The sequence below is a fragment of the Pseudomonas sp. Pseusp11 genome (assembly GCF_047304405.1).
Lineage (GTDB): Bacteria > Pseudomonadota > Gammaproteobacteria > Pseudomonadales > Pseudomonadaceae > Aquipseudomonas.
In genome coordinates this window covers 226,562-284,232 of the sequence record NZ_JBGLZF010000001.1, presented here as the reverse complement: position 1 = coordinate 284,232, position 57,671 = coordinate 226,562, and the positions used below count along the sequence as shown (strand labels likewise).

The window sequence follows — 57,671 nt, the reverse complement described above, 5'->3', positions numbered from 1 at the left end:
TGCCGACCGAGCCATGGAAACCCGACAGCCACTGCCGCCCCTGCCAATAGCCCGGCAGGTATTCCGACAGGTGCGGGTCGGCCGACGGCACCAGCAGAGCATGAATGCCCTCCCGGCTCATCAGCTCGCGGGTTTGCGCCAGGCGCCGGGGTACCAATCCATTGATCGAAGGCTGCGTACTCATCGTGTCTCCTGCTAACCACTTCATCATTATTGTTGGGTGCCGATCAGAGTCGGCGCTTAAGGACCTGTCGCCCAGAATGCCGGAGCACTGGCGGCGGCCGTTTTGATCAGATGCGCAGCCTGGTCGATATCCTGCTCGGTGGTGAAACGCCCCAGGCTCAAACGAATGGTGCGACTGGCCGAGCGTGCGTCATGCCCCAACGCCAGCAGCACATGGGATGGTGCATTACTGGCGGAGTTGCAGGCCGACGTCGCGGAAAATGCAATCGAGGTGCTCAACGCCGCGGAATTGAACTCGCCTTCGTTGAAAGTCAGGCTCAAGGTATGGGGAATGCGCTGGGTCGGACTGCCATTGACGCGAATACCGGGAATGCTCAGCAGCTGATCGAGCAAGCGTTCACGCAGGCGCACGATGGTGGCTTTTTCTTCATCGAACAAAGCGGCCGCCAGGGCGAAAGCGGCGCCCATGGCTGCGATCTGGTGCGTCGCCAGAGTACCGGAACGCAACCCGCCCTCATGACCGCCGCCGTGGATCTGCGCTTGCAGGCGCTGTTGCGCGCGAGGCCCGACGTACAGCGCGCCGATGCCTTTGGGGCCATAGACCTTGTGCGCCGAAAATGACATCAAATCCACCGGCCACCGGGCCAGGTCGATCGCTACTTTGCCCGCGCCCTGAGCCGCGTCAACGTGGAACAACGCATCGCGATCACGCACCACCTGGCCGATGGCCGGGATGTCGTTGACGGTGCCCAGTTCGTTATTGACCAGCATCAGCGACACCAGAAAGGTGTCTTCACGCATCGCCTCGCTGACTGCTTGCGGAGTTATCAGGCCTTCGGCATCGGGCACCAGATACGTCACGGCAATGCCGGCATCCTGCAATTGTTTGGCGGTGTCGAGAATTGCCTTGTGTTCAATCTGGCTGGTGATGATATGGCCGCCGGACACACCGCGGGCCTGGGTAACGCCCTTGAGTGCCAGGTTGTTGGATTCGGTGGCTCCGGAGGTCCAGACGATCTGCTCGGCCTGGGCGCCCACCAGTTCGGCGACCTGGCGCCGTGCGTGCTCGACCGATTGCCGGGCCTGTTGACCGAAGGCATGGGAGCTGGACGCTGGATTGCCGAAGTTACCCGTGAAGCCCAGACACTCAACCATCACCTTGATGACCCGCTCATCCACCGGCGTGGTGGCGGCGTAGTCGAAATACAACGGACGTTTATTCATAGAAGACTCGCAGAGCGTGTTCCGGGATCAGGAAGCTCGTCACTGGAAATATCAAAGCGCCGCCTTATGAGCGGTGCCGAATTTGCAGAACGATAGCAATACCTGATCGGAGGCCGTTAAAGAAGAACAACTTCATTTAAAAGTGCGTAGGAACGCTCCTGAAGTCGAGCTTAACAGGCATCGGGTAACCGGTTGAAGCAATGCGTCAGCTAAAACTTTCAAGCAACAACGGATACATGGAAGCCACCAGCAACAAGGCCATGCCCCAGTTGAACAGGCGTAGCCAGCGGCGATCGCGCAGCACATTGCGCAACAGCGTGCCACAACCAGCCCACACACCGACGCTCGGCAGGTTGATCAGAGCGAAGACCGCGGCAATCACAATCACATTGGTGAAATAGCCCTGCATTGGCGTGTAGGTGCTGATGGCACCGATGGCCATGATCCAGGCCTTGGGGTTGACCCATTGAAACGCCGCCGCGCCCAAATAGCTGATCGGCTTGCCCTCGCCCTGCTCACCCTCGGCGACCGGCCCGGAATGCGCAATCTTCCAGGCCAGGTACAGCAAATACGCCGCGCCGAGATAACGCAACACGGTGTAAAGCAATGGATAGGTTTGAAACACAGTGCCCAGGCCGAAACCGACGGCCACCACCAACACGAAGAAGCCGCAGGTAATGCCCAGCATGTGAGGGATGGTGCGGCTAAAGCCGAAATTCACGCCCGAGGCCAGCAACATGGTGTTGTTCGGGCCGGGGGTGATCGAGGTGACAAGGGCGAACAGGGCAAAGCCCAGCAGCAGGTCGAGCGAGAGCATGGGGGGCAGTCCATCAGAGTCAGTCAGGTGTTGACCCTATCGCACGCCTAGAGGGAAACCCATGGACAGTTGCGTGAAAGTTCGAGCAGTACAGTTGTCGCTCAGCTTTGGCGACCGCGCAGCTGTACTGTGCGCTCGGCGTTCATCTCGCCCTGCTTGTCAAAACTGATCGATTTGGTCGGCTGGCCGAGCAATTCGGCTTTCTTCGCGTGGTACTCCTCGAAGGACAAGCCCCGACGATTCAAGGCTTCCAGCGCCAGTTCCCGGGTTTCTTCAGCGGTGTAGGGGCGTAGTTCCGGTGAAACATGACTGGCGCATCCGGCGAGGACGGAAACGGCGAGCAACAGGAAAGTGGCGAGTAGAGTTTTCATTTCGAGCGTCCGGATAGCTGGGTTCGGGGCAATGAACACAGGCTACCGACGCGCCCCAACGGGCAGAAATCAATGCTCTCGATAGTGGGTATCGGGAATTGGTGAACTGGCAGTGAACAAGCGTAGCGCCACAGAGAACCTGTCGATCCAGGTTCTTACCGCTGATGCACCAAAATTACAGTGCAGCGTGTTGTCGTGACTGCGGCTACTCGTCGGGCACTCGGTTGTAGCGAAGGGGCTGACCTATAGTTATCCGACCGGAAAACGGCGAAGGAACACCTTAACTCCACAACAATAAAGGGAGAACCGTCATGAGCGTCAAACCTATTCCAGAGGGTTATCACAGCATCACCCCTTATCTGGGCATTCAGAAAGCTGCCGAAGCCATCGACTTCTACAAGAAAGCCTTTGGCGCCACCGAAGTCATGCGCCTGGCCATGCCCGACGGCGGCATCGGGCACGCCGAACTGCGTATCGGCGATAGCCCGATCATGCTGGGCACACCCTGTGACCAGGGGCCCTTGAGCAACCCGGACAAATCGCCGTCCGTGGGCCTGCATTTGTATGTGAACGATGTGGACAAGTCCTATAAACAGGCCATCGATGCCGGTGCCACGGTGGTGTCCGAGGTCAAGGATCAGTTTTATGGCGACCGCACGGGGACCTTGAAGGATCCCTATGGGCATGTGTGGTTTCTGGCCACGCGCAAGGAGGATCTGACGCAGGAACAGATCGAACAGCGGGCGAAGGAGATGTTCAAGCAGGGTTGATAGCTTCGGTATGTGATCAGGCCCCATCGCGAGCAGGCTCGCGATGGGGTCATCTCATTTAACATCAATATTGGCTGTTCCCACACAGCGCAGAAACACGAAACATTTACTTTCATATCCCCTTTCGGGATTTCCGATGCTCATACGTCTTATTTAGATGCAGCCGGTCGCGTAGGCAAAAGCCACGACCGGGCCTTTCATGGACCTCAACGCTGGGAAGCCCGCAGCAGAGGTCCTCTCATCGAAACAAGACCTTTAATCATGTCGAAGAAATCCCGCTCAAAACTCTGGTTTCTGGTCCATAGCTGGCTGGCCCTGCCCATCTGGTTCTTTGTATTGATCGTCTGTGTGACCGGCACATTGGCGGTGGTCAGTCAGGAAATCGTCTGGCTGGCCAACCCGCAAATGCGCGCCAGCCCGCCTTCGGACGACGCGCCGCTGCTCAGCTATGACCAGATCATCGCCGCCATCAAAAAGGCTGAGCCCCAAACGCTGGTCGAAAGTATCAACCGTCCCGACGAGTCGCATTTTGCCCTGGATGTGAAGGTCAGCTACCCGGACGGACGCTCGGTGACGGTCTATGTGAACCCCTACAGCGGGGCGATTCAGGGCACCGCTCCACCCTTCAACTTCCAGGCCTTCACTCGCGCGCTGCATGGCTGGTGGCTGGTGCCATTCACCAACGGCTACAGCTGGGGCTGGTATCTGGTGTCGTTCCTCGGCTTGCCGATGCTGGCTTCACTGGTGACGGGGCTTGTGGTCTACAAACGGTTCTGGAAAGGCTTCTTGCGACCGACCCTGCGCATTCGTCATGGTGCGCGGATTTTCTGGGGCGACTTTCACCGGCTCAGCGGCATCTGGTCGATCTGGTTCATTGCGGTGATTTCCGTCACCAGCACCTGGTTCATGATTGAAGCGATCCTGTTCGATAACCATATTTCGATTTCCACCGCGCCGGTCGCCCCCGTCGTCCCGCGTGAGAGCGTGCCGCTCACCGCCGATGGCGCACCGGCTCCGATGATCAGCCTGGAAAGCGCGATCCGCGAGGCCAAGGAACGCATTCCCGGTCTGGAAGACAGCTCTGTCAGCCTGCCCGCGAATGCCTATAGCCATCTTTTGGTGAGCGGGCGCAGTTGGTACCCGTTGATCTACCAGAGCGCCGAGGTCAACCCTTACACCGGTGACATTTCCGCCACGCGCCTGCTGTCGGATCGTTCGGGTCTGGAGCTGGTGACCGAATCCATGCGTCCGCTGCACACCGGCGATTTCGGCGGTATCTGGATCAAACTGATCTGGTTCTTCTTCGGCCTGATCCTGAGCATGATGGTCCTCAGCGGCCTGTTGATCTGGACCAAACGCACCGCCCTGGCCACGGCCAACGCGCTCAAGCGCAGCAACAAGCGTCCACGGGTTGCGATGACCGCCCAGCCCGCCCCAGCCATGAGCCGCGAAGCCACGGAGGGCAGCCGATGAGCCAGGTCGCAACAGAAAAACCGCGCTCGCCGCTAAGCCGCTTCTGGCACACATGGCGCTTCCACATCAACGTGCTGCTGTTGCTGGTGCCGCTGGGGTTCATGCCCAAGTACTTCGCCGACGCAGCGCTATTTCGCGGTGACACTGGCCTGGGTGAGCGTGAAGTCGGTGAAGTTCAGGTCGGCCCCTGGAGCCTGCGCCTGGCCGAATTGCGCGACGCAGCCCCGGTATCCGATGGGCCGGCCGGCTACTTGAAGCTCTTCAATGCTGCGCTCTGCGACAGCTGTCGCGATCAGGTCAAGGCGACTTACCTGCGCATTGGCAAACCACGCAGCCTGCGCGCAGCCGGGGTGATTTTCTTCGGCACGCCCTACAACATGGGCGCCGCGCTGCCGGTACCTGAAAAGACCAAAAACGACGCCGAGCTGTGGATCACCATGGAAGGCTGGGACGGTGCCATGCATCAAGCCTCCATCCCCCTGAGCCAGGCATCCCCGGCCACCGTCGCATGGCTGAACAGACAAGGAGGCAAACCATGATCAGCGTTTTTCGCCCCGTTTTACTGGTGCTCTGCGCCGCCTTCAGCGCCAGCGCCCTGGCCCACAACCCGATGTGCGAATGCAAGGCCATCGACGCCGAACAGATCCGTTGCACGGGCGGTTTTTCCGACGGCAGCGGCGCGCCGGGCGTGACCCTGGATGTGATCGGCTACGACGAAACCATTCTGGTGCCAGGCAAGCTCGGCGCCGATTCGACCCTGACGTTCAAGAAGCCCGGCGCCGAGTTCTACGTGCTGTTCGACGCCGGTCCCGGCCACGTGGTCGAGATCGACCAAGCCGACATCGAGGCGCCCTGAACATGAGCATGACCACGCCAACCACCCAAGTGGTGCGCCCGGCCGGTGCCGGCCATGAAACCCTCTATGTGTTGCTGTTGTGCCTGATGATCCTGGCGGTGGCCGGCTCGGTGGTCGCCTGGCGCGGCGAGTCCCGTGAGGTGAGCAGCGTCGGCAGCCATCAACTGGATGCCCGCCGCGACCTGAGCGCATCCGAGCAAGGTATTTACGCAGACCTACGGGTCACGCTGGATGAAATCCATCTGTTGCGCGAGGAACAACAAGTACTACCCACACCCGCCACCCTCGCCGATGAAGGTTTCGCGCCGTTTGCCCGGGACGCCAGTTCCGTCAGCCGTGGCGGTCATGCCTGGCAATTGCTGGACGCCAAGGCGTACTTCGGCCAGAGCCAGGCACCCACCGTGGCCGGCTCGTTTCTGATGCGTTTGACCGCTGACGACGATGCGCCAGACGTCTGGCTCAACCGCTCCAAAGCCCTCGCGCCCCCGGCTGATCTGACTGACGCCGCGCTCGAAAGCGCCGGCTGGCGGCAGATCGTTGCGCAATTCGATGCTGGGGTCACCCGCCAGCATCGGCACTGAACCCTCGCCCTCACCCGAGAGAAGACCGCTTTCCCATGCCTAGTTCATCTCAACGTCGTTTTTTGCGCCTGCTGCTGGTCGGCCTACTTGCCTGTTTGCTGACGCCGCTGGCCAGTGCCGACCAGGCCAAGCACCTGCGCATCGGCATCACCCTGCACCCTTATTACAGCTACGTGGCCAATATCGTCGGCGACAAGGCCGAAGTGGTGCCGTTGATCCCGGCCGGTTTCAACCCGCACGCCTATGAGCCCCGCGCCGAGGACATCAAACGCATCAGCGGGCTCGACGTGATCGTGCTCAACGGTGTGGGCCATGACGACTTCGCCGACCGCATGATCGCCGCCAGCGAAACCCCGAATATCAAAGTAATCGAAGCCAACGAAAACGTGCCGCTGCTAGCCGCCACCGGTGTCGCCGCTCGCGGTGCCGGTAAAGTGGTCAACCCGCACACGTTCTTGTCGATCAGCGCTTCGATTGCCCAGGTCAACAACATTGCCCGCGAGTTGGGCAAGCTCGACCCGGCCAACGCTAAAACCTACACCCAGAATGCCCGCGCCTACGGTAAGCGCCTGCGACAGATGCGCGCCGATGCCCTGGCCAAACTGACCCAGGCGCCGAACGCCGAGCTGCGCGTGGCCACGGTCCATGCCGCCTACGACTATTTGCTGCGTGAGTTCGGCCTGGAAGTCACCGCTGTGGTCGAGCCGGCCCACGGCATCGAACCCAGCCCCAGCCAGCTGAAAAAAACCATCGATCAACTGCGGGAACTGGACGTGAAAGTGATCTTCTCGGAGATGGATTTCCCCTCCACTTACGTCGAAACCATCCAGCGCGAGTCCGGGGTGAAGCTGTATCCGCTGTCGCACATTTCCTATGGCGAATACACCGCCGACAAGTACGAAAAGGAAATGACCGGCAACCTCAACACCGTGGTTCGGGCGATTCAGGAGTCAGGCGCATGACCGCTCAAGAAACCCTGACCGTACAAAGCGCCGGCCCGACGCTGGATTTCGCCGAAGTCAGCCTGACACTGGGTCGCACGACAATCCTCGACAACGTGACTTTTCAGGTCCGACCCGGCAGCGTGCATGCCCTGGTCGGCCCCAACGGTGGCGGCAAGAGTTCGCTGATCAAGACCCTGCTCGGGCAGATGCCGCATCAGGGCCGTTTGAGCCTGCAATGGCCCGGCGAACCAGGGACGATCGGCTACGTGCCGCAAGCGCTGGAGTTTGATCGCGGTTTGCCAATGACCGTCGACGACTTCATGGCGGCCATGTGTCAGCGGCGCCCGGCGTTTCTCGGTTTGAGCAAGCATTACGCAACAGCCATTGGCGAGGCGCTGGAACGGGTCGGCATGCAGGACAAACGTAATCGGCGCATGGGCGCGCTGTCCGGTGGCGAGCGCCAGCGGGTTTTGCTGGCGCAAGGGCTGATTCCGGCGCCACAGTTGCTGGTGCTCGATGAACCGATGTCGGCGCTTGATGAGGCCGGTATCCAAGTATTCGAACGGCTGCTGGGCGATTGGCGCCAGAGCGGCATCACCGTGCTGTGGGTCGAGCATGATCTTGAAGCCGTCGCACGTCTGGCAGACCGAGTCACCGGACTCAATCGCCGGGTGTTGTTCGATGCCACGCCGAAACAGGCGCTGACCCCGGAGCGACTGCTGACCCTGTTCTCGACCCATCCCCGGAGCGCTGCCTGATGAGTTACGAAGCCTTTCGTTTGATGGTCCAGGGTTGGGCCTCGTCGGGTTACCTGCCGGAAGCGCTGGCCTATGGATTTGTGGTCAACGCCCTGCTCGCCGGATTGCTGATCGGCCCGGTGCTGGGCGGCTTGGGCACGCTGGTGGTGGTCAAGCGTTTCGCGTTTTTTTCCGAAGCGGTGGGTCACGCGGCGTTGACTGGCGTGGCCATCGGCATTCTGCTCGGCGAACCTTACACCGGGCCTTATGGCAGCCTGTTCGGTTACTGCCTGCTGTTCGGGATCTTGCTGAACTACCTGCGCAACCGCACGGGTCTGGCACCGGATACGTTGATCGGCGTGTTTCTGTCGGTATCGTTGGCGCTGGGCGCGAGCCTGCTGTTGATTCTGGCGGGCAAGATCAACGTACACATTCTGGAAAACGTGCTGTTCGGCTCGGTACTGACGGTCAACGGCAACGACCTGCTGGTACTGGCCATCGTCGGCTCGCTGGTCATGGCACTGGCCCTGCCGCTGTACAACCGCATCATGCTCGCCAGTTTCAACCCGCAACTGGCGGCGGTACGCGGTGTGGCGGTGAAAACCCTGGACTACCTGTTCGTGATCCTGGTGACGCTGATCACGGTGGCAGCGGTGAAAGTCATCGGCGCGATTCTGGTCGGCGCCCTGCTGGTGATTCCAGCGGCGGCCGCGCGGTTGCTCAGCCAGTCGTTGAAGGGTTTTTTCTGGTGTTCGGTGCTGATTGCCACGGTGAGCACCTTGTGCGGAATTCTCGCGCCGATTGTCTTTGACCTGCCCATCCCGTCCGGTGCCGCGATCATTCTGGTGGCCGGTATCGCCTTCGCTCTGGCCGCGATCGCTCGCGGCATCGTCCCAAGTCTGAAAGGGAACCTCGGATAAATGTGTTTTTCTCTGCGTCAACTGACCCTGGCATTGACCTTCACATTGCCCCTGTGCGGTCTGGCCAATACTTGCGCTGCGGCGGACAGCGCCAAACCGCTGCACGTGCTGGCGTCCTTGCCGATCACCTATGGTCTGGGCGAAGTGTTGCTCAAAGGCACCGAAATCAAACTGGAACGGGCCGCTCCAGACAATCTGCCCGGCAGCCGACAGACCGCCTATTTCACCGGTCGTGGCGCTCCGGCGCTGGCCAAGCTGGCGACCGACGCCGATGCCGTGATTGGTCTGCGTTCCCTGTGGGCGGATGATCCGCTGTACCCGATATCCCGGCGCAGCAATATTCGTATCGTCGAAGTCGACGCCGCCCGCCCGGTGGACGGCGCCCTTCCCGGCATCGCCGTGCAGCCCGGCAGCAAGGTCGACGGTTTGAACAGCCAGCCGTGGCTTTCCAGCAACAACATGGGGCGCATGGCAGACGTGATGGCGGCGGACCTGGTGCGCCTCGCGCCGGCGGCCAAACCGACCATCGAGGCCAATCTGGCAGCGCTCAAGCAGCGCCTGCTCAAGCTCAGTGCCGACAGCGAAGCGCGGCTGGCCAGTGCCGATAACCTGAGCGTGATGAGCCTGAGCGATCATTTCGGCTACCTGATCGGCGGCCTCAACCTGGAGCTGATCGGCCTCGATGCACGGCCGGATGCCGAGTGGACGCCTGAAGCGCTCAAGCAGTTGAGTGCGACGCTCAAGGACCATGACGTGGCGGTGGTGTTGCATCATCGACAGCCGTCGGAGGCGGTGAAAGCGGCGATCTCGCAGGCAGGCAGTCGGTTGGTGGTGTTGAGTGTCGATGCGGCGGATCCAGTGGCCGAGTTGGAGGATAATGTGGATTTGGTGATCACCGAGTTGAGCGGTAAACCTGCCACCTAAGATCAAAAGATCGCAGCCTTCGGCAGCTCCTACAGAATTTGTGTCCAGCCGATGTTTCACGGTTGTACGCGATTCCCATGCAGGAGCTGCCGAAAGCTGCGATCTTTTGATGTTAAAAAACCCGCTGACTGTCACCAGTTCAGCGGGTTTCTTTTTGCGCGGCGACTCAGTGAGCCACGGCCGCCTGCTCTTCCATTTTCTGGCGCAGGCTCAGTGGACGCATGTCAGTCCAGACCTCTTCGATGTAGGCCAGGCATTCCTTTTTCAGGCCGCTCTTGCCCACGGTGCGCCAGCCTTGTGGCACGGCTTTGTAGTCGGGCCAGATCGAGTATTGCTCTTCGTGGTTGACCACGACCTGAAAGAGGATGTCCTCGCGGTCGAATACTGACGTCATGCTGTCTCTCCATCGCTATAGGGTGGGCTGCACACCGTGCGCAGCCGTTATCTAGAAGGAACGTTAAAGGCGCTGAAAAATTTAGAGGCTGGCGACGGCTGCGGCCATGGCCCTGCCGAAAATGTCGGCCACCCGATCGATTTCGGCGGCGGTGATCACCAACGGCGGCAGGAAACGCACGACACCGCCATGACGCCCGCCCAGCTCGAGGATTAACCCACGCTTGAGGCATTCGCGCTGCACCAACGACGCCAGACGACCGAATACCGGTGGATGGCCTTGAGCGTCCGGCGCACCAGCTGGGTCGACCAATTCGACACCCAGCATCAAGCCACGTCCGCGAATGTCGCCCAGCTGCGGGAAGTCCCGCTGCAGGATGTGCAGGTGTTCGCTCAAGCGCTCGCCCATGGTGGCGGCGTGCTCGCAAACCTTGTGTTCGGTCAGGTAGCGCATCACCGCAGAGCCTGCGGCCATGGCCATCTGATTGCCGCGGAAGGTTCCGGCATGGGCGCCCGGCAGCCAGGTGTCGAGCCAGTCGCGATAGACCACCACCGCCAGCGGCAGGCTGCCGCCGATGGCCTTGGACATCACCACCACGTCCGGAATGATTCCGGCGTGCTCGAAGGCGAACATCCTGCCGGTGCGGGCAAAGCCGCTCTGAATCTCATCGACGATCAGCGCCACGCCGGCCTGCTCGGTGATGCGCCGCAAACCGCGCAGCCAGTCGAGATCGGCCGGAATCACCCCGCCCTCGCCCTGCACCACTTCGACGATCACCGCAGCCGGCAATAGCACGCCAGCCTCTGGATCGTTTAGCAGGTTCTCCAGGTAATTCAGGTTGACCTGCACTCCCTGCACGCCACCGAGCCCGAACGGGCAACGGTAATCGTAGGGATACGGCATGAACTGCACGCCATTGCCGAGCAAGGCACCCAACGGCTTTTTCGGTCCCAGACTGCCCATCAGGCTCAGTGCGCCCTGACTCATGCCGTGGTAACCGCCCTGGAACGACAAGACGGTACTGCGCCCGGTGGCGGTGCGCACCAGTTTCAGCGCGGCTTCCACGGCATCGGTGCCGGTGGGGCCACAGAACTGAATCTTCGCTTCAGCGGCCAATGCCGGCGGCAGCAGACCGAACAGGTCCTGGACAAACCGGTCCTTGACCGGCGTGGTCAGGTCGAGGGTGTGCAGCGGCAGTTCATCGCTCAGCACTTGCTGGATCGCTTCGATCACCACCGGATGGTTGTGCCCCAGGGCCAGGGTTCCGGCACCGGCCAGGCAATCGATGAAACAGCGGCCTTCGACGTCTTCGACATAAATGCCCTTGGCACGCTTGAGTGCCAGGGGTATGCGTCGCGGGTAGCTGCGGGCGTTCGATTCCTGTTGGCTCTGACGGGCCAACAGCGGCGATTCGTTGAACTGATAAAGCGTCTCGGCAGGCGTCGGGACAATCCGGGCCGGCTGATCTTCGATAAGGCTGGTAGCGACTGACATCTCTCGACCCCTGTTGATAGTGACCAAAACTGCACACCGGGCAGGTGCGCATTCCGTTCACCGGGCGCACTTGCAGGTTTTCCTGTTCTGGAAACGCACCAAGGGCTCGAGGATTTAGACCCTCGATCAGCTTTCTATGACGGTGGCGGCAGCGCCTTGTGCATGGGAATGGCGTGGAGCCCCGCCACCGTGAAAGCTTCGGCGCAAACCCGGTAACCCAAGTGGAGATAAAACGCTTCGCCGGTGCGCGTGCTGTTGAGACGTGCCTGGGGCAAACCCTGAGTGATCAACCACGTCTCCAGATCATGCACCAGCGCTTGTCCGGCGCCGCGTCGAAACCATTCCGGCTGCACGTAACAAAACGCAACCTTGCCGCTGATCGCCGCCATGGCGACGCCGACCGGTTTGTCTTGCAACAGAGCGATGTTCAGGTACAACCGCGGGTCGTTCAGCCAGGGCTGCACGTGTTCGATGGTTTTGTTGTGGGTCCAGGTGGCGACCGTTCGTGGATCATTGCGGTGGTCGAGCGCGCAGCCGACGCGAATGGAGCGCTCGACGATCCGGCTGATGATGCCGGCGTCGGCAGACGTTGCCTTGCAGATGTGTATCGATGCAGTCATGGCGCTGTTACCTCAATCCATTGAGTCAAAGCTGCCGAGGACGATAACGCCGTGAGGACCGGGAGGCCAACGGAGAGACGTTACATTTGGTGTGCGACGACATAGACACCCTGTGGGAGCGGTGTCTGTTAGACAGGTTGCAACGGCATCGTCAATTCAACCCGCAACCCATCCGCCCGGCTGTCGAAATGCAGGGTGCAACCGCAGCGCTGGACGATGGCCTGGACAATCGCCAGGCCGAGGCCGCAACCGGTGCTCTGGCCGTTACGCCAGAAGCGTTGGGTCAGGTATTGCAAGTCGTCTTCGGCAATTCCCGGGCCGTGGTCGCGAACCAAAAAGTGCACACGATTGCCATTGGTTTCCAGGCTCAGCTCCACCGCCCTATCGCCCGGCGTATGGCGCAGGGCGTTGTCGAGCAAGTTGCGCAATGCAGCAATCGACAGCACTGCGGGCATTTGCAGCGGCGCATCGGAGAATCTGGCCGGCACCTGAAACTTGATCCGCTGACGATCGCCGCTGGCGGCATCCTGAATCGCCAGTTTCGCCACCTGCTCAGCGCTGCACTGCACGCCATCATCGAACGACAAGCTGCCCTCGACACGCGCCAGCAGCAGCAATTGTTCAAGGGTACGGTGCAGGCGGTCGGCGCCCTCTTCAGCCCGGGCCAGGGACTGATCCCGCGCGGCACCGTCGGTCATGCGCGCCACTTGCAAGTGGGTTTTGATCGCAGTCAGCGGGCTACGCAATTCGTGCGCAGCATCACCGGTCAGGCGCCGCTCGCGCTCGATGGTCTTGCCGATGCGCTGGAACAACTGATTCTGGGTTTCCAGCAGCGGTTGCAATTCGCTGGGCAACGGCTGGATCTGCAATGGCTCCAGAGAATCGGCGCTACGCCGCATCAACGCATCGCGCATACGATTGAGCGGTGCCAGCCCCTGACCGATGCCGAGCCACAACAGGCACAGGCAGCCAAGCAGCGCCACGCCGACCGGCACCGAGGCCGCCAGCAGAATGGACATGTTCAGCGCTTCACGCTCGATCTGCCGGTCGGCGGTGGTGATGCGCACATCGCCCCGTGCCAGGGTGAAACTGCGCCATGGCGCGCCGTCGATAATCTGATCGTGGAAACCCATTTTCTCGGCTTCCAGCGCTTGCTCGGGGTTGCTGTGGCTGCGGGCCAGAATCTCGCCGCGCAACGAGCTGACCTGACAGGCCATGCCGCCGGGGATATTCAGTTGTTCAGCACTGAAATGGGTACCCTCGCCCTTGCTCGGCAATGCCGGAAGTTGCTCCAGTAACCCGGCGACCATCCGCGCCGAGGCAACCAGCCGCTGGTCGAGGGAAAACATCATCTGGTTGCGCAGATCGCTGAGCATCCAGGCGGCGGCCAGGGCCCAGATCAGCGCAAATGCGGCGCCGAGGGTCAGGCTCAGACGCAAACGCAGGCTCATCACTTCGATTCTTCTCCGCCATCGGCCGGCCCCAGGCGATAGCCCAGGCCACGCACCGTCTCGACAATGCCATTGCCGAGTTTACGCCGCAGGTGATGGATATGGACGTTAAGGGCGTTGCTTTCCAGCTCATCGTTGAAACCGTAGACGCTGTCTTTCAGTTGCTCGGTTGAGAGTACGCGACCACGGTTGTGCAGCAAGGCTTGCAACAGCGATTGCTCGCGACGGGAAAGGTCCACGGGCTGGCCGCCCAGCATGGTTTCGCGGCTGCTCGGATCGTAGGTCAAACGACCGTGCTCGATCAGGTTGACGCTGCGCCCCGCCACTCGTCGCAGCAAGGTGTGCAGGCGCGCTGCCAGTTCGCGCAGGTCAAAAGGCTTGAGCAAGTAATCGTCGGCCCCGGCCTGCAAGCCATCAACGCGATCGGTGACCGAATCCCGCGCCGTGAGAATCAACACCGGAATCTCCAGGCCACTGTGACGCAACTGCTGTAACAACTTCAGGCCATCCTCATCGGGAAGGCCAAGGTCGAGCACCATGACATCGAACTCAGCCACCTTGAGCATCGCCCGGGCAGCCGACGCGGTGGCGACGTGCTCGACGGTCAGGCCTTGCGCGGTCAGGCCGGCAACAATACCGCTGGCGATCAGCTCATCGTCTTCGCAAACCAGTACATGCATGGGAGCCCCCAGGACAAAAAAGCGAGTGAAGCAGCTGAGGATTAAGCCGCAATTATGGCAAGGCTCGCCGCTGACGAGAAGCAGCGCTTCCCACACAGGCGTCGCGACCGCTAATCGACGAAGTTGAAAGTGAAGTTCGCTGTTAATGCATGGCCGGACGCCTGCGAGCATGTCGTTTCAAACCGAAACACATTCCATCCTGAAAACATGACAACAGCGTAAAACATCACGCTACCCTAGCACGGCTCCACTCCAGGCCAATAATTACCTGGAAGAAAGTCATTTAAGACCCGAACCATACTTAATTATCTGAAAGGAATCAGATCATGCCGACACTTAAAAATATCGTGACCGTCGATTGGCGTTCAGGAAAAGACAAGATCTACTTCATCTTCAAAGACACCGATACTTATTCCCGCTTTGATATTCCCGATAACAAGGTCTCTGATGGATACCCCTGGCCGATTAAAGAAAATTGGGGGACGCTGGAAAACCACATGCAAAACCTGCGGTTTGGATTTACGACCACGGGCATAACGCTTGATCGTCCCATGGACTTTTCTGACCTCGATATCCTTTGGCTTTTCTATTACGAGCGCACTACGCCGATGGTCTGCGCCTACAATCAGGATACCGATGCGGTGATGCAGACCCGCAAGGTTGAAGACACTAAATGGAAGCTGCTGTTGCCTTATTTCGACCGAATCATTACCGGCACATGGTGGCAGGTAAATCGCAGTTCATTATTTCGATTTATCTTGAACGACGGAAACTCTCTTTATCTGGACTGGGATGAGGTCCCCCAAAATCCGCAAATCGATTATGCCGACGACAAATATGACGACAACCTCTTTAACACGGTGGTGGCGCCCATCCAAACGATTAGACTCGAAGCCATCACAGAGACCACTTGGCCAGGCCTGACCGCCTACAAAGACAGAATTATCACCGGGGTGCAGAAAGATCGCACGTTTGCCGACAACTATTACTATATTTTTCTGACTGACAATCAATACCTGACATACAACATCCCGAAAAACCGTCTGGAGTCTGGTCCGCATTCGGTGAACAACGAGTCCTGGCCAGGGCTGTTGCGCAACTGAGGATTGAAGCTGATGACTGTCCATGAGCGACTTCGTAGACAGCCCGGCGGCGGTTAATCATCGGTTAATCGCCGCCACCCATTGTGCACCTCACTTGCACAGGGATAAGGCTTACCCATGCGTCGACTGTTTCTATTTTTCGTTCTCTTGATCTCGGGTGTAGCCCAGGCAGGGACTAATCCGTTCGAAACCAAACCTGATTTTCTGCCGGTGGAAAAGGCATTCGTCTTCACCTCCGAACGTCTTGATTCAGGTGAAACACAGCTCTATTGGCAGATTACCGACGGTTATTACCTCTATCAGAAGCGTCTGAAATTCGATGGCTTGCTCGGGGAGCAGCATCCTGTATTACCCGAAGGCGAAGTACACAGTGACGAGTTCTTCGGAGAACAACCGGTTTATCGTCAAGGTCTGGAGCTGAAGATTCCGGCCGGTGCCACCGGTCAGATCAAGGTAGGTTTCCAGGGTTGTGCCGATGCCGGCTTGTGTTATCCACCGCAGACTCAGGTCGTGGACCTGGGCGGCAACGTTGCCACTGCAGTGGTCAACGAAGCACCGGATCAAGCCCTGGCCAGTGACCTGCAACAACGGGCGCTGGGCTGGAGCTTGCTGGTGTTCTTTGGCCTGGGCCTGTTGCTGGCCTTCACCCCTTGCTCGTTGCCGATGCTGCCGATTCTGGCAGGGTTGATCGTTGGCAGTGGCGCCACGCCCAAACGCGGTTTTGCCCTGGCCGGCAGTTATGTGATCAGCATGGCACTGGTGTATGCGGCGATGGGCGTTCTGGCTGCATCGCTCGGGGCGAACCTTCAAGCGCTGCTGCAGAATCCATGGCTGTTGGGCAGCTTTGCGGCGGTGTTCGTGCTGCTGGCCTTGCCGATGTTCGGTTTTTTTGAACTGCAATTGCCGGTGGCCATACGGGATCGGCTGGAACATGTTTCACGCAGCCAGCGCGGTGGCAACCTGATGGGCGCCGGTGTGCTGGGGGCCTTGTCCGGTCTGTTGGTGGGACCGTGCATGACTGCCCCATTGGCCGGCGCCCTGCTCTATATCGCCCAGAGCGGCAATGCGCTGCACGGCGGGTTGATTCTGTTCGCCCTGGGCATCGGCATCGGTGTGCCGCTGTTGCTGCTGGTGACCGTCGGCAATCGCTTCCTGCCTAAACCTGGCGCCTGGATGAACCTGCTCAAGGGTGTGTTCGGTTTCCTGTTTCTCGCCACGGCTTTGCTGATGCTGCGTCCGGTGCTGGATGAATCGCTGTGGCTCGGTTTGTGCGGTGGTTTGCTGCTGATCGCCGCCTACAGCGCCTGGAAGCAGTCCCAGGGGTTTGGCCGCGTTGCCCACCTGTTCGGCGCCAGTTCGCTGCTGTTGGGTCTGTGGGGCAGCCTGTTGGTGATCGGCGCGGCGGGGGGCAGTGACGATCCGTATCAGCCATTGCAGGTGTACAGCGCCGGCCGTACCGGCGTTGTCGCGCCGAGCGCTCATGATGCATTCACTACGATCAAGGAGCCCGCGTCCCTGCAACGTGAGCTCGACGCCGCCAAGGCCCAGGGCCAATGGGTGCTGCTGGACTACTACGCCGACTGGTGTGTGTCGTGCAAAGTCATGGAAAAACAGGTCTTCGGCAAACCCCAGGTGCTGGATGCGCTGAGCGATGTGCGCTTGCTACGGCTGGACGTCACCGCCGACAATGCCGCCAGCCGCGAACTGCTCGGCCGTTATAAAGTGCCGGGGCCGCCGAGCCTGTTGTGGATCGGCACCGACGGCGAAGAGCGTCGCAGCCAGCGCATCACCGGCGAGGTCGATGCCGGCACTTTCCTGCAACGCTGGACCACCACCCGAGACGCTCGTTAATGCTGACCTTTACCCTCGGCACCTTTGCCATCGCGCTTAATCACCTGCTGCTGATCAGTGCCCTGGCGCTGGCGACCTTTGTCGGCTGGCGGGTGGCCAAGCGTGGCGGCGAGAACCCGGAATCGGTGCTGTTCAGCCTGTTCCTGTTGGGCATGTTGGCGGCCCGGGTCGGCTTCGTGATTGCCTACTGGGCACATTATCGCAACGACCCGTGGCAGATCATCGACCTGCGCGACGGTGGTTTTCTCGCCTGGCCAGGGGTGGTCGTGCTCTTGCTGGCGGCGTTGTACCGCGGCTGGCGTCAACCGGGCCTGCGTCGGCCGTTGGGCTTTGGCGTGGCCAGCGGCCTGGTGTTCTGGCTGCTGGCGAGTTTCTCCCTGAGTATTTACGAACAAGGCACGCGCCTGCCGCAGATCACCCTGCGCAATGCCGCTGGCCAGACCCTGCAACTCAGCGACTACCAGGGCGGCCCGTTGGTCATCAACCTCTGGGCCACCTGGTGCCCGCCGTGCCGCCGGGAAATGCCGGTGCTGGAGAACGCCCAGCAACAGCGCCCGGACCTGACCTTCCTGTTCGTCAACCAGAGCGAAAGCATGCAGAGCGTCGCCACCTTCCTCGAAACCCAGGGCCTGAGCCTGACCAACGTGCTGTTCGATGGCAGCGGTCGATTGAGCCAGGCCGTGGGTTCCATGGCATTGCCGACTACGCTGTTCTATAGCCCCGACGGGTATCTGTTGGGCAGTCACCTGGGTGAGATGTCGGAAGCCAGCCTGGCCCGCGCCCTGGAACACTTTGACACCCCGAACCCGGCCACCCCGGCCACGCCTTCAAGGAAATTGCCATGCTCCGCCTCCGCTACCTGCTGACACTGACCCTGGGTGCCGCCCTGCTGCACCTGCCGTCGGTACAGGCCGAAGAACTGCCTGAAGCGATCAAGAAGATCGAAGCCAAGGGCGCCAAAATCGTCGGCACCTTCGACGCGCCCGACGGCCTGCGCGGTTATGCGGCGCAGTACCAGAACCGCGGCATGACGCTATACCTGACCCCGGACGGCAAACATGTGCTGCTCGGCAATCTGTACGACGCCGACGGCAATGACCTGAGCAGCGCACCGTTGCAGAAACTGGTCTACGCGCCGATGGCCAAGGAAGTCTGGGGCAAGATGGAAGCAAGCAGCTGGATCGGTGACGGCAATAAGGACGCACCACGGGTCGTCTACCTGTTCAGCGACCCGAACTGCCCGTACTGCAACATGTTCTGGGAACAGGCACGGCCGTGGGTCCAGGCCGGCAAGGTGCAGCTGCGGCACATCATGGTCGGCATCATTCGCGAAGACAGCCCCGGCAAATCCGCCGCGCTGCTGGCCGCCAAGGACCCGCAGAAAGCCCTGGAAGAACACGAGAAATCCGGCAAGGGCAGCTCGCTCAAGGCCTTGAAGGACGTACCACCGGCGGTTCAGGCGAAACTGGCGGCGAACATGAAGTTGATGGAAGACCTGGAACTGGCCGCCACCCCGGCGATTTTCTACATGGATGAAAAGGGCCAGTTGCAACAACAGCAAGGCGCGCCGTCGCCGGACAAGTTGCTGAAGATTCTCGGGCCCAAATAAAGATCAAAAGATCGTCCGAAGGCTCGGGCCGCGTTCGGACGATCTTTTTAATCAAGCGCTACACGGATTTCTGTCGGCCAGAAACTTCAGCAGGGCCTCAGTGACGAACTCGGGGTTCTCCAGACTGGAAATATGCCCCGCCTCCGGCACCAGCACATACGGGCAACCGATCAACTCGGCCATCTCTTGGGTTTCCGATGGCGGCCGAGGTTTGTCCTGGTCGCCGCACATCAACAGCGTGGTTTCAGGGTTCAGCTGAGCCAGGCGCGGCAACAAATCATCACGACTAAACGTAATTCGCCCCATCGGCACGACGCTTTCACGCAGCCGGTTGACTGGCAACGCAGCCAGCCTGGCGCGGAAATCCTGATACAGCGCCGACTGCGGATCGATGCCCGGGCGGAAGAAGATCGGCACAATAATGTCGAGCAGTTGCGGCGCGATCTCACCGCTGTCTTCGATCTGTTTGAACAGCGAGAAGTAATACTGACGAGTCGGCTCCGGTTCGACACCAACGTAAGTATCCATCAGCACCAGCCCGTTGAGCCGCTGCGGCGCCGACAGTGCCAGGCGAACGCCCCACATGCCACCGACCGAAAGACCGACCAGCGTGACGCGATCGATGTCCAGATGATCGAGCAATGCCAGTGCCTGACGCGCCACGTCATCCAGCGACGTCATGCCCTCGGGCATCCGCCCGGACTCGCCATGGCCCCAGAGGTCCAGGGCAATGACCCGATAGTACTGCGACAGCGCCGCAATCTGCGGTGCCCACATGGCCTGGTCCCACAGGTAGCTCCCGGCCAGCAATACCGCCGGGCCCGTGCCTTGATCTATGTAGTGAAGCGCTTGTCCATCAACCGTTACGAAGGGCATCGACTGTCTCCCTGGTGAAAGAGGATCCATTAAAAAACCACGGGAAGCCTGAGCCGCGTGGGCTCGGCAGTCAACCCGGGTTAAAGCCCCTCCAGCTCCGCCATCAGGTCATTCAACCGATCCACCTTCTCCTCGGTGATGTCGCTCACCGCCAACCCGTCGATGTACTCGGCCAACTCCGCCACCGTGCTGCACTCGAACATCGCCCGCAGCGGCACGTTGCGTTGCAGGGCTTTTTGTACCCGCGAGGCAATTTGCGTGGCCAGCAGCGAATGCCCACCCAGCTCGAAGAAGTTGTCACGCACGCCAACCTTCTCGACCTTCAACACTTCGGCCCAGATATCCGCCAAGGTCTGCTCCAGCTCATTTCCCGGCGCCTGATAGTCCTGGCTCTGCAACTGGCCGATCTCCAGTGCCGGCAAGGCCTTGCGATCGAGTTTGCCGTTGGCGTTGAGCGGCAGCTTGTCGAGCCACAACCAGTGCAGCGGCACCATGTATTCCGGCAACTCGGCACGCAGGCGCTGCTTGATCCGCTCCAGTCGTTCGTTCGGATTGAGCGCCGAATCCGCTGCCACCAAATAGCCGACCAGATGCTTGCCGTTGACGCCCTCCTGCACCCCGACCGCCGCATCGCGGACTTCCGGCTGTTCATGCAGACGCGCTTCGATTTCACCCAGTTCTATGCGGTAACCGCGAATCTTCACCTGATGGTCGATACGTCCGACGTATTCCAGCACACCGTCACTGCGACGTCGGGCCAGGTCACCCGTGCGATACAAACGATCGCCCGGTGCGCCGAACGGGTTCGGCACAAACACCTGCGCCGTGCGCAACGGATCGCTCACATAACCGCGCCCCACCCCGGTGCCGGCCACGCACAACTCACCCACCGCTCCCAACGGCACCAACTCCAGCGCGCCATCGAGCAGGTACAAACGGTTGTTGTCGGTCGGCGTACCAATCGGCAGATAACTGCCACGCGTCGAGGCCATGTCGACCCGGAAGAACGCCACATCGTCCGAGCATTCCGCCGGGCCATAAGCGTTCACCAGCCCCATCTGCGGGTAACGCAGCAACCATTGATGCGCCAGTTCCGGCGGCATCGCTTCACCGGTCGGCAACATCCAGCGCAGGCCATCGAGGCTCATGCAGTCCTGGGCGAGCATGCCCTGAATCAGCGACGGCACGCTTTCCAGCACGCTAATGCCCTGGCTCTGGACGTGAGCCAGCAAGCCTTGCGGATCATGGGCGATGCTGTTCGGCACGATGTCCACCCGAGCGCCGAACAACGGCGCCGCGAGGAACTGCCAGACCGAAATGTCGAAGCTTTGCGAGGCAGTCTGGGCGATCACATCGGCGTCACTCAGTTTCAGGTACGGCACCTTGCTCAACTGGTTATTGAGCATGCCGCGCTGCTCGACCATCACGCCCTTCGGCAGGCCGGTGGAGCCTGAGGTGTAAATCACGTAGGCGAGGTTGTCCGGACCGCTGTAAATACCCGGATTGGCCACCGAAACATCACTCGCCTGCACGTCTTCCCAGACCAGCAATCGAGGCCGGTTGGCACATCCGAATTCCTCCAGCAACACGACGGCTTGGTCACGGCACGCCTGAGTGCAGACCAGCAACGGCGTGCGGCTCAGGTCGATGATCCGGCTCAGACGCTGACTTGGCAGACCAGGGTCCAGCGGCAGGTAACCGGCACCGGCCTTGAAGCTGCCGACGATCATGCCCAGCAGATCGAGATTACGCTCGGCGAGCAGCGCCACCGGTTGATCGAGGCCGACGCCTGCAGCGATCAAGGCATGGCCGAGACGGTTGCTGCGCTGGTTCAGCTCAACATAGCTGTGTTGCTGATCGAGACAACTGGCGGCGATCCGCTGCGGATGCCGGGCAACCTGCGCTTCGAACAATGAGACATAGCTCTGCTCCAGCGGATAGTCGTGTTCGCTCTGATTGCAGCCGTGGATCAGGAAGTCCTGTTCCTCTGCGCCCAACAGCGGCAGATCAGCCATGTCACCATGGAATCCTTCGACCAGCGCCAGCAACAGGCGCTTGAACTCACCGAGCATGCGCTCGACCGTGGATTCGTCGAAATAACGCTGGTCGTAGGAGAGGTGCAAACCCAGGTCATCCCCCGGATAGCAGACCGCCGTCAACGGAAAGTTGGTGTGGGTGCGGCCCGAATCCGAAGTGGCATTGAGGCTTTGCGCACGGTCCAGCACCGAGACTTCCACCGGGGCGTTTTCGAACACGAACAGGCTGTCGAACAGCGGCTGGCCTTTAGGCAACTCGCTGTTTTCCTGGATGCTCACCAGCGGCAGGTATTCGTACTCACGCAGTTGCATGTTGCTGTCGAGCAGACCGCTGAGCCACTGACGAACGCTGCAACGCTGATCGTCCTCGGGCATTTTCACCCGCAGGGCGATGCTGTTGATGAACAGGCCGACCGTGCGTTGCATCTCTGGCATCTCCACCGGACGCCCGGCCACCGTGACACCGAACAGCACATCGCGATCGCCACTCAGGCGGCGCAATACCAACGCCCACGCCGCTTGGGCAAAGGTGTTGATGGTCAGCTGATGGGCCTGGGCCAGTTCGCGCAGTTGCGCGCCATCCCGGGCATCGAGCCTTGTGTAGCGGTCGCCGACGATCATGCCGCCGCTGTCGCCGGCATGTTCACGCAGGAACGGCCGGTCGCTCGGAATCGGCGTGGTGCGCTCGAAACCTTGCAGGTTCCGCCGCCACCACTGCCGCGCTTCAGCCAGGCTCTGGCGTTGCAACCAGCCGATGTAATCGCGATAACGCGGCGGCACAGCCAGTTGCGCCTGCCGACCTTCGCCGAAGGCGCTGTAGATTTCGAAGAAATCGTTCATCAGCAGCGAACGGCACCAGGCATCGATGAGGATGTGGTGGTTGCTCATCATGAACCAGTAGCGCGCCGCGCCCACGCGGATCAAGCGCAGGTGGAACGGCGCCTGATTGAGCAGATCGAACCCGGCCTCGCGCTCGCTTTTCAGCAGCGCCTGCAGCTTCGGCTCTTGCTCGGCTTCGGCCACCGCGCTCCAGTCCAGATACTCGATCTGCGTGCTGCCCGGTTTATGGATCACTTGCAGCATGTCTTCGCCGACGTTCCAGCAGAACGACGCGCGCAGGGCTTCGTGACGGGCGATCACCGCTTGCCAGGCGTGGGCGAAGCGCTTGGGGTCGAGCTCGCTGTTGATGCGGTAGCGGTCCTGCATGTAATAGAGGCCGGTGCCCGGTTCGAGCAAGGTGTGCAGCAGCATGCCTTCCTGCATCGGGGTCAGCGGGTAGACGTCTTCGATCATCGCCGCCGGGACTGGCAGTGCGTCGAGTTGCGGCTGAGTCAGTTTGGCCAGCGGGAAGTCCGACGGCGTCAGGCCGCCCGCGTTGTCGCTCAGGCAGTGCTGGATCAGGCTGTGCAATTCGCCCAGATACGCCTGCGCCAGGTCGGCGATGGTTTGCCGGTCGTGGCGTTCGGCACTGAAGGTCCAGCGCAGCACCAGTTCACCACCGTACACCTGACTGTCGATGCTCAGTTCGTTGGGCAGTGGCGCATGCGGATCATGGGCCGCACCCACCGGCTCATCAAGCGGACGGAACAGCGCATCGCTGCCGAAGCTCTGGTCGAACTGGCCAAGGTAGTTGAAGGTGATCGGCGCCACCGGCAGCGCGGCCATGGTCTGCCGGCACAGGCCATCGGCCAGGTAACGCAGCACGCCATACCCCAGGCCTTTATGCGGCACCGCGCGCAGTTGCTCCTTGATCGCCTTGATCGACGCACCCTGCTCACTCAGCGGAGTGAGGCGCAGCGGATACGCGCTGGTGAACCAGCCGACGGTGCGGGTCAGGTCGATCTCGTCGAACAGGGTTTCGCGGCCGTGACCTTCGAGTTGAATCAACGCTGACTCATGACCGCTCCAGCGGCACAACACACGGGCCAACGCGGTCAGCAGCAAGTCGTTGACCTGGGTGCGATAGGCCGTAGGCGCCTGTTGCAACAGTTGCCGGGTGCGCTCGCTGTCGAGGCGCACGCTGACGGTTTGCGCGTGACGATTCTGCTGACCACCCTGAGGCCGATCACACGGCAACTCAGCGCTTGGGCCGGCCAGTTGCGACTGCCACCAGCTCAATTCTTCACGCAAGGATTCGCTGCCGGCGTAAGCCTGCAATCGTGCGGCCCAGTCCCTGAAGGCACTGGTTTTCGCCGGCAGTTTTACTGACTGCTCTGCGTCCAGTTGACGATAAACCGTTTGCAGATCGTCCAGCAGCACCCGCCACGAAACCCCGTCGACCACCAAGTGGTGAATGGCAATGAACAACCGTTGTTGCCCCTCGGGATCGTCGACCAACAGCGCCCGCATCAGCGGCCCTTGCACAAGGTCGAGGCTGCGCTGGGCTTCGGCGAACAGCGCCGCGCATGTGTCCAGGGTCGGCACTTGCACTTGCCACAGCACGGCGGTGTCGGAAACTGCCTGATGCTCGGCCTGCCAATGACCGGCGACCTCGGTGAAACGCAAACGCAAGGCGTCGTGCTGTTCGATCACCGCCAGCAGCGCTTGCTCCAGGCGATGCGGCTCCAGCGCCACGGTCGGTTCCAGCAGCAACGCCTGGTTCCAGTGCTGACGCTGTGGAATATCGGTGTCGAAGAACCAGTGCTGAATCGGCGTCAAACGCGACTCCCCCGTGAGCAAACCTTGCTCGGCGGTGACCTGCTCGGTGCGGGTCGCCACCGCAGCCAGCGTCTGCACGGTCTGGTGCTGGAACAGGTCGCGCGGGCTGAAGTGAATGCCCTGCTGCCGCGCCCGGCTGACCACCTGAATCGACAGAATCGAATCGCCGCCCAGTTCGAAGAAGTTGTCGTTGAGGCCAACCTGCTGCACGTTGAGCACTTCGCACCAGATGCCGGCCAGGGTCAGCTCAAGTTCGTTGCTCGGCGCCACATATTGCTGACGATTCAACTCCGGGTCCGGTGCCGGCAGTGCGCGACGGTCGAGTTTGCCGTTGGCGGTCAATGGCATGCTCGCCAGCAGGATCAGGTGCGTGGGCACCATGTAGTCCGGCAGTTGAGCCTTCAAGTGAGCCTTGAGGGCTTCGCGCAATTCGGTATTTTGCGCGTCTTCCTGCTCGGCCACGTCAGTGACCAGATAACCCACCAGTTGTTTGCCGCTCGGTGCATCGAGCGCCAGCACGACCGCTTCACGGATCGACTCATGTTCCAGCAGACGGGTTTCGATTTCGCCCAGTTCGATGCGGAAACCACGGATCTTCACTTGATGGTCGATCCGGCCGAGATACTCCACCAGACCATCGGCGCGCTGACGGACAAGGTCGCCGGTGCGGTACAAACGTCCGCCGTTCGCGGCAAAAGGATCGGCGACAAACCGTTCGGCGGTCATCCCTGGACGCTGGTGATAACCCTGCGCCAGACCGGCACCGCCGACATACAACTCCCCGGTCGCACCTTGTGGCACCAACGCCAGATCGGCGTCGAGAATGTAGGCCACCCGAGCGCCAATTACGCTGCCGATCGGCACGCTGCCCAACCCTTCTTCCAATTGCTCGGGCGCCAGGCTGGCGAGCGGCATGACCACGGTTTCGGTCGGGCCGTACGCGTTGAAAAACAGGCTCGGTTTGAACGCCGCGCGAATCCGCTGCAAGTGTTCGCCAGTCAGGGCTTCGCCACCGGTGATGCACATGCGCACCGGCAGGGTTTCGCCCTGGGTCGCCAGCCATTGCGCCAACTGGCTGCCATAGCTTGGGGTGAAGCCAAGGATGTTGATGTTATGGCGACGAATCAGCCCGCAGATTTCTTGCGCATCCCACTGGCCTTGAGCGCGAAGGACCACTTGCGCACCGCTCAATAACGGCACCAGCAGACGCTCGGTCGCGGCATCGAAGTTGATCGAATAGAAGTGCAACTCGCAATCATCGGGGCGCATACCGAAACGCTCGATCACTGCGCGGCAATGCATGGCGATTTCACCGTGGGACACCACCACGCCTTTCGGTTTTCCGGTGGAGCCCGAGGTGTAAATCAGGTACGCCTGATGCTGCGGCAGACTGATAAACGGCAGCTCGCTGGCCGGGTAATTGGCCAGGTCCGCGGCATCGTCTTCCAGGCACCAGCGGCCAACGCTGGCCGGCAATTCACCGAGCGCCGCGAACATCGCCGCATCGCTAAGGAGCAAACCGATGCCGCTGTCTTCGATCATGTAGTGCAGACGATCCAGCGGGTATTCCGGGTCCAGCGGCACATAGGCGCCGCCCGCCTTGAGGATCGCCAGCAAGCCGACGACCATCTCCCGCGAACGTTCCAACGCCAAGCCGACCCGCACCTGCGGCCCAACACCGCGCTCACGGAGCATCCAGGCCAGACGATTGGCGCGGCTGTCGAGCTCGGCGTAGCTCAGGGTTTGCCCGGCGAACGTCAGCGCCGGTGCGCCCATGCGCACCAGCGCCTGCTCAGCGAACAGCTGGTGGATGCATTGATCGAGGCGATGCTCACCCGGCTCGATGCCGAGGCTGTCGAGCAGGTTTTGCTGTTCGCTGGCGTCGAGCAACGGCAGTTCACTCAAGCGCTGTTGCGGATCGGCCAGCAACGCTTCCAGCAGATTGCGCCAGTGCCCGGCCATGCGCGCAATGCGCGGCTCATCGAACAGATCGGTGCTGTAAGTCAGGCAGCAACCGAGGCGATGGTCGAGGTCGGTGACTTCCAGGTTGAGGTCGAACTTGGTCGCTCGCGCATCGTTGGCCAGGTACTCGACGGTCATACCAGACAGGGTGCGGCTCTGCTGGAATTCCCAGCGCTGCACGTTGCACATCACCTGGAACAGCGGGTTGTACGCGGCGCTGCGCGGTGGCTGCAGGGCTTCGACCAAGTGATCGAACGGTAGGTCCTGATGGGACTGGCCTTCGATCACCGTGTGGCGAACCTGCTCGAACAACTCGCCCACAGACATCTGCCCGTCGAGCTGGCAACGCAGCACTTGGGTGTTGAGGAACGCGCCGATCAGCCCTTCGCTTTCCGGGCGAATGCGGTTGGCCACCGGCGCACCGATGCGCAGGTCGGTCTGGCCGCTGTAGCGGTAAAGCAGCACGGCCAGGGCGGCGGTCATGGTCATGAACAGGGTCAGACCGTTGTCTGCGTTGAAGGCACGAACCCGTGCGGCGAGGTCATCGCTGAGGTCGAAGCGGAACAGTTCGCCCTGATGACTTTGCACCGGCGGACGCGGACGATCGGCCGGCAATTCCAGCAGCGGATGTTCGCGGCCCAGTTGCGCGGTCCAGTAATCGAGCTGGCGCTGACGTTCGCCGGATTCCAGCCATTGACGCTGCCACACGCTGTAATCCAGGTACTGCACCGGCAGAGGTTGCAGCGGTGATTCGCGGTCATCGACGAACGCTTCATAGAGCGCGCTGAGTTCCCGGGCGAAGATATCCATCGCCCAGCCTTCGGTGACGATGTGGTGCAGGGTCAGCACCAGGTAATGTTCCTGCTCGGCGGTCTTGACCAGGCAGGCGCGCAGCAACGGTCCGGTTTCCAGATCGAAAGGTTTATGCGCCTCGCTGTCGGCCAGTTGCTGGACACGCTGCTCACGGGTATCGACCGCCAGCGCGGAGAAATCCTTCCAGTCCATGCGCAGGCCGGTGTCCGGATGCACCTGCTGCCGGGCCACGCCGTCGATGCTCGGGAATGTCGTGCGCAGGGTTTCATGACGCATGATCAACGCGTGCAATGCCGCCTCGAAACGCCCGACATCCAGCACACCGCGCAACCGCGCCATGCCGCCGACGTTGTAGGCCGGGCTGTCCGGTTCCATCTGCCAGAGGAACCACATGCGTTGCTGGGAATAGGACAACGGCACCGGTTGGCGGCGGTCGACCTTCTCGATCGGTGGCTGCTGGTTGGTTTTGCCGCTGACCTGGATCAAGCGAACCTGTTCGGCAAACGCGCCCAGTTCACTGGCCTCGAACAGCGCCCGCAACGGTAACTCGACGTCGCAGGCCTGACGGGTGCGGGAGATGATTTGCGTGGCCAGCAAAGAATGACCGCCGAGGGCGAAGAAGTCGTCGCGCAGACCGATCCGGGTCTGGCCCAGCACTTCACGCCAGATACCCGCGATTTGCTGCTCAAGGGCCGTGACCGGTTCGACGTGTTCGCGGACTTGCCACTGCGGTTCCGGCAAGGCACGACGGTCGAGTTTGCCGCTCGGGCTCAGGGGCATTTCGTCCAGACGCATCAGTTGCGCCGGGACCATGTATTCGGGCAACTCGGCGGCCAGCGCGGCTTTCAGGCGTAGGCTTTGAGCGTCGACATCTTCAGTGGAATCAGTGGCGGTGTAGTAACCGATCAACTGCCCGCCGGCCGATGTTTCACGCACCAGCACCACCGCTTGGGCGACGCCGGATTGTGCCAACAGCCGCGCTTCGATCTCTTGCGGCTCGACACGAAAACCACGCAGTTTGACCTGTTGATCGAGACGACCGAGGTATTCGATCACGCCATCGGCGGTCCAGCGCGCACGGTCGCCGGTGCGGTACAGACGCGCGCCCTGCTCGCCCAGTGGATCGACCACGAAACGTTCGGCGGTCAGCCCCGGACGGCCCAGATAGCCTCGAGCCAAACCGATACCGCTGATACACAGCTCACCCGGCACGCCGGTCGGAACCGGGTTGAGGTCACTGTCGAGCACCCGGCACAGCACGTTGCCCAATGGCCGACCAATCGGCGAGCGCTCGCCATCAGCCGTTGTGCAATGCCAGTGGGTGACGTTGATCGCGGTTTCGGTCGGGCCATAACGGTTGTGCAGTTGCACCGCCGGCAATTGCGCCAGCACGCGATTGCGCAGTTCGGCGGGCAAGGTTTCGCCGCCGGAGAATACTCGGCGCAGGCTGGTGCATTTGGCGGTCAGCGGTTCATCGATGAACAGCGAAAGCAGCGGCGGCACAAAGTGCAGCGTGGTCACGCCATACTGCTGAACCAGTTGTGCGATGCGGTGCGGATCACGATGTTCACCGGGGCCGGCGATCAGCAAGCGGCACCCGGTGATCAACGGCCAGAAACACTCCCACACCGACACGTCGAAGCTGATCGGGGCTTTTTGCATCAGCACGTCGGTTTCATTCAGGCGATAGGTGTTCTGCATCCATTGCAGCCGTTCAGCGAGCGCCGCGTGAGTGTTGCCAACGCCCTTGGGCTGGCCGGTGGAACCGGAGGTATAAATCACGTAGGCCAGGTTGTCGCCGTGCAGGTGCAGACCCGGTGCATGGCTCGGCCAATTTTCCAGGTGCAGGGCGTCCATGGCGATCACGCAGACGCCATCAGTGGCCGGCAAGCGGTCGAGCAATTCGGTTTGGGTCAGCAACAACTCGACGCCACTGTCGCGGAGCATGTAGGCCAGGCGCTCGGCCGGGTAATCCGGGTCCAGCGGCACATAAGCGCCGCCGGCCTTGATGATCGCCAGCAAACCGATCAGCAACTGCGGCGAACGTTCGGCGGCGATCGCCACGCACACGTCCGGGCCGACGCCTTTGTCGCGCAGGTAATGCGCCAGGCGGTTGGCCTGGGTGTGCAGTTCGGCGAAGTCCAGGCTGCCGCCGTCCCACAGCAACGCGGTGCGCTCCGGGGTCTGGCGCACTTGTTCGTTGAGCAGTTCCGGCAACCACTGCCGTGCCGGGTTGCAGGGGGCAACGCTCCAGTCATTTTGCTGAGTGTGTTCGGCGGTAGTCAGTAGTTGCAGGTCACCGATCGCTTGTTGCGGACGTTCGCAGATGGCTCGCAGCAAATTGCTGAAATGCTCGGCCAGACGCTCGATGGTCGGCGCGTCAAACAGTTCGCTGGCGTAGTCGAACGACAGGCTCAAACGTCCGTTGCGGTCTTCCTCACTGTGCAGTTGCAAGTCGAACTTGGCTTCGCGGCTGTGCCACGGCAGCTCTTCGGCGAGCAGCCCCGGCAGACGACGCAGGGCGCTGAGATCCCGTTGCTGATGGTTGAACATGACCTGGAACAGACCTTGTTCACGGGCCTGCGGGAAAGCTTCGAGCAGTTGTTCGAACGGCAGGTCCTGATGCGCTTGCGCACCCAAGGCGGCTTGACGGGTTTGCGCCAGCAACTCCACGAATGGCTGTCGCGAATCCACTTCGGCACGCAGCACCTGGGTGTTGATGAAGAAGCCGATCAACCCTTGGGTTTCCAGCCGTGGACGGTTGGCATTCGGCACGCCGATGCGGATGTCGCGCTGGCCGCTGTAGCGATGCAGCAGGCTCTGGAACGCCGCGAGCAACAGCATGAACGGCGTCGACTCATGGGCCTGGGCGGTCTGGCGAATGGCGTTGCTCAGGCTCGCGTCCAACCGCAGCGTGTGACGTTCGGCGCAGTGCGTGTGTTGCGCCGAACGTGGGTGGTCGGTGGCCAGACTCAGGGTCGGATGTTCATCACCCAACTGCTCTTTCCAGTAAGCGAGTTGCCGTTCGCCCTCCCCTTGCGCCAGCCACTGGCGCTGCCAACTGCCGTAGTCGGCGTATTGCGTCGGCAAGGCTGGAAGGCTGGCGGTCTGGCCTTGAGAGGCTGCCGCATACAGGCGCGAGAACTCCTCGATCAGCACGTTCAGCGACCAGCCGTCAGCGATGATGTGATGCATCGTCACCAGCAGTTGATGGTCTTCATCATCGAGGCGCACCAGGGTCACCCACAGCAGCGGGCCGCTCTCCAGATCGAACCGGGTGTGGGCTTCGTCCTCGCGGATTTGTTGCGCGCGGGCTTCACGCTCGGCGGCCGGCACGTCGCTGATGTCGATCACTTGAAGAATGAATTCAGCGGCAGCATCGACCCGTTGCAGGGCCACACCGTCGCGCTCGAAAAACCGTGTGCGCAGGGATTCGTGACGTTCGATCAGTTGCTGGAAACTGGCGCGCAAGGCGTCTTCGTCCAGTTCGCCGCGCAGGCGCAAGGCACCGGGAATGTTGTAGGCGCTGCTCTGCGGGTCGAGTTGCCAAGTGATCCACAAACGGTTTTGCGCCAGGGATTGCGGCATGGCTTCGCTGCGCGACAGCTGAGTGATCGCGCCTTGCGCGAGGCCGCCATCCTGTTGTTGCCGGGCGACTGCGGCGGCGAATGCGCCGAGGGTTGGCGCTTCGAACAACAGACGCAGATTCAGCTCCAGCCCCAACGTTTCACGCAGGCGTGCAACCACTTGAGTGGCGGCGATGGAGTTACCGCCGAGCAGGAAGAAATGGTCATCGGCGTTGACTTGCTTGACCTGCAACTGCTCGCACCAGATCTGGCCGATCAGGGTTTGCAGTTCGGAACCCGACTCGCTGCTGCCTTCACTTTCGTTCGCTGCCGACGGGAAAACCGCATAGCTGTCGAGGCTGCCATCGGCCAGGCGATTGCGGCAGGCCGAGCGTTGCAACTTGCCACTGGAGGTCTTGGGCAGCGCCCCCGGATTGAGCAACAGCACCACGCTTGGCGCTTCCTGATACGCCTCGGCCACCGCTTGGCGGATCGCTTTGATCAGCGCCTCCGGTGGCAGGATTTTCTGCACGCTGCGGCTGATTTCCGCGGCAATGCCGATGCCTTCCTGACCCTCGAGGTTGACCGCAAACGCGGCCACACGCCCCTTGCGCACCACCTCCACTTCACGCTCGACGGTCTGCTCGATGTCCTGCGGATAGAGGTTATGGCCACGAACGATCAGCATGTCTTTCAGGCGCCCGGTGATGAACAGTTCACCGTCACGCAAAAAGCCCAGATCGCCGGTGCGCAGCCAGGTGCGACCCGCGTGCTGGACGAAGGTCTTGGCCGTGGCTTCAGGGTTGCGCCAGTAGCCATGGGCGATGCTCGGCCCGGCGGCCCAGACTTCACCGACTGCGTTGTCGGCGAGTTCTTCAAGCGATACCGAATCGACAATCAGCACCGCATGATCCGGCTGGCTAATACCGCAACTCATGATCGGACTACCATCGCCCGGTTCGGCGCGGTTTTGCGCCAAGGCCTGATCGTCCACGCGCAACGCCGGAATACCCTGACCGCGCGGGCTGCCGGCAACGAACAGCGTGGCTTCCGCGAGGCCGTAAGAGGCCATGAAGCTGTCTGGCGTAAAGCCACAGGCCGCGAACTTCTCGGCGAAGCGTTCCAGGGTGTCGAGGCGAATCGGTTCGGAACCGGAATACGCCACGCGCCAGCCGCTCAGGTCGAGGCGTTCCAGAGCCGATTCGCTGACGCGTTCGCTGCACAGTCGATAGGCGAAGTCTGGCCCGCCGCTGATGGTGCCGCCGTATTCGCTGATCGCTTCCAGCCAGCGCAACGGGCGGCCGAGGAAGTACGCCGGCGACATCAACACGCACGGCACGCCGCTGAAAATCGGCTGCAGCAGGCCGCCGATCAGGCCCATGTCGTGGTAAAGCGGCAACCAGCTGACGATCACGTCGTCAGGGTTGAGGTCGATGCCAAAGCCGTGACGAATCAATAGTTCGTTGGCCACCAGGTTGCCGTGGCTGACTTGCACACCTTTAGGCAACGCGGTGGAGCCGGAGGTGTATTGCAGGAAAGCGATGTGCGCGCCTTGCAGGTCCGGCGCAACCCAGCGTTCGGCCAGGGCGTTGTCGAGGGTGTCGACACACAGCAGCGGCGGCGCCCCGTTGATTTGCAGCAAGGCGTCACGCTGGTCGGCGCTGGTCAATAGCAGGCGCGGCTCGGCATCGCTGATGATCGACAGCAGGCGTTCCTGATGATGACGACGGGTCGACTCCGGCGGATAGGCCGGCACCGCGATCACCCCGGCGTACAGGCAGCCAAAGAACGCCGCAACGTAATCCGGGCCGCTGGGAAACAGCAGCACCGCGCGATCGCCGAACGACGACTCGGCCTGCAACGCACCGGCAATGGTTCGCGCCCGTTGGTCCAGCTCACGATAACTGAGCACCACAGCCTGATCCTGGGTTTCGGCAAGAAAACGCAAGGCCACCCGGTCCGGCGTCAGGGCCGCGCGGCGCTGGAGGGCTTGGACCAGTGTGCTGGGGAGTTCGAACGCGTCGGTCATGAGGTTTCCTGCCTGAATTCGGCTTGCAAGTGGAATCGGTTTTCGTACGTCACGCCCGTTCACGGGCATGCAGGACGCGGTCTTCGCCGACCGCGCAAGGCATTGGGAATGCTGTTCTGGCCGGGGGCTTGCGCCCGTAACCAGTCACCAATGAGAACGGATGAGGTCTTGAAATAATTAGTCGCCGGGCTTGAGCGCCGGCAGGCTTGCAGCCAGTGGGTGAGTCAGCGTGTCGCCGTTCTCACTGCGCACCTTCACGGAGCATTAATTCTCTTTCTCAATTGACAATCATTATCATTCAACATAATTTGTCGCTCGATATGTAGGACGGCTCCGATCCCCTTGTCGTCCCACAACCCTATTTGCAGCAAGGTGATTTCCAATGACGGAACAAGTATCCACAAGCAGGTGCGATTCACCGCTACTTCAGGCCTTCGTCGACAACCGACTGATTCTGGTCAAGATTGCCGCCCGCATTACCGGCTGCCGATCCCGTGCCGAAGACGTGGTGCAGGATGCATTCTTCCGGTTGCAATCGGCGCCGCAGATCACCTCGTCCATCAAGGCACAGCTCAGTTACCTGTTTCAGATCGTGCGCAACCTGGCGATCGATCACTACCGCAAGCAGGCGTTGGAGCAGAAGTATTCCGGCCCGGAAGAGGAAGGTCTGAACGTGGTGATCCAGGGCGCTTCGCCGGAAACCTCGCATATGAATTTCTCGACCCTGGAAAACATTGCCGATGCACTGACAGAGCTGCCCAGCCGCACCCGTTACGCCTTCGAGATGTACCGCCTGCACGGCGTGCCGCAAAAAGACATCGCCAAGGAACTTGGCGTCTCGCCCACCTTGGTGAACTTCATGATTCGTGATGCGCTGGTGCATTGCCGCAAAGTGTCGGGCAATCGTGCGGATAGCTTCGCTCGTCGTTAAGACGGCGTCGTGTCGATAAAAAAGATCGCAGCCTTCGGCAGCTCCTACATTGACCGTGTTTGCCGCGATATTTGCGGATGAACACGCACCCGTAGGAGCTGCCGAAGGCTGCGATCTTTTTTTCAGGCCAACGAACACCGATCAAAAAACCGCTCACGCCCCAACATCATCAGCGCCGCGCGTTTGTGCGGGAAGTCGAACTCTTTTTCGCAGTGAAAACACTGATTGTGCATATGCCCGATCATCTTCGCGTTGTCGGCGCGAGGTTCGGCGACCACCCGTTGAGTGCGCGGATCATCGAGGAACAGGTAATGCACCAGCGCCGATAACCAACTCGCCACCTTGTGCGGGCCACGGTGATCTTCCTCACCCACCAGCATGTGAATGCCACGGTCGTAATCGGCGGCGTCATAGAACGGCGCAATGCGATCTTCCTTGGCCCAGTAGGCTTCAAAGTAGGCAAACGGCTGATCATCGAAGCAACCGATCAGGGTCAAGGTGTGCGGGTCGGCTTCGAGCTTGCTCAGGTATTCCCGATGCTTCTCGAGACTGCCCTCCTCCTGCCAGAAACTCGCGACCCGTGGGCTGTTCTGCCAACGATTGAAACGCGCCAGGTCATGCTCGATTTCTAGCGTACGCAGGGAAACCCATGCACCTAGCCGCGCATCGAAGCGCCGATAGACCTCACCACGGGGTTTCACCGCTCGCAGGGGATGGCGCTTGCCGCCACTGACGACCATCTGCTGTGGATAACTGCCGGTCAACGACTCGCCCAGCCAAGGCTGAGGCAATTGCCAGAACAGCGTGCGTTCACAGCGATACTGACCGTTGACGTCGGTGGCGGTCAGCAACCCACTGAGCAAGGCTTCGGTAGGCGCTTCATCGAGGTGCCAGGTCAGACGCTGACACTCTGCATCACGGGCAAACAGCCAATAACAGGCCGCCCAAAATGCTTGACCGTCAGGACGGCCGAAACGCTCCTCCAACCGCAGATTCAGCTCGGGCTCGCGGGTCAGCCGCAGTTCGATCAGCGGCTGACCTTCCAGGCTGAGGCTCAGGCGACTTGCGGTTTCATCGGCTACAAGACGGTTGCCTGACGGCAAGGCCAGGGCGGTCAGGTCATTCAGATTGGACATGGATCGGGCTCACGGTAATCGTCGACAGTTAACTGAGGTGACGTGAGCCGGGCATGGAAATTTAACGAAAAACACCGCGAACCTTAATCAGCATTCGCGGTGGCATGCACAGCCTGGATCAGTTCCAGGCCATTGACGTTACGCAGGTGCTAGATCGACCTGACCCAGATTTCGCGGAAGGCATAGTCATTGCCGTTTCCGGTGGCGACATGGTTAACGATCTGCAACTCCATCTGTGATGCACTCGCGGTAAACGTGCCTTTGAGCGGCACCCAGGCCATTGATGGAATTTCCGTCGCGGGGGCAATGACTTGCGCTCCGCTGTTGAGTGACAGCACTGGAACTGAATATTTGTCATTCCACCTGCGCACGGTCAGCCCGAACTCATAGGATCGACCCACTTCCAGCCCCTGAAAGGTCTTTTTCAGCACTATCCCAGCAGAGTTGTTGGTGTAGGTGTTGTCGAATAATACGTAGATATTTCCGTCTCTCGTGATGGTGAGATCCCGTGGATCAGCCGCAGCCTCCCCCCTCATCCAGCCATTCCAGTTATTGGTACCGTCTTTTTCCGAGAAGGTCGTTGTATTGTCAAAAGGCGCCTGAACCTCAAGACACAATGTCGGGAACAGCACCGGACTAGCACAACTGCCTCCATCCAGTGCCGCCTGAAAAACAAACGCGAGATGGCTCCCGTCTTTCAGATTTTGCAAAGACGTCCAGGCAATATTGCGACGCCAGCCCTCTTGGAACTCTTGTTGCGTGACGGGCTCGGCGTCGGCCACTCGCAGCATCACTGGCGAGCCGTCGGCTTGTTGACCGCAGACATGCAGCGTTGTCTTTTGATTAACCACCATGAATGGCCAACGCGCCACCTCGACCGTGACACCGGCCGAATCATCAGGTTTTTTCAGAATGAGTACATCGTTGACGGCTTGTGGCACCACAGGAGCGGGCACACAGGAGAGAGAAACCAACGAGGGGGTTGTCATGACAGAAATCCTTTCTGAATGAGCGCCAACCCCTCCATGGGGTCGGACACAGGAAAGGAGCTAAGACCACGTTAAGCAAAGCGTCTACTGTCAATTCGAACATTCGAACAGCAGAACACAAATACTGGATGAATGGTCGTCCGCCCCCCCTGCCCCCCGGAAACTCTATCTGTCAGTGCTTGCCCACCGGCACCAGGGCAATTTTGTAGGGATCGAAAATCTTCAGCATCTGGCCGTTGCTTCGCAGGCCTTGCAGCAACTTGCCGAATGCTTCGCCCGTAATCGGCGCCTCTGGACGAATCAGCGCGTAATGGTGATAGACCTGATCGATGCGTTGCGACACCAGCAACTGCTCGCCGACTTTTTCGTTGCGCAGCAGGTAATCGCTCAGATAAGAGCGTGTCACCAGGGCAATGTCCGCTCGCCCGCGCAGCACCATCAGCAGGTTGCTGTCGTGGGAATAGGTCAGCGTGGCGTTGTAAGTGTCGGCCAGGTACTTGGGATCGGCGTTGAAATTGGCAAACTCGTAGTGATAGCCGCTGTACAGCGCCAGGCGCTTGCTCGCCAGATCCTTGAAGTAGTTCTCATCGCGACCGGGTTGCTTCTGCGCGACAAAGATTTCTGCATCTTCCAGGCCCATGTCGACGTCGGTATGCGGAATGTCCTTCCAGCCCCATTCCGGATTCTCGAAAATGGCCATATCGACCCGGCCTTCCTTGAAGTCATTGAAACGCCGGGGAATCGAGGTGGGCACCAGCACAAACTGATAATCGGTTTGCAGCTGATTCAACGCTTCCACCAGTTGCGGCAGCAGACCGGTGTCGGCACCGGACTCCGGGCGCACGGTATAGGGGGGAAAATGGGCGGCCCCGACCCGCACCTGTTGCGCGGCCTGAGATGGCAACACCCAGCACACTACAAGCGCCGCCAGCAAAAGCCGCGACGCAATTCGAATTGGCGAAGACATCAAAACAGCACACTCCCCAAAAAAATATTCATCAATGCATACAAACTAGGCGGTTTCGTCAACTTAGCCAGTTTCTTGCCGAGATAGACGTCTCTTACCGTTCTTCAAGCACCAAAATCAGCGCTTCATCGGCCAATTGATCGAGGTTCATACTGCCATCGGAGCGAAACCAGGTGGTGGTCCAGGAGAGCGCGCCCGTCAGGAAGCGGCGGGTGATGAACACGTCGCCACGGATAAAACCGGCGTCCTTGGCTTCTCCCAGCACCTGCAACCAGATGGCTTCATAAATATCGCGCAGCGCCAGAACCTGCGCCTGGCCTTCCTCAGACAGCGAACGCCACTCATACACCAGCACCGCCATGGCCTCGCCACTGCCGCCCATGATCGACTGCAATTCGCAGCGAATCAGCGCCAGCACCCGCTCGCGCACGCTGCCGGCCTCGGCCAGCGCTGCGCGCATCAACGCGGTGTTGTAGCGAATGGTCTCCTCCATCACTGCTCGCAGGATCTCGTCCTTGCTTTTGAAGTGATGAAAAATGCTGCCTGACTGAATGCCCACCGCACCGGCCAGATCGCGCACGGTGGTGCGTTCATAACCTTTGTTGCGAAACAGGTGAGCGGCCACCTGCAGCAGTTTGCCGCGGGCGCTGTCGGGATCGGTCAATTGGCCGCTGTCGACCAATTCGCGCATCACCCTCAGGGCTTTTTGCTCGTCCACCCGTTCTCTCCTACAGTCGATCAATCAAATGCGCCGCTGCCCGTTAAAACAGCAGGGTTGCGCGGGCAATTTAAGCTGGCGGGGGCGACCAAGCAAGCGCTCGGGAAGAAGATAATCAAGGCGTTTACAAACCAAGCGCTTGCTTGGTAGTCTCGAAGCACTTCTGTCGCAGGTGGCTATGGAGTTGACTGTGCCTAAAACAATTCGCATCGGTTGTGCCAGTGCATTCTGGGGCGACACCTCGACCGCCGCCGCGCAACTGGTGGAGGGCGGGCGACTGGACTATTTGGTGTTCGATTATCTGGCCGAAATAACAATGTCGATCATGGCCGGGGCGCGGATGAAAGATCCCGCCACCGGCTACGCCAGCGACTTCATCGAAGTCCTCAGCCCCCTCCTCGAGCAGCTCGCGAAACAACAGATCCGGGTGATCAGCAACGCCGGCGGGGTTAATCCACAGGCCTGCGCCGCTGCCCTGCAAGCCGCCTGCGACAAGGCCGGGGTGGCGCTGAAAATCGCCGTGCTGTCGGGTGACGACCTGCAACCGCAGTTCAAACACCTGAGCAACCTGGGTATCCATGAGATGTTCAGTGGCGCGCCCCTGCCGCCGATGTGCGTGTCGACCAATGCCTACCTCGGCGCACCGGGTATCGTCGAAGCCCTGCGCCTGGGCGCCGACATTGTGATTACCGGGCGCGTGGTCGACAGCGCCGTGGTCAGCGCCGCGCTGGTGCATGAGTTCGGCTGGTCGTGGCACGACTACGACAAACTCGCCCAAGCCGCATTGGCCGGGCATCTGATCGAATGCGGCGCCCAGTGCACCGGAGGCAATTTCACCGATTGGCATGACGTGCCCGATTACGAACACATCGGCTTTCCGATCGTCGAAGTCGGTGCCGACAGCCAGTTCATCGTCAGCAAATCCGACGGCTCCGGCGGCCTGGTCACACCGCTGACGGTTGGCGAGCAGATGCTCTATGAGATCGGCGACCCACAGGCCTATTTGCTGCCCGATGTAGTGTGCGATTTCAGCCAGGTCAAACTCGTGCAACAAGGCAAAAACGCGGTTCAGGTGCATGGCGCGAAAGGCTTGCCGCCGACCGCTCAGTACAAGGTCAGCGCAACGTACCCGGACGGTTTCCGCTGCACCGCCAGTTGCCTGATCGCCGGGATCGATGCCGTGGCCAAGGCCCGACGGGTCAGCCAGGCGATCATCAACAAGACCTCGGAAATGTTTAGCCAGCGCAGCTGGGCGCCCTACAGCGAAGTGAACATCGAACTGCTGGGCAGCGAAGCCACTTACGGCCCCCACGGCCAGCGCCAGGACAGCCGCGAAGTGGTGATCAAACTCGCCGTGCGCCATCCGGGCAAACAGGCCTTGATTCTGTTCTCCCGGGAAATCGCTCAGGCTGCCACCGCCATGGCGCCTGGGCTGACGGGAATCGTCGGCGGGCGGCCGACGGTGTATCCGTTGATCCGGCTGTTTTCGTTCCTGATCGACAAAACCGCCTGCACCTTGGAGATCGACCTTGCCGGTGAGCGCCATCCGTGTGCCCTGCCCGCCCTCGATGCGCTCGACCCAGCTGACTTGCCGCTGCCGTTCGACCCACCCAAAACCACAGAGCGTGCCGACGCCAGCGTGGCCTTGATCAAACTCGCCGTGGCGCGCTCCGGCGATAAGGGTAACCACAGCAACATCGGCGTCATGGCCCGCCACCCCGACTACCTGCCGTGGATCGCCGAAGCACTGACACCCGAGGTGATGGTCGACTGGATGAGCCATGTCCTCGACCCGATCCACGGACGCGTCGAACGCTGGTATTTACCCGGCACTCAGAGCTTTAATTTTCTTCTGGAAAACGCACTCGGCGGCGGTGGCGTGGCCAGCCTGCGGATCGATCCGCAGGGCAAGGCGTTCGCCCAACAACTGTTGGAAATCCAGATTCCGGTGCCCCAGCGCATCGCCGATCAGTTCAACTAGAGGACTGTCGCCATGGCTTACGACTCGATTTTCAAACCCGACCTGTTCGCCGGCCAAACCATCATTGTCACCGGTGGCGGCAGCGGCATCGGTCGTTGCACCGCCCATGAGCTCGCGGCCCTCGGCGCGCAGGTGCTGCTGGTGGGGCGCAATGCCGACAAATTGAAAAAGGTCAGCGCCGAAATCACCGAAGACGGCGGTAAAGCCAGTTGGCAGGTCTGCGATATCCGCAACGAAGACGCCGTCACGCAACTGGTCAGCGAGCTGATCCGCGAACACGGGCCGATTCATGGGTTGGTCAACAATGCCGGCGGGCAGTACCCGTCGCCGCTGGCGTCGATCAATCAGAAAGGTTTCGAAACCATCCTGCGCACCAACCTGGTGGGTGGTTTTCTGATGGCCCGGGAGGTGTTCAATCAGTCCATGAGCAAGCACGGCGGCGCCATCGTCAACATGCTCGCCGACATGTGGGGCGGCATGCCCGGCATGGGCCATTCGGGCGCGGCGCGCTCGGGCATGGACAACTTTACCAAGACCGCCGCGTTCGAATGGGGCTACGCCGGCGTGCGGGTCAACGCCGTCGCGCCGGGCTGGGTCGCGTCCAGCGGCATGGACACCTACGAAGGCGCGTTCCGCGCGGTGATTCCGACGCTGTGCGAACACGTGCCGCTCAAGCGCATCGGCACCGAATCGGAAATCAGCGCGGCGATTGTGTTCCTGCTCAGCCCGGCAGCGGCGTTTGTCAGCGGCAGCACGTTGCGCATCGACGGTGCCGCCAGCCTCGGCGGGCGAGCCTGGCCAATGCACAAGGCGCAGAACAGTCACTCGTACAACGGTTTTCACCGCGCCTATTTACCTGAAGTACTCAGGCCGGACGCCTCCAAACCAGACGAACCGAAGGACAAGGAATAACCATGCCGGTCATCCAGTCCCAGATAGACCCGTTCAGCGAACCGTTCGCCCGCAACCGTGCGGCCATGCTGGCCGGCATTGAGCAGGTCCGCCAGCTCGAACAGAACCTGTTGAGTAAAGCCGCTGAAGCCAAACCGCGGTTCGACAAGCGCGGGCAATTGCTGCCCCGGGAGCGGCTGAACCTGCTGCTTGATCCCGGCGCGCCGTTCCTCGAACTGGCGAGCCTGGCCGGCTACAAGCTGCACGACGACAAGGACGGCAGCGCGGCCGGCGGCGGTTTGATCGCCGGGATCGGTTACGTATCCGGCGTGCGGGTGCTGGTGGTGGCGAACAACAGCGCGATCAAGGGCGGCACCATTTCCCCCAGCGGCCTGAAAAAGTCCCTGCGCCTGCAACAGATCGCCATGGAAAACAAACTGCCGGTGATCACCCTCGCCGAGAGCGGTGGCGCCAACCTCAATTATGCGGCGGAGATTTTCGTCGAAGGCGCGCGCAGCTTTGCCAATCAGGCGCGGATGTCAGCGATGGGCTTGCCGCAGATCACCGTGGTCCACGGCTCGGCCACGGCGGGCGGTGCTTACCAGCCAGGGTTGTCGGATTACGTGGTGGTGGTGCGCGGCAAGGCCAAGCTGTTTCTCGCCGGGCCGCCGTTGCTCAAAGCCGCCACCGGTGAAGTCGCCACCGACGAAGAACTGGGCGGCGCCGAGATGCACGCGCAAACCGCCGGCACCGCCGAATACCTGGCCGAGAACGATGCCGATGGCGTGCGCCAGGTGCGCGAGATTGTCAGTCTGTTGCCGTGGAACGATCAGTTGCCGTGGTTACCGGAACGTCGGTGGGAAGAGCCGCTCTACCCCATCGACGAACTGCTGGGGCTGATTCCGGATGACCCGAAAAAACCTTACGACGTGCGTGAAATCATCGCGCGGATTGCCGACGCGTCGAACTTCCTTGAATTCAAAAGCGAGTTCGATCAGCAGACGGTGTGCGGGCATTTGCAGATCCAGGGTCGAGCCTGCGGTTTCATCGGCAACAACGGCCCGATCACGCCCAAAGGCGCGAGCAAGGCCGCTCAATTCATTCAACTCTGCGACCAGAGCCAGACGCCGCTGCTGTTTTTCCACAACACCACCGGCTTCATGGTCGGCACCGAATCGGAACAGCAAGGCGTGATCAAGCACGGCGCGAAAATGATTCAAGCGGTGGCCAATGCCCGGGTGCCTAAACTGACAATCGTCGTCGGCGGTTCCTACGGTGCCGGCAATTACGCGATGTGCGGCCGCGGTCTCGACCCACGCTTCATCTTCGCCTGGCCCAACAGCCGCACCGCGGTGATGGGCGGCGCCCAGGCCGGCAAAGTGCTGCGGATCGTCACCGAAGCCAAACAGCTCAAGGACGGGTTGGTACCCGACCCGAAAATGCTCGACATGCTGGAACAGGTCACCGCACAGAAACTCGACAGCCAGTCCACCGCGCTGTATGGCAGCGCCAACCTGTGGGACGACGGGCTGATCGATCCACGGGATACCCGCACGCTGCTTGGATACTTGCTGGACATCTGCCATGAGGCCGAGGTTCGGGCGCTGCAACCCAACAGCTTTGGTGTAGCCCGCTTCTAAGGGCGATCAGGAGAACAATAAAAATGATCTTCACCCAGGAACACGAAGCACTGCGCCGCACCGTCCGCCAATTCGTCGATCATGAAATCAATCCCCACGTCGAGGAATGGGAAAAGGCCGGGCGCTTTCCGATCCATGAGATCTTCCGCAAGGCTGGCGACCTCGGTCTGTTGGGAATCTCCAAACCGGAAAAATTCGGCGGCATGGGCCTCGACTACAGCTATTCGATTGTGGCGGCCGAAGAGTTCGGCACCATTCATTGCGGCGGCATTCCGATGTCCATCGGCGTGCAGACCGACATGTGCACCCCGGCCCTGGCGCGTTTCGGCTCCGATGAACTGCGCGAAGAATTCCTGCGGCCGGCGATCACCGGCGAGCAGGTCGGCTGCATCGGTGTTTCCGAAGTCGGCGCGGGCTCCGACGTCGCCGGGCTGAAAACCACCGCCCGCAAGGACGGCGACGACTACGTGATCAACGGCAGCAAGATGTGGATCACCAACTCGCCGAGCGCCGATTTCATTTGCCTGCTGGCCAACACCTCGGACGACAAACCGCACATCAACAAGTCGCTGATCATGGTGCCGATGAACAGCCCCGGGATCAGCCTCAGCTCGCACCTGGACAAGCTCGGCATGCGCAGCTCGGAAACTGCCCAGGTGTTTTTCGATAACGTGCGCGTGCCGCAACGCAACCGCATCGGCCACGAAGGCGCGGGGTTCATGATGCAGATGCTGCAATTCCAGGAAGAACGGCTGTTCGGCGCGGCGAACATGATCAAAGGCCTGGAGTACTGCGTCGACAGCACCATCGAGTACTGCAAGGAGCGCAAAACCTTCGGCAACGCGCTGATCGACAACCAGGTCATCCACTTTCGCCTGGCCGAATTGCAAACCGAAATCGAATGCCTGCGGGCGCTGGTCTACCAGGCCACCGAGCAATACATCAAAGGCCAGGACGTCACCCGTCTGGCCTCCATGGCCAAACTCAAGGCCGGGCGACTCGGTCGGGAGGTCAGCGACAGTTGCCTGCAATATTGGGGCGGCATGGGCTTCATGTGGGACAACCCGGTGGCCCGGGCTTACCGCGATGTGCGGCTGGTATCGATCGGCGGCGGTGCCGACGAAATCATGCTGGGGATCATCTGCAAACTCATGGGCATCCTGCCGGGGAAAAACAAATGAGCACCCTCCCCACCTGTCAAACCCTGCTGCTCGGCCTGCATGACAGCGTGCTGCACATCACCCTCAATCGTCCCGAAAGCCGTAATGCCATGAGCTTGCAGATGGTTGCCGAACTGCGTGCGGTGCTGGCGGCGGTACGCGATGACCGGCAGATTCGCGCGTTGGTGATCGGCGGTGCCGGCGGGCATTTTTGTGCCGGTGCCGACATCAAGGACATGGCCAACGCCCGCGCTCAAGGCCAGCCCGCCTACCGCGATCTGAACCGTGCGTTCGGTGCGCTACTGCAAGAGGTGCAACACGCGCCGCAAGTGGTGATTACGGTGCTGCAAGGTGCGGTGCTTGGCGGCGGCTTCGGCCTGGCTTGTGTCAGTGACATCGCGATGGCCGATCACCAGGCGCAGTTCGGCCTGCCGGAAACCAGCCTCGGCCTGTTGCCGGCGCAGATCGCGCCGTACGTGGTGCAGCGCATCGGCCTGACCCAGGCCCGCCGACTGGCCCTGACCGCCGCACGCTTCGATGGCACCCAGGCGCGGCGCATGGGGCTGGTGCATTTTGTCGAGCATGACCCACAAGCCTTGGCCGAACGCCTCGATGAGGTGCTGGCCCATGTGTTGTGTTGTGCGCCGGGGGCGAATGCGGCGACCAAAAAACTGTTGCTGGCGAGTGCCGGACACCCCTCGGATGATCTGCTGGATCAGGCAGCCGAGTGGTTCAGCGAAGCAGTGACCGGGGCTGAAGGGGTCGAGGGGACGATGGCTTTTGTGCAGAAGCGTAAACCAGGGTGGGCCGTTTAAAGAGCTTCGCGGGCAAGCGCGCGATGAGCCTTTACATTCACCGCAAAAACCAAGGAAATACCTCATGCCGGCCCTCAAGAAAATCCTGATCGCCAACCGCGGTGAAATCGCCTGCCGCGTCCAACGCACCGCGCAAAACCTGGGCTACCGCACCGTCGCCGTATTCAGCGACGCCGACGCCAATGCGCTGCATGTGCAGACGGCCGACGAAGCCGTGAACATCGGCCCGGCCCCGGTGCAGCAGTCTTATCTGAACATCCCGGCCATCATCGATGCCGCCCGGCGCACCGGTGCCGATGCAATCCATCCCGGTTACGGCTTCCTCTCGGAAAACTCAGGCTTCGCCCTCGCTTGCCAACAGGCCGGCATCATCTTCATCGGTCCCAGCCCCGAAGCCATAGAGCTGATGGGCAGTAAACGGCTGTCGAAACTCGCCATGATCAACGCCGGCGTGCCTTGCATCAAAGGCTATCAGGGCAGCGAACAGGACGACGCCAGCCTGCGTCGCGAAGCCGAACGCATTGGCTACCCGCTGATGATCAAGGCCAGTGCCGGCGGTGGCGGTCGCGGCATGCGCCTGGTGCACAGCGCCGCCGAATTGCTGGAACAGCTCCGCACCGCACGCTCCGAAGCCCTGCACGGGTTTGGCAGTGACGAATTGATCCTCGAACAAGCCTTGATCGATCCGCGTCATGTCGAAGTTCAGGTGTTCGGCGACCAGCACGGCAACCTGATCTACCTCGGCGAGCGCGACTGTTCGATCCAGCGTCGCCACCAGAAAATCATCGAAGAAGCGCCCTGCCCGGTGATGACCGCCGAGTTGCGCCAGGCCATGGGCGAGGCGGCGCTCAAGGCGGGTCGCGCGGTGAATTACGTGGGGGCTGGCACCGTGGAATTCCTGCTGGATGCTCACGGCCGGTTTTACTTCCTGGAGATGAACACCCGGTTGCAAGTGGAACACCCGGTGACTGAACTGATCACCGGCCTCGATCTGGTGGCCTGGCAATTACACATCGCCGAAGGGCAACCGCTGCCGCTACGACAGGAACAAGTGCAGCTCAACGGGCATGCCATGGAGGTGCGCCTGTATGCCGAAGATCCGGCCCAGGGATTTCTGCCGCAAACCGGGCGAATTGTGGCTTGGGAGCCAGCGATCCAGGGCAGTGTACGGATCGACCATGGCCTGATCGAAGGCCAGTCTGTCAGCCCGTTCTATGACCCGCTGCTGGGCAAGCTCATCGCCCACGGTGCCACCCGTGAAGAAGCCCGGCGCAGGTTGCTGCGGGCGGTACAGGACAGTGTGCTGCTGGGCGTGCAGAGCAATCAGCGCTTGCTCGCCAATCTGCTGGAACACCCCCAGTTCATCAGTGGCGAGTTCAGCACCGGGTTCATCCCCACGAACTTCGCCGACCATCCCTGCCTGCACCCTCATGCGCCGAGCGCCGACGAGCTGGCCATCGCCGCGGTGCTTTTTTATCAAGCATCAGCGCAGGCTCACCCCGCCCCGCTGGCCGGTTGGCGCAACAACGCCAGCGTGCCTCTGCACTATCGGATCGGCCTGGAGGATCAGGCCTGGCCGGTCGAACTGCACGCTGAACCTGGCGAAACCTACCGCGTGCAGGTCGGCGCCCGAACCCTCGAACTGAAGGTCATCCAGTGCGACGGACGCTGGGCCACCCTGCAAATCGACGGCATCCGCCAACGCCATGCCTACCGCCTCGAAGCCGGGCAACTCTGGTTGTTCACGCGCCCCGGCAGCCTGCGGCTGGTCGATCGGACCCGGGCGCTGGTCAGCGGCCAGGCCAGTGTCAGCTCCGGCACGCTCAAGGCGCCGATGGACGGGGCGATCGTCGACGTATTGGTCAGTGAGGGCAGCCCGGTCAGCAAAGGGCAGCTGCTGGTGGTGCTTGAAGCGATGAAAATGGAGCATCCACTCAAATCGGGTATCAACGGTGTGCTCAAGCGCTTGCAGGTCAAGGTTGGCGACCAGGTAAAAAATCGTCAGATTTTGTTGGAGGTCGAATAAGCCGCTAGGCGGATCCGCCGGGTTTGGCTACGCTCAAGCCCTATCAGGATGCGGATACCAGGAAACCTGCAATGCCTCACTGGCTGGTCATTGATCTGGAAGCCACCACCGATGAGGGCGGCTGGCCAGTAACAGAAATGGAAATCATCGAAATCGGCGCAACCCTCGTGGACCGAAAAGGCCGGGAACTGGATCACTTCCAGTGCTTCGTGCGCCCGTTGCGTCGGCCCCTGTTGACCCCGTTTTGCCGAGAACTGACCCACATCACCCAGGCCAATGTCGATGCTGCCCAGCCTCTGAGCGACGTCTGGGTTTCGTTCGAACGCTGGCTCGGCCAGCATCTCTCGAACCTGGAAGGCTGGGCCAGTTGGGGTGATTACGATCGCAAACAGCTACTTCAGGAGTGGCAGCGCCTGCAACTCGGCAGCGCCCTGAGCCGGGTGCCGCACATGAATCTCAAGCAACGTTTCGCCAAGGCCTGTCGACTGGAGCGCCCGCTGGGGCTTAATGGCGCCCTGCAACTGGCGGGCCTGCAGTTCAACGGTCAGCAGCATCGGGCGCTGGAGGATGCGCGCAATACCGCGCGCCTGTTACCGCTGATTTTCCCGGCTAATCCTTGAGTGCAGGTGGTGACGCCTATCGACACCTTGTGCATACTGGCCGGCCCTTTTTAGCCCTTTTCGAGGAATCGCCCATGTTTAAAGTCAACGAGTACTTCGACGGCACCGTCAAGTCGATCGCCTTTGGCACCGCTGAAGGTCCGGCGACCATCGGCGTCATGGCACCGGGCGAATACGAATTCGGCACCAGCCAGCGTGAAATCATGCACGTGGTGTCCGGCGCCCTGACCGTCAAACTGCCTGACAGCAGCGACTGGCAAACCTTCGCCGCCGGCAGTCAGTTCAACGTGCCCGCCAACAGCAAGTTCCAGCTGAAAGTGGCCGTCGACACCGCTTACCTGTGCGAATACCGCGGCTAACCCCCTAGGGTTTCACAGCGAAAAAAAATGCCCGTGTCCAAGGACACGGGCATTTTTTTATTGAGGGCTGCTATTCGAGGATCGTCACTGGCATACCGACTTCGAGCCGGCCATTACCGTCATTGACCAGGTTCTGCCCGAACATCGCGCCGTCCTCTTGAGCCCGATATTGCTGCAAGGTCGCCAGAGGTTCGCGGTCGTCGCTACGTTCGCCGGTCTTCGGGTCGATGGTGGTCAGAATACAACGTGAGCAGGACTTGACCACGCGGAACTCGACATCGCCAATGCGGATGCGCTTCCAGCCATCTTCGGCGAACGCCTCGCTGCCCTCGATCACCAGATTGGGCCGAAAGCGCAACATCTCCAGAGGTCGCCCGACCCGTTGCGACAAGTCTTCCAGCGACGCCTGGCCAATCAGCAACAACGGGAAACCGTCGGCAAAAGCCACCTGATCGTCGTCCTTGCCGTAGCCGGCCTGGGTGGTCCGCGCACGATCGAGCGGCACATGCACCAGACGCGTCGGCTTGCCGATGAACTCACTGACCCAGGCAGCCGCAGCAATACCGGCATCGGGCACGCGCAAGGTGTCGCGCCAGATGGTCACGCCACGCAGCTCTGCATCGCTGGCGGGCAAGGCGATATCGATCGGTGAATAGCCTTGGGCACTGAGGGTCAAGCCACCGCTTGCGTTCCACAACGCCGACAGCTGACTCATTTTCGCCACCGCGCGCTGGGTCAGAAAACGCCCGCTGGCCTCGTCCACCAGCATCCAGCGTCGATCGCCGTCCAGCCCCAGTTTGTCCAGGCTGACCTGATTCAAGGTCTCGCCCTTGCCGGATTTCAACGGAAAACGATAAAGCGCGCTCAGATGCATGGCCACAGCTCCCTGGTGGGCAAAAACGCCACCCTATACGAGCTTGATCGCCGAATCAAAGACCCTGTGGCGAGGGGGCTTGCCCCCGTTGGGCTGCGCAGCAGCCCCAAACCCTGCCACCGCGCTTTTCCAGATCGTTATCAGGCCGGCACTTCGTCGAGCATCAGGCGCTGACGCACCACGTCGACGAGTTTGTCGGGCTGGAATTTGGAGAGGAAGTTGTCGCAGCCGACCTTCTTGACCATCGAGTCATTGAAGCTACCCGACAGCGAGGTGTGCAGGACCACATAAAGGCCGCGCAAACGGGGGTCGTTGCGGATCTCGGTGGTCAGGCGATAGCCGTCCATCTCCGGCATTTCCGCATCGGTGAAGATCATCAACAGTTTGTCAGTCATGTTCACACCGGTATCAGCCCAGGCCTTGAGCATGTTCAGCGCCTTCAAGCCATCACTGGCGATATGCATTTTCACGCCCAACTGACCCAAGGTGTCGCGCAATTGCGACAGAGCCACGTTCGAGTCATCCACCAGCAGCACTTCACGGCCACGGGCGCGCTCCAGAACCGGATCGTCGAGTTTGTCGCGAGAGACCTTGGCGTTGTACGGCACGATTTCGGCCAGGACTTTTTCGACGTCGATGATTTCCACCAGTTGATCGTCGACTTTGCTGATGGCGGTCAGGTAATGCTGGCGACCGGCGCTGGTCGGCGGCGGCAGGATGGCTTCCCAGTTCATGTTGACGATGCGGTCCACGCCACCGACCAGGAACGCCTGCACCGAGCGGTTGTACTCAGTGACGATGATCGTACTGGTGGGGCTTGGCACCAGCGGACGCATGCCGATGGCCTGGGACAGGTCGATCACCGGCAGCGTCTGGCCACGCAGGTTGACCACGCCACAAACAAAGGGGTGGCGCTGCGGCATCAGGGTCAGTTTCGGCAGCTGCAGCACTTCCTGGACCTTGAAGACGTTGATCGCGAACAATTGCCGTCCGGCCAGCCGGAACATGAGAATTTCCAGGCGATTCTCACCCACCAGTTGCGTGCGTTGGTCTACCGTGTCGAGAATGCCGGCCATTAATGACTCCTGGGCTTGTTCTGATGAATTCACTAAAGAGAGTTATCGGCAGTTTTTGCCGAATCTTGACCCCCGGACAAAATGCCATGCCCAAGCATTGATGTCACATTAACATCATGCTTTACTGACCCCGTGATTCCATCTGCTTCATCCCTTGCGGCGCGACCTCGGTTTGCACGTTAGGTTCCCCTGTGTAAGGGATTCCCCTAGGCACAATCAGGCCCAACCTGATGTTCGCAATATCCAATAGCCATTAATGTGACGCCATTCTCATTGCATGAACGGAGTCAGGCTTTTGTGTGCGATCGCAGGTCAGTGGCCATCCACCCTCTCGAGTTCCCCAGTCGGTGCCCAAGCCTGCCAGAGCGCGATCTCACCAAGGCATGGCAGCGCCGGGACACGTAAGGTTCTCGTCGACACACACGACATTCCCTCATCTGACATGACGTTGTGGAGATAAGCATGGCGAACAACCCTAAAGAGTGGGCCCAGCGAATTCCGGAGTTTCTCGTCGAGGCTGAAACACTCCTGGCCAAGTCCGAGGAGTGCCTGAGTCATTTGCAGTTGATCAGCAATGACAAGGACGCCATCGATTGCATGCTCAGTACCCTTCTCAAGCTGGCAAGCAAGGCCGATGCCTTGGCACTGGCAACGGTTTCGGAATTCTCGCTGCACATTCATGGATTGCTGAGCCACGCCCAGAATCACATGGACCTGCACGATCAGGCCCTGGATGCGCTCAAGGATTGCTTCACGTTAATGGCCTGGCAACTCGAACTCATCGACCAGACCACCGGCCAACTCGGCCTCGATGACAGTGAACAGACGTCCCTGATCGAAGCGTTTGCATTTCAAGTGGGACAAAGTCAGTTTCAGCCGCCCAGCCACTCCAAGCAGTTCAGGCTCGTTTCGTTCTCTGAACGACAGGCTTGAATTCATCAACCCCGTGTTGCACATTTTTTATTGTAATGATGTCGCCCTGTAACTTGAGTGTGCGCATACCGCAATTGAATATTTCATACCCGTCGATGGCAGCTCGAAACAAATAGATACCCCGGCCCCGACTTCAGATAGTGCCTGCCAATAAAAACTAAACGCCTGGCACACTCGATATCTTTCGAAGATAAAAATCAAAAAGTTTTTCCATTGTGGAACTGTCGTCCAAAAACGTTATTTCCTGAAGGTGCCTACCTATATGCCGAACGCGACCAACGGTATCTTAAGTGGTATTATGCCGCCCATTCGTTGACGTCAATTAATGACAGAGTGACCCTTGGCGCGAACAAGCTCATAACATTGAAGGCTTTATTTCGAGCATTGCACTGCCGTCATTAAAGGCGACTCATACAACCTATTTTCAAACAGAGACCCGTCAGCCCTTATGACCGGTCTGCCCGCAGCGAACATCCATTGGCTCCATCCGCTATGTACGCCAGCCTCAAGTCAATCGCCCTGTGGCCACCCTCCCGAAAAAGCGCGCGCCGGTTCACGCTTTTCGTGTGCACCTGCTCGGCGCTTGGCAGCCTGTTGGTCTACAGCTTGTCGATGCCTCTGCCGGTGAGTCTGCTGGTGCTCAATATTGCGGCGCTGACCTGCGTCTGGGTGGGGCATCGCCTCTCGCTCAAATCGATAAAGTTTCAGCCTCAAGAATTGGCCGACCGTCTGCTGGAAGTTCAGGAAAATGAACGTCACCGGCTCAGTCGGGAACTGCATGATGATATTGGCCAATTGCTGACCGCCGCAAAACTTCAGAGTGAATGGCTCAAACGTCGATTGCCTGAAGAACTGCAGGGTCAATGTTCGGTACTCTGCGATACGCTGGATGAAACCCTGACCAAGGTTCGTGATGTATCAGCCATCCTGAACCCACGACAGTTGACCAGTCTCGGGCTGGAAGCCAGTCTGCGTGCGCATTTACTCAGAACCCTGGCCAATACGTCCGTGAACTGGAGCCTGGAATGCCATCAACGTTTGACTGGCATACCGGAAGAAATGGCGGTGGCGGCCTTTCGCATCACTCAAGAAGCGGTTACCAATATGCTGCGCCATGCCGAAGCCAGGAATCTGTTGGTCCGCCTGCAACGTCTGCCCCAAGGCCTGACGTTGTTAATCAGTGACGACGGCCTGGGGTTCGAGCCAGCGGCAGACCCTGCTCGCGAGGGGCAACGCGGAATGGCTGGAATGTCGGAACGGATCGATCAGTTGGGCGGTACGCTGACCGTGACCAGCGAGCCGGGCAAAGGCACTCAAATCGAAGCACTCTTCCCCTGGGCGCCCCGTGCGCTGGAACGGGCCAGTACGAATAAGGTTATGCGTTGACTTGTAACTTACTTCTGGTGGATGACCACTCGCTTATCAGGGCTGGCGTGCGCGCTCTGGTGCTGGATATTCCCGGCTATGCGGTCATTGGGGAGGCCAGTGACGGCTCGCAGTTACTCGAGATGGTCGAGCAACTGTCCCCGGACATCATCCTGCTGGATATCTCCATGAGGAAAACCGGTGGCCTTGAAGCCTTGCAGCGACTCAAACGAGTACGTCCGCAGTGCAAAGTGCTCATCCTGTCGATGCACACCGACCCGGCGCTCATCATGCAAGCACTCGAATCCGGGGCTCATGGCTACCTGCTCAAAGACACCACGGCCACCGAGCTCGAACATGCCCTGGATGCCTTGCGCAATAACGAACGCTACCTGAGCCCGGCCATTGCCCACACCGTCATCAACCAGGCGCTGACCCGAACTCAGAAAAATCAGGCGCCAACCCAGGACTCGCACAACCTGACGGCACGCCAGCTGGAAATCCTGCGATTGATTGTTCGCGGAAAATCCACCCGGGAAATTGCCAACGGCTTGGGCCTGAGCATCAAGACTGTCGAAACCCACCGCTCGCAGATCATGAAACGCTTGCAGATCTACGATGTGGCCGGCCTGGTGTTGTTCGCCGTACGCGAGCAAATCATCAGTCTGGACGATTAGCCGGATTCGAGCCGCTCAGCAGCGGCGAGCCCTCGGGCAAATGCACCGGCAATGCCGCCGGCCGTGCCGAAAAACGCAGGCTATCGCCCTCCAGAGGCTCACCATCAAGGTTGATATAAAGGCCCTCCGATACTTTGATCTCGACCCACGGCAAGCGGGCTCGCACAAACATGCTGTCGATTCCGAAACCATCGGTCAGCAGGTCTTTCAAGGTACCGACCACTTCCTGGGGCGCGGGCAAAATGCTGATATCCAGCAGACCATCGTCAGCCAGCGCCTGCGGGCACAACATATGACCACCACCAGCCTGTCGGCCATTGCCGATGCCTAATGCCAACAACTCACCGGCCCAGTAAAAATCCGGCCCCTGCAACTCGCCATAGGCGGCATGCAACTCACTGAAGCGCGATAAACCGGTGAAGAGATAAGCCGCGCCGCCAAGAATTTTTTTCAGATCCTCGGAAGTATTGGCCGTGACCTGACTGCCAAAACCGCCCGTGGCCATGTTCAGAAAAACCTGCCCGCCGACCTCCCCCAGATCAATGGCATGCGGAACGGCCTCCAAAAGCTCCAGCGCTTGAGCGGGCTCCAGGGGCACACCCGCGGCGCGTGCAAAATCGTTGGCGGTGCCCAAGGGCAAAAGCACCAGGCTGGCCTGCGTCGAATGCGCCGCCATGGCTTCGGCGATATCACGCAAGGTGCCATCGCCGCCGCCGGCAATCAGCTGCGTATAGCCCGCCGCCAATGCTTCCCCCACCAGCCGTTGCGCATCACCGGCCTCCCAGGTCAATCGAACAGCCAGTTCCCAGCCTTGTTGGCGCTTGCCTTCGACAGCTGAACGGACCTGCTCATTGAGTGCCTGCTTGCCATGCAGAATCAACAGCGCCTTGCGCTCGCTCATTTTGATCAGCCCCCTTTCCGAATCCGTATGGGAGATGTTGACCTCGCAGCCCCTCATAAAAGTCGCAAGGATTTCAATTATTTCCAGGGGAAGGACACTTGAGTCCTACAGAGCGGTATTTTTTCTTACAAAACCTGAGGAATCGGCTCAATTGACCCATCAGGGTAATTGGTACACCGTTGTGTCAGCGGTTATCAGTCATCACCAATAAATCACACAGGGACGTGCAAACAATGAATGGAACCTCTTTAAGGTCCTTAAAAATCGTAAGTAATAAAAGTATCGGCCACCTGAATGGTTTTAACGCAAGGAGCCAATTATTCCATGCAAAGCCATGACCTCAGGCTACCGGTAACTCCGGTTACGCCGTTCTCAGACAATCACGCCAATCAGCAGGCTGAATTCAAAAGCAGCGCAAAGCCCATCGGAGAAGTTGATATGGAACCTCGCGTCACTGAACTGGAGACACATCTCAAGTACATCCGCAGAGACCTGGATGAAGTCCGCGGCGACGTCAAATCCATCAAGCACAGGCTTGCCTATTCAGCTGGCGGAACAGCTGTGGTCCTGGGGCTTTTGAGCTGGATCTCCAACAGTCGCTTCGACCAGGTCGTGACCCTTCTGGCAAATTAAGGAACGGTCACGCACGCAAGCCCCAACGCTTTCGACCGGGCTTGCGTGGCAGAACCAGGACCTGCATCAGCCCAGGACTTCACTCAACGGGATGAAGCTCACACTATCACCCTCGATCAGCGTACGGTCCTCCAGCACTTCAACCAGACCATCCGCCCAAGCGGCACTGCGCAGTACGCCAGAACTCTGATTCTTGTAGATGATTGCCCGGCCATTTTCCAGACGTCCGCGCAAGTACTCACGTCGGTTACCAGCCTTTGGCCAGACAAACCCTGCCGGTACCTGAAACTTCAGGGGTTCGATCTCTTTTACGCCTTGGCGGCGCAAGAGGTAGGGCCTCGCCAACAGAGCAAAAGTCACCAGGGTTGACGCCGGATTGCCAGGCAAACCAATGACAGGCACACCGCGAAAATGCCCGAACGTCAGCGGCTTGCCTGGCTTGATGGCAAGCTTCCACAGGGTCAACTCGCCCTCTTCCCGCAAGGCAACGCCCAGAAAGTCGGCTTCTCCCACCGATACGCCACCGGTGGAGAGAATCAGGTCGACATCCTTCAACTCGCCGAGACGGGCACGAGTGGTCGCTAAATCATCGGGAAGAATGCCAGCATCGATCACCTCACAGCCCAAGCGCTGCAACCAGCTGCAAAGCAACACTCGATTGCTGTTGTAGATCTGTCCCGGTCCAAGGGCCTGGCCCGGCTCAATCAGCTCATCCCCGGTAGACAAGACCGCAACACGAACCTTGCGAACCACGTCCAGTTCAGCGCATCCCAACGATGCCGCCAGCCCCTGCTCGATGGGCCCCAGGCGTGTACCGGCGGGCAAGATCAACTCACCGGCGGTGGTTTCCTGGCCTTGTGGACGGATGTTCTGCCCCGGGGTCATGGTCTCGGTGAAACGTACCCGCTCATCCGCCTGAACCTCGGCGTTCTCCTGCATCTCGACACAGTCGGCACCCGCGGGCACAGGCGCGCCGGTGAAGATCCGCGCACAGGTCCCAGGCTTCAAGGGCTCCGGAGCCTGACCCGCAAAAATCTTCTGGCTGACCGGCAACGGTTCTCCCGTCCAGTCGGCGATGCGCAAGGCATACCCATCCATGGCACTGTTGGGCCAAGGCGGCAGATCAAGTGTCGAAACCAGATCAGCAGCTAGTACACGCCCCTGAACCTGCGCCAACGGCAAGCGTTGGTGCTCATGAATTCTCGAGGCGTCGGCCATTTCCAGTAACCGCGCGAGCGCTACCTCGACAGCCATCAGGCTGCCAGTCTTGCCTGGCTTACCCACGGGATTCACAGGGTGCCGCCTGTTTCAGATGGATCACGAAATTGCACGGACGGTGCCGGGAATCCAGTTGTTCGGCGAGAATGCCGTCCCAACCGGTGCGCACAGCATTGGTCGAACCCGGCAAGCAGCAAACCAGCGTGCCATTGGCCAGACCGGCCAAGGCCCGGGACTGAACCGTGGAAGTACCGATATCCGCCACCGATATCTGCCGGAACAGCTCACCAAAACCATCGACCTGCTTATCCAGCAAGCAACTCACCGCTTCGGGCGTGCTGTCACGACCGGTAAACCCGGTACCGCCAGTGATCAGCACCACTTGCACGACTTCATCGGCAATCCAGTTGGCCACTTGCGCACGAATTTTGTAGAGATCATCTTTGAGCAATACACGGGCCGCCAGGTTATGACCGGCAGCGCTCAAGCGGTCAACGAAGACCTGGCCTGAGGTATCGGTTTCCAGGGTACGGGTATCGCTGACAGTCAGCACCGCGATGTTGAGCGGTGCGAAAGGTACATCAGCCTTGGCTTTCATAGGCTCGTCCAGTTGTAGGAGAAACAGCCCGGTGTTATATCACAGCGCCTCATTTTTTCGCCGCCCCCATGGAGAAGTGCAATGACCTCGGATACACCTTTGGCGCCGTGCTCCATTTTGCTCCTGGCGGGCGGGCGTGGCCAACGCATGGGCGGTCGGGACAAAGGTTTGCTGGAATGGCACGGCGAGCCCCTGATCGCGCATCTGCACCGCAAGACCCGTCTGCTGAGCGATGATCTGATCATCTCCTGCAACAGAAACCTGGAGAAATATGCGCCTTATGCGGATCAACTGGTCCATGACGATGAAGGCGACTTTCCGGGGCCATTGGCGGGTATTCGCGCAGGCCTGAAGGCCGCCCGCCACACGCACCTGCTGGTATTGCCCTGCGATGTGCCACGCATCGATGCGGCGCTGCTCCAGAACATGCGTGAAACTGCCGCGCAGCATCCGGACAAACCGTTGATGCTGCGCCATGGAGAACACTGGGAACCTTTGCTATGCATGATTCCCGTCGTTCTTTCAGGGGCTTTCGAGACGGCCTGGAACGAAGGCGAGCGCAGCCCGGGCCGACTGATGCGCACATTGGGCGCCATGGCCCTGCAGTGCCCCGACAACGACCCTCGCCTGGCCAACCTCAATACGCCGGAACTGTTAAGCACGCATCACACTGTGTCAGACTGACGCTCGAAGGAACTTGCACGCGCTGCATACGTCTCAAGCTCAGTATTCAAAAGATTTTCCATTCGGAGACACACCCATGACCCAACGGACCCTCGCCACTTTCATGCTCGCACTGGGCCTTGCGACCCTCGCCGGTTGTGCATCGCCTTCAGTGATCACCTTGAATGACGGTCGAGAAATCCAGGCCGTCGACGCGCCTAAGTACGATCAAGAGTCGGGCTTTTACGAGTTCGAACAGCTGGATGGCAAACACATCCGTATCAACAAGGATCAGGTTCGTACCGTTAAAGAGTTGTAATCTTTGCGGCGACCATCGGATACAGAAAAGCCCGCTTTTAAAGCGGGCTTTTTCGTGGCTGAAGCAAAGCAGGTTTGCCTGTAATCACCACTCCAGGGTGATTGTGCTTTCGAACTCTCTTTCCTGCCCCGTAACCGGATCAACAAATCGCAATCCCTGGGCCAACAGCTTCAAGGGGTTGGCATAGTCGTCTTCTACGTCCTTGAGCACCCGCGGATAGAACGGGTCATTGCAGATGCCAGCCCCCAGGGCCGCCATGTGCACTCGCAACTGATGTTTCTTGCCCGTTACCGGGTAAAGCGCATATCGCCAGAACTCACCGTTTTTTTCCCTGACCTCGACAGCCGTCTCGGTATTGCTGACGCCCGGACCTTCCTGCATGCGAAAGAACGGCTCGCCATCGATGAGTCGACTTTTATGAACCATCGGAAAGGTCAGTTCAGGCAATGCCCGGGCGATTGCTTCGTAGCGTTTTTCGATCTGGCGTGTAGGAAACAATGACTGATACGCTGACCGACTCTGAGGATTGGCTGAGAACAGCACCAGCCCTGCCGTATGCCGGTCAATACGATGCAAAGGCACCAGATGCGGGTTATCCAGTCGCCGGATCAGTCGTCGCAGCAATGTCTGCTCCACATACTCACCAGCCGGCGTCACCGGCAGGAAGTGCGGTTTGTCCGCCACCACCAGATGCTCGTCGGCATAGAGGATCGACTCCACCACCGGGATCGGTTTTTCGTCCGGTACTTCACGAAAATAATGAATCCGCAGACCTTCCTTATAAGGCAGATCCAGGGCGATCGGCATGCCTTGTCCATCGAGGACACGACCGCGAGCAATTCTGTCCAGCCATTGCTCACGACCGATGGCGCTGAAGTGTTCGCACAGGCAATCGAATACGGTCTGCCACGGACCAGGCGGCAGATAGAGCGTGCTGGCCTGGTTGTGCGCAGCAGAAAACGATGAAGTGGACATACGAAAAACTCTAACCTTCAATGCAGGGCAGCATTATCCAACAGTGGCCGGAACGAACCTAGAAGAGAATCCTCAGGCCGGTATTGACTGCGTTCGAGCGGCCGCTTCGGTGAACTCCTTGAGCCAGCGCAGCACATCGACCGCTTCCCAGCGACCCGGATCATAAAGCGCATACAACAACCCCTGATAGCCCACGACATCGAGCTGCCGGTGATAACCCGCACGCTGGAACAAGGCTTCGATTTCGGCGAAACAGGTATTGAA

50 protein-coding genes (2 of these 50 running past the window's edge) are annotated in these 57,671 nt (G+C 60.4%); 28 read left to right on the top strand and 22 right to left on the bottom strand.

The genetic code is table 11. From position 1 onward, the window contains the following. From ACCC96_RS01310 to ACCC96_RS01295, 4 genes are all read right to left on the bottom strand, one after another. A protein-coding gene (locus ACCC96_RS01310; protein ID WP_413694759.1) for an aminopeptidase P family protein crosses the window boundary here: on the bottom strand, window positions 1-184 show its beginning. The gene continues 1,625 nt to the left of window position 1, outside the view; 184 of the gene's 1,809 nt are visible here — the first part of the coding sequence; it begins with the start codon at window positions 182-184; its stop codon lies off the left edge, out of view. Between the two features lie 56 nt (window positions 185-240). Beyond that, the gene (locus tag ACCC96_RS01305) at window positions 241-1,407 is read right to left on the bottom strand and encodes a cysteine desulfurase family protein (RefSeq protein WP_413694758.1); all 1,167 of its coding nucleotides are present in this window, start codon (window positions 1,405-1,407) and stop codon (window positions 241-243) included. Window positions 1,408-1,612: 205 nt separating this feature from the next. Beyond that, on the bottom strand, window positions 1,613-2,224 hold the full coding sequence (locus ACCC96_RS01300) for a LysE family translocator (RefSeq protein ID WP_413694757.1): 612 nt from the start codon (window positions 2,222-2,224) through the stop codon (window positions 1,613-1,615). 101 nt (window positions 2,225-2,325) lie between these two features. After that, window positions 2,326-2,595, bottom strand: coding sequence for a hypothetical protein (locus ACCC96_RS01295; RefSeq protein ID WP_413694756.1), 270 nt, complete (start codon window positions 2,593-2,595; stop codon window positions 2,326-2,328). A 311-nt stretch (window positions 2,596-2,906) separates the two neighbouring features. Here ACCC96_RS01295 and ACCC96_RS01290 point away from each other — a divergent pair, with 311 nt between their 5' ends. From ACCC96_RS01290 to ACCC96_RS01250, 9 genes are all read left to right on the top strand, one after another. Then, window positions 2,907-3,365 carry a VOC family protein gene (locus tag ACCC96_RS01290; RefSeq protein WP_019582478.1) on the top strand — a complete coding sequence of 153 codons (459 nt, stop codon included), beginning with the start codon at window positions 2,907-2,909 and terminating at the stop codon, window positions 3,363-3,365. Window positions 3,366-3,626: 261 nt separating this feature from the next. Beyond that, entirely contained in the window at window positions 3,627-4,838 is a 1,212-nt protein-coding gene (locus ACCC96_RS01285) for a PepSY-associated TM helix domain-containing protein (RefSeq protein ID WP_413694755.1), read from the top strand. Then, on the top strand, window positions 4,835-5,377 hold the full coding sequence (locus ACCC96_RS01280; protein ID WP_413694754.1) for a thiamine pyrophosphate-binding protein: 543 nt from the start codon (window positions 4,835-4,837) through the stop codon (window positions 5,375-5,377). The genes ACCC96_RS01285 and ACCC96_RS01280 overlap by 4 nt, the downstream gene beginning before the upstream one ends. Beyond that, the gene (locus ACCC96_RS01275) at window positions 5,374-5,694 is read left to right on the top strand and encodes a hypothetical protein (protein ID WP_096480815.1); all 321 of its coding nucleotides are present in this window, start codon (window positions 5,374-5,376) and stop codon (window positions 5,692-5,694) included. The genes ACCC96_RS01280 and ACCC96_RS01275 overlap by 4 nt, the downstream gene beginning before the upstream one ends. Window positions 5,695-5,702: 8 nt before the next feature. After that, entirely contained in the window at window positions 5,703-6,275 is a 573-nt protein-coding gene (locus tag ACCC96_RS01270) for a DUF6162 family protein (RefSeq protein ID WP_413694762.1), read from the top strand. Between the two features lie 35 nt (window positions 6,276-6,310). Beyond that, a complete protein-coding gene (locus tag ACCC96_RS01265; RefSeq protein ID WP_413694753.1) occupies window positions 6,311-7,237 on the top strand; it encodes a metal ABC transporter substrate-binding protein in 927 nt (308 codons plus the stop codon). Then, window positions 7,234-7,977, top strand: a complete 744-nt coding sequence (locus ACCC96_RS01260; protein WP_413694752.1) for a metal ABC transporter ATP-binding protein — start codon at window positions 7,234-7,236, stop codon at window positions 7,975-7,977. Before ACCC96_RS01265 ends, ACCC96_RS01260 begins: the two co-directional genes overlap by 4 nt. Further along, a complete protein-coding gene (locus ACCC96_RS01255; protein ID WP_007906536.1) occupies window positions 7,977-8,876 on the top strand; it encodes a metal ABC transporter permease in 900 nt (299 codons plus the stop codon). Before ACCC96_RS01260 ends, ACCC96_RS01255 begins: the two co-directional genes overlap by 1 nt. Continuing rightward, window positions 8,877-9,800, top strand: coding sequence for a metal ABC transporter substrate-binding protein (locus tag ACCC96_RS01250; RefSeq protein WP_413694751.1), 924 nt, complete (start codon window positions 8,877-8,879; stop codon window positions 9,798-9,800). It abuts the gene before it with no gap. A gap of 166 nt (window positions 9,801-9,966) precedes the next feature. Here ACCC96_RS01250 and ACCC96_RS01245 read toward each other — a convergent pair whose 3' ends face one another. From ACCC96_RS01245 to ACCC96_RS01225, 5 genes are all read right to left on the bottom strand, one after another. Further along, entirely contained in the window at window positions 9,967-10,194 is a 228-nt protein-coding gene (locus ACCC96_RS01245) for an MbtH family protein (RefSeq protein ID WP_007934245.1), read from the bottom strand. Between the two features lie 81 nt (window positions 10,195-10,275). Next, window positions 10,276-11,688: an aspartate aminotransferase family protein gene (locus ACCC96_RS01240; protein WP_413694750.1), complete on the bottom strand. Its 1,413-nt coding sequence runs from the start codon at window positions 11,686-11,688 to the stop codon at window positions 10,276-10,278. Window positions 11,689-11,822: 134 nt separating this feature from the next. Then, on the bottom strand, window positions 11,823-12,308 hold the full coding sequence (locus ACCC96_RS01235; protein WP_019582487.1) for a GNAT family N-acetyltransferase: 486 nt from the start codon (window positions 12,306-12,308) through the stop codon (window positions 11,823-11,825). Window positions 12,309-12,436: 128 nt separating this feature from the next. Next, window positions 12,437-13,762, bottom strand: coding sequence for an ATP-binding protein (locus ACCC96_RS01230; protein ID WP_026345973.1), 1,326 nt, complete (start codon window positions 13,760-13,762; stop codon window positions 12,437-12,439). Beyond that, the gene (locus tag ACCC96_RS01225) at window positions 13,759-14,439 is read right to left on the bottom strand and encodes a response regulator (RefSeq protein ID WP_018929974.1); all 681 of its coding nucleotides are present in this window, start codon (window positions 14,437-14,439) and stop codon (window positions 13,759-13,761) included. The genes ACCC96_RS01230 and ACCC96_RS01225 overlap by 4 nt, the downstream gene beginning before the upstream one ends. Window positions 14,440-14,765: 326 nt before the next feature. On the opposite strand from ACCC96_RS01225, the gene ACCC96_RS01220 reads away from it, so the two are divergent. The 4 genes from ACCC96_RS01220 to dsbG all read left to right on the top strand — a co-directional run bounded on the left by ACCC96_RS01220 (window position 14,766) and on the right by dsbG (window position 19,002). Next, a complete protein-coding gene (locus ACCC96_RS01220) occupies window positions 14,766-15,542 on the top strand; it encodes a hypothetical protein (RefSeq protein ID WP_413694749.1) in 777 nt (258 codons plus the stop codon). A 117-nt stretch (window positions 15,543-15,659) separates the two neighbouring features. Beyond that, window positions 15,660-17,393 carry a protein-disulfide reductase DsbD gene (gene dsbD, locus ACCC96_RS01215; protein ID WP_413694748.1) on the top strand — a complete coding sequence of 578 codons (1,734 nt, stop codon included), beginning with the start codon at window positions 15,660-15,662 and terminating at the stop codon, window positions 17,391-17,393. Then, window positions 17,393-18,259 carry a TlpA disulfide reductase family protein gene (locus tag ACCC96_RS01210; RefSeq protein WP_019650588.1) on the top strand — a complete coding sequence of 289 codons (867 nt, stop codon included), beginning with the start codon at window positions 17,393-17,395 and terminating at the stop codon, window positions 18,257-18,259. Before dsbD ends, ACCC96_RS01210 begins: the two co-directional genes overlap by 1 nt. After that, window positions 18,235-19,002 (top strand): thiol:disulfide interchange protein DsbG, encoded by a 768-nt coding sequence (dsbG, locus tag ACCC96_RS01205; protein ID WP_413694747.1) that lies wholly within the window; start codon window positions 18,235-18,237, stop codon window positions 19,000-19,002. Before ACCC96_RS01210 ends, dsbG begins: the two co-directional genes overlap by 25 nt. A 51-nt stretch (window positions 19,003-19,053) precedes the next feature. On the opposite strand, the gene ACCC96_RS01200 is transcribed toward dsbG, so the two are convergent. Together ACCC96_RS01200 and ACCC96_RS01195 are read right to left on the bottom strand one after the other, a co-directional pair. Further along, window positions 19,054-19,878, bottom strand: coding sequence for an alpha/beta fold hydrolase (locus ACCC96_RS01200; RefSeq protein WP_019650587.1), 825 nt, complete (start codon window positions 19,876-19,878; stop codon window positions 19,054-19,056). 80 nt (window positions 19,879-19,958) lie between these two features. Then, a complete protein-coding gene (locus ACCC96_RS01195) occupies window positions 19,959-32,942 on the bottom strand; it encodes a non-ribosomal peptide synthetase (protein WP_413694746.1) in 12,984 nt (4,327 codons plus the stop codon). Between the two features lie 382 nt (window positions 32,943-33,324). Here ACCC96_RS01195 and ACCC96_RS01190 point away from each other — a divergent pair, with 382 nt between their 5' ends. Beyond that, on the top strand, window positions 33,325-33,873 hold the full coding sequence (locus ACCC96_RS01190) for an RNA polymerase factor sigma-70 (RefSeq protein WP_258672916.1): 549 nt from the start codon (window positions 33,325-33,327) through the stop codon (window positions 33,871-33,873). 122 nt (window positions 33,874-33,995) lie between these two features. On the opposite strand, the gene ACCC96_RS01185 is transcribed toward ACCC96_RS01190, so the two are convergent. The 4 genes from ACCC96_RS01185 to ACCC96_RS01170 form a co-directional block, all read right to left on the bottom strand. Then, complete coding sequence (locus tag ACCC96_RS01185; RefSeq protein ID WP_413694745.1) at window positions 33,996-35,009, bottom strand: GNAT family N-acetyltransferase; 1,014 nt, start codon at window positions 35,007-35,009, stop codon at window positions 33,996-33,998. A gap of 149 nt (window positions 35,010-35,158) precedes the next feature. Next, a complete protein-coding gene (locus tag ACCC96_RS01180) occupies window positions 35,159-35,998 on the bottom strand; it encodes a sugar-binding protein (protein WP_413694744.1) in 840 nt (279 codons plus the stop codon). Window positions 35,999-36,170: 172 nt separating this feature from the next. Then, window positions 36,171-36,965 carry a substrate-binding periplasmic protein gene (locus ACCC96_RS01175; protein ID WP_413694743.1) on the bottom strand — a complete coding sequence of 265 codons (795 nt, stop codon included), beginning with the start codon at window positions 36,963-36,965 and terminating at the stop codon, window positions 36,171-36,173. 94 nt (window positions 36,966-37,059) lie between these two features. After that, a complete protein-coding gene (locus tag ACCC96_RS01170; protein WP_413694742.1) occupies window positions 37,060-37,683 on the bottom strand; it encodes a TetR/AcrR family transcriptional regulator in 624 nt (207 codons plus the stop codon). A gap of 190 nt (window positions 37,684-37,873) precedes the next feature. Here ACCC96_RS01170 and ACCC96_RS01165 point away from each other — a divergent pair, with 190 nt between their 5' ends. From ACCC96_RS01165 to ACCC96_RS01130, 8 genes are all read left to right on the top strand, one after another. Next, complete coding sequence (locus ACCC96_RS01165) at window positions 37,874-39,664, top strand: acyclic terpene utilization AtuA family protein (protein WP_413694741.1); 1,791 nt, start codon at window positions 37,874-37,876, stop codon at window positions 39,662-39,664. A gap of 12 nt (window positions 39,665-39,676) precedes the next feature. Further along, window positions 39,677-40,576 carry an SDR family oxidoreductase gene (locus ACCC96_RS01160; protein WP_138867052.1) on the top strand — a complete coding sequence of 300 codons (900 nt, stop codon included), beginning with the start codon at window positions 39,677-39,679 and terminating at the stop codon, window positions 40,574-40,576. A gap of 2 nt (window positions 40,577-40,578) precedes the next feature. Further along, complete coding sequence (atuC, locus tag ACCC96_RS01155; protein ID WP_258672910.1) at window positions 40,579-42,195, top strand: geranyl-CoA carboxylase subunit beta; 1,617 nt, start codon at window positions 40,579-40,581, stop codon at window positions 42,193-42,195. Between the two features lie 23 nt (window positions 42,196-42,218). Continuing rightward, on the top strand, window positions 42,219-43,376 hold the full coding sequence (atuD, locus tag ACCC96_RS01150) for a citronellyl-CoA dehydrogenase (RefSeq protein ID WP_413694740.1): 1,158 nt from the start codon (window positions 42,219-42,221) through the stop codon (window positions 43,374-43,376). Further along, on the top strand, window positions 43,373-44,170 hold the full coding sequence (locus ACCC96_RS01145; RefSeq protein WP_258672908.1) for an enoyl-CoA hydratase/isomerase family protein: 798 nt from the start codon (window positions 43,373-43,375) through the stop codon (window positions 44,168-44,170). The genes atuD and ACCC96_RS01145 overlap by 4 nt, the downstream gene beginning before the upstream one ends. A gap of 64 nt (window positions 44,171-44,234) precedes the next feature. Beyond that, complete coding sequence (locus ACCC96_RS01140) at window positions 44,235-46,196, top strand: acetyl-CoA carboxylase biotin carboxylase subunit (protein ID WP_413694739.1); 1,962 nt, start codon at window positions 44,235-44,237, stop codon at window positions 46,194-46,196. Window positions 46,197-46,267: 71 nt separating this feature from the next. Further along, entirely contained in the window at window positions 46,268-46,816 is a 549-nt protein-coding gene (locus tag ACCC96_RS01135) for an exonuclease domain-containing protein (protein WP_413694738.1), read from the top strand. A gap of 74 nt (window positions 46,817-46,890) precedes the next feature. Then, window positions 46,891-47,175, top strand: coding sequence for a pyrimidine/purine nucleoside phosphorylase (locus tag ACCC96_RS01130; RefSeq protein WP_018929993.1), 285 nt, complete (start codon window positions 46,891-46,893; stop codon window positions 47,173-47,175). Window positions 47,176-47,245: 70 nt separating this feature from the next. On the opposite strand, the gene ACCC96_RS01125 is transcribed toward ACCC96_RS01130, so the two are convergent. Beyond that, the gene (locus ACCC96_RS01125) at window positions 47,246-48,049 is read right to left on the bottom strand and encodes an MOSC domain-containing protein (protein WP_413694737.1); all 804 of its coding nucleotides are present in this window, start codon (window positions 48,047-48,049) and stop codon (window positions 47,246-47,248) included. Between the two features lie 140 nt (window positions 48,050-48,189). Then, window positions 48,190-49,125, bottom strand: a complete 936-nt coding sequence (locus tag ACCC96_RS01120; RefSeq protein ID WP_018929995.1) for a chemotaxis protein CheV — start codon at window positions 49,123-49,125, stop codon at window positions 48,190-48,192. 462 nt (window positions 49,126-49,587) lie between these two features. Here ACCC96_RS01120 and ACCC96_RS01115 point away from each other — a divergent pair, with 462 nt between their 5' ends. From ACCC96_RS01115 to ACCC96_RS01105, 3 genes are all read left to right on the top strand, one after another. Further along, window positions 49,588-50,058 carry a hypothetical protein gene (locus ACCC96_RS01115; RefSeq protein ID WP_019582507.1) on the top strand — a complete coding sequence of 157 codons (471 nt, stop codon included), beginning with the start codon at window positions 49,588-49,590 and terminating at the stop codon, window positions 50,056-50,058. A 492-nt stretch (window positions 50,059-50,550) separates the two neighbouring features. Continuing rightward, window positions 50,551-51,444, top strand: coding sequence for a sensor histidine kinase (locus ACCC96_RS01110; RefSeq protein ID WP_413694761.1), 894 nt, complete (start codon window positions 50,551-50,553; stop codon window positions 51,442-51,444). Beyond that, window positions 51,441-52,100 (top strand): response regulator transcription factor, encoded by a 660-nt coding sequence (locus ACCC96_RS01105; protein WP_019582509.1) that lies wholly within the window; start codon window positions 51,441-51,443, stop codon window positions 52,098-52,100. The genes ACCC96_RS01110 and ACCC96_RS01105 overlap by 4 nt, the downstream gene beginning before the upstream one ends. Here ACCC96_RS01105 and yegS read toward each other — a convergent pair. Continuing rightward, a complete protein-coding gene (gene yegS / locus ACCC96_RS01100; RefSeq protein ID WP_413694736.1) occupies window positions 52,084-53,001 on the bottom strand; it encodes a lipid kinase YegS in 918 nt (305 codons plus the stop codon). The genes ACCC96_RS01105 and yegS overlap by 17 nt on opposite strands. Window positions 53,002-53,325: 324 nt before the next feature. On the opposite strand from yegS, the gene ACCC96_RS01095 reads away from it, so the two are divergent. Beyond that, window positions 53,326-53,634 (top strand): hypothetical protein, encoded by a 309-nt coding sequence (locus ACCC96_RS01095; protein WP_019650572.1) that lies wholly within the window; start codon window positions 53,326-53,328, stop codon window positions 53,632-53,634. 66 nt (window positions 53,635-53,700) lie between these two features. Here ACCC96_RS01095 and glp read toward each other — a convergent pair whose 3' ends face one another. Both glp and moaB read right to left on the bottom strand, forming a co-directional pair. After that, window positions 53,701-54,927: a gephyrin-like molybdotransferase Glp gene (gene glp / locus ACCC96_RS01090; protein WP_019650571.1), complete on the bottom strand. Its 1,227-nt coding sequence runs from the start codon at window positions 54,925-54,927 to the stop codon at window positions 53,701-53,703. Then, window positions 54,911-55,450, bottom strand: coding sequence for a molybdenum cofactor biosynthesis protein B (gene moaB / locus ACCC96_RS01085; RefSeq protein ID WP_413694735.1), 540 nt, complete (start codon window positions 55,448-55,450; stop codon window positions 54,911-54,913). The genes glp and moaB overlap by 17 nt, the downstream gene beginning before the upstream one ends. A gap of 81 nt (window positions 55,451-55,531) precedes the next feature. Here moaB and mobA point away from each other — a divergent pair, with 81 nt between their 5' ends. Both mobA and ACCC96_RS01075 read left to right on the top strand, forming a co-directional pair. Next, window positions 55,532-56,134, top strand: coding sequence for a molybdenum cofactor guanylyltransferase MobA (gene mobA / locus ACCC96_RS01080; protein ID WP_019650570.1), 603 nt, complete (start codon window positions 55,532-55,534; stop codon window positions 56,132-56,134). A gap of 76 nt (window positions 56,135-56,210) precedes the next feature. Further along, the gene (locus ACCC96_RS01075) at window positions 56,211-56,432 is read left to right on the top strand and encodes a YgdI/YgdR family lipoprotein (RefSeq protein ID WP_007940041.1); all 222 of its coding nucleotides are present in this window, start codon (window positions 56,211-56,213) and stop codon (window positions 56,430-56,432) included. Between the two features lie 84 nt (window positions 56,433-56,516). On the opposite strand, the gene ACCC96_RS01070 is transcribed toward ACCC96_RS01075, so the two are convergent. Together ACCC96_RS01070 and ACCC96_RS01065 are read right to left on the bottom strand one after the other, a co-directional pair. Continuing rightward, window positions 56,517-57,407, bottom strand: a complete 891-nt coding sequence (locus tag ACCC96_RS01070; protein ID WP_258672904.1) for a pseudouridine synthase — start codon at window positions 57,405-57,407, stop codon at window positions 56,517-56,519. A 72-nt stretch (window positions 57,408-57,479) separates the two neighbouring features. Continuing rightward, window positions 57,480-57,671, bottom strand: the 3' portion of a protein-coding gene (locus tag ACCC96_RS01065) for a hypothetical protein (protein WP_007895054.1). The gene runs 129 nt beyond the window's last position; 192 of the gene's 321 nt are visible here — the last part of the coding sequence; its start codon lies off the right edge, out of view; its stop codon occupies window positions 57,480-57,482.

Bases quoted from the DNA above. Each gene is read 5' to 3' on its own strand.
- ACCC96_RS01305 (WP_413694758.1), bottom strand. From the start codon at position 1,407: ATGAATAAACGTCCGTTGTATTTCGACTACGCCGCCACCACGCCGGTG.
- ACCC96_RS01300 (WP_413694757.1), bottom strand. From the start codon at position 2,224: ATGCTCTCGCTCGACCTGCTGCTGGGCTTTGCCCTGTTCGCCCTTGTC.
- ACCC96_RS01295 (WP_413694756.1), bottom strand. From the start codon at position 2,595: ATGAAAACTCTACTCGCCACTTTCCTGTTGCTCGCCGTTTCCGTCCTC.
- ACCC96_RS01290 (WP_019582478.1), top strand. From the start codon at position 2,907: ATGAGCGTCAAACCTATTCCAGAGGGTTATCACAGCATCACCCCTTAT.
- ACCC96_RS01285 (WP_413694755.1), top strand. From the start codon at position 3,627: ATGTCGAAGAAATCCCGCTCAAAACTCTGGTTTCTGGTCCATAGCTGG.
- ACCC96_RS01280 (WP_413694754.1), top strand. From the start codon at position 4,835: ATGAGCCAGGTCGCAACAGAAAAACCGCGCTCGCCGCTAAGCCGCTTC.
- ACCC96_RS01275 (WP_096480815.1), top strand. From the start codon at position 5,374: ATGATCAGCGTTTTTCGCCCCGTTTTACTGGTGCTCTGCGCCGCCTTC.
- ACCC96_RS01270 (WP_413694762.1), top strand. From the start codon at position 5,703: ATGACCACGCCAACCACCCAAGTGGTGCGCCCGGCCGGTGCCGGCCAT.
- ACCC96_RS01265 (WP_413694753.1), top strand. From the start codon at position 6,311: ATGCCTAGTTCATCTCAACGTCGTTTTTTGCGCCTGCTGCTGGTCGGC.
- ACCC96_RS01260 (WP_413694752.1), top strand. From the start codon at position 7,234: ATGACCGCTCAAGAAACCCTGACCGTACAAAGCGCCGGCCCGACGCTG.
- ACCC96_RS01255 (WP_007906536.1), top strand. From the start codon at position 7,977: ATGAGTTACGAAGCCTTTCGTTTGATGGTCCAGGGTTGGGCCTCGTCG.
- ACCC96_RS01250 (WP_413694751.1), top strand. From the start codon at position 8,877: ATGTGTTTTTCTCTGCGTCAACTGACCCTGGCATTGACCTTCACATTG.
- ACCC96_RS01245 (WP_007934245.1), bottom strand. From the start codon at position 10,194: ATGACGTCAGTATTCGACCGCGAGGACATCCTCTTTCAGGTCGTGGTC.
- ACCC96_RS01240 (WP_413694750.1), bottom strand. From the start codon at position 11,688: ATGTCAGTCGCTACCAGCCTTATCGAAGATCAGCCGGCCCGGATTGTC.
- ACCC96_RS01235 (WP_019582487.1), bottom strand. From the start codon at position 12,308: ATGACTGCATCGATACACATCTGCAAGGCAACGTCTGCCGACGCCGGC.
- ACCC96_RS01225 (WP_018929974.1), bottom strand. From the start codon at position 14,439: ATGCATGTACTGGTTTGCGAAGACGATGAGCTGATCGCCAGCGGTATT.
- ACCC96_RS01220 (WP_413694749.1), top strand. From the start codon at position 14,766: ATGCCGACACTTAAAAATATCGTGACCGTCGATTGGCGTTCAGGAAAA.
- dsbD (WP_413694748.1), top strand. From the start codon at position 15,660: ATGCGTCGACTGTTTCTATTTTTCGTTCTCTTGATCTCGGGTGTAGCC.
- ACCC96_RS01210 (WP_019650588.1), top strand. From the start codon at position 17,393: ATGCTGACCTTTACCCTCGGCACCTTTGCCATCGCGCTTAATCACCTG.
- dsbG (WP_413694747.1), top strand. From the start codon at position 18,235: ATGCTCCGCCTCCGCTACCTGCTGACACTGACCCTGGGTGCCGCCCTG.
- ACCC96_RS01200 (WP_019650587.1), bottom strand. From the start codon at position 19,878: ATGCCCTTCGTAACGGTTGATGGACAAGCGCTTCACTACATAGATCAA.
- ACCC96_RS01195 (WP_413694746.1), bottom strand. From the start codon at position 32,942: ATGACCGACGCGTTCGAACTCCCCAGCACACTGGTCCAAGCCCTCCAG.
- ACCC96_RS01190 (WP_258672916.1), top strand. From the start codon at position 33,325: ATGACGGAACAAGTATCCACAAGCAGGTGCGATTCACCGCTACTTCAG.
- ACCC96_RS01185 (WP_413694745.1), bottom strand. From the start codon at position 35,009: ATGTCCAATCTGAATGACCTGACCGCCCTGGCCTTGCCGTCAGGCAAC.
- ACCC96_RS01180 (WP_413694744.1), bottom strand. From the start codon at position 35,998: ATGACAACCCCCTCGTTGGTTTCTCTCTCCTGTGTGCCCGCTCCTGTG.
- ACCC96_RS01175 (WP_413694743.1), bottom strand. From the start codon at position 36,965: ATGTCTTCGCCAATTCGAATTGCGTCGCGGCTTTTGCTGGCGGCGCTT.
- ACCC96_RS01160 (WP_138867052.1), top strand. From the start codon at position 39,677: ATGGCTTACGACTCGATTTTCAAACCCGACCTGTTCGCCGGCCAAACC.
- atuC (WP_258672910.1), top strand. From the start codon at position 40,579: ATGCCGGTCATCCAGTCCCAGATAGACCCGTTCAGCGAACCGTTCGCC.
- atuD (WP_413694740.1), top strand. From the start codon at position 42,219: ATGATCTTCACCCAGGAACACGAAGCACTGCGCCGCACCGTCCGCCAA.
- ACCC96_RS01145 (WP_258672908.1), top strand. From the start codon at position 43,373: ATGAGCACCCTCCCCACCTGTCAAACCCTGCTGCTCGGCCTGCATGAC.
- ACCC96_RS01140 (WP_413694739.1), top strand. From the start codon at position 44,235: ATGCCGGCCCTCAAGAAAATCCTGATCGCCAACCGCGGTGAAATCGCC.
- ACCC96_RS01135 (WP_413694738.1), top strand. From the start codon at position 46,268: ATGCCTCACTGGCTGGTCATTGATCTGGAAGCCACCACCGATGAGGGC.
- ACCC96_RS01130 (WP_018929993.1), top strand. From the start codon at position 46,891: ATGTTTAAAGTCAACGAGTACTTCGACGGCACCGTCAAGTCGATCGCC.
- ACCC96_RS01125 (WP_413694737.1), bottom strand. From the start codon at position 48,049: ATGCATCTGAGCGCGCTTTATCGTTTTCCGTTGAAATCCGGCAAGGGC.
- ACCC96_RS01120 (WP_018929995.1), bottom strand. From the start codon at position 49,125: ATGGCCGGCATTCTCGACACGGTAGACCAACGCACGCAACTGGTGGGT.
- ACCC96_RS01115 (WP_019582507.1), top strand. From the start codon at position 49,588: ATGGCGAACAACCCTAAAGAGTGGGCCCAGCGAATTCCGGAGTTTCTC.
- ACCC96_RS01110 (WP_413694761.1), top strand. From the start codon at position 50,551: ATGTACGCCAGCCTCAAGTCAATCGCCCTGTGGCCACCCTCCCGAAAA.
- yegS (WP_413694736.1), bottom strand. From the start codon at position 53,001: ATGAGCGAGCGCAAGGCGCTGTTGATTCTGCATGGCAAGCAGGCACTC.
- ACCC96_RS01095 (WP_019650572.1), top strand. From the start codon at position 53,326: ATGCAAAGCCATGACCTCAGGCTACCGGTAACTCCGGTTACGCCGTTC.
- moaB (WP_413694735.1), bottom strand. From the start codon at position 55,450: ATGAAAGCCAAGGCTGATGTACCTTTCGCACCGCTCAACATCGCGGTG.
- mobA (WP_019650570.1), top strand. From the start codon at position 55,532: ATGACCTCGGATACACCTTTGGCGCCGTGCTCCATTTTGCTCCTGGCG.
- ACCC96_RS01075 (WP_007940041.1), top strand. From the start codon at position 56,211: ATGACCCAACGGACCCTCGCCACTTTCATGCTCGCACTGGGCCTTGCG.
- ACCC96_RS01070 (WP_258672904.1), bottom strand. From the start codon at position 57,407: ATGTCCACTTCATCGTTTTCTGCTGCGCACAACCAGGCCAGCACGCTC.